Source organism: Ciceribacter lividus, assembly GCF_003337715.1.
In the GTDB taxonomy this organism is placed as follows: Bacteria; Pseudomonadota; Alphaproteobacteria; order Rhizobiales; family Rhizobiaceae; genus Allorhizobium; species Allorhizobium lividum.
In genome coordinates this window covers 703,341-760,465 of sequence record NZ_QPIX01000001.1, presented here as the reverse complement: position 1 = coordinate 760,465, position 57,125 = coordinate 703,341, and the positions used below count along the sequence as shown (strand labels likewise).

Genomic DNA, 57,125 nt, shown 5'->3' with positions numbered 1-57,125 from the left:
CCGGCATCCTCGAGCACGCCGATCAGCGCATCGCGGGCCGCCCGCACGCGCCGGCGGGCGCGCTTCAGATGCGAGGCGAAATGGCCGTCGCGCAGGAATTCGGCGAGTGCGCTTTCAAAGAGCGTCGAGGGGAAGCGGTCGGTCAGCCGGCGCACATCGAGGATACGACCGACGAGCGGCCGCGGCACCACCATGTAGCCGATCCGGAAGCCCGGCATCAGCGTCTTCGAAAAGGTGCCGACATAGATCACGCGCCCGTCACCGTCGATGCCCTGCAGCGAGGTGAGCGGCGGCCCGGAAAAGCGGAACTCGCTGTCGTAGTCGTCCTCGATGACGAAGGCGTCGTTGCGCCGCGCCCAGTCGATCAGCTTGAGCCGCCGCGGCATGGTGAGCGTCACGCCGAGCGGATACTGGTGCGACGGCGTCACATAGGCGGCACGCGCCTGCGGTTGCAGCGCCTCGCCGGCGGCCACGTCCATGCCCTCGGCGTCGACCGGCACTGCCGTCAGGGCGAGACCGGCGGCCGCAAGTGCTGCCTTCGCCATCGGATAGCACGGATCCTCGACCCACACCGGATCGCCCGGCCGCAGAAGCGAGCGGATCACGAGATCGAGCGCCTGCTGGGTCCCCGAGGTCACGATCACCTGGTCGGCCTCACAGCGCACCCCGCGCGCCGCGCGCAGATAGGCGGCGATCTCGACCCTCAGGTCCTCGCCGCCCGCCGGATCGCCGTAATGATAGTGCCGGGCGGAGGGTTGCGTCAGGTGCCGGTTGATGAGGGTGCGGAAGGTCCGGATCGTCGTCTCGTCCGCCGTCGAGCAGCCGAGCGCACCGGGAAGCGGTCCTTGCGGTTCCGCCGGACGTGTCCGCGCCCGGACCGGCTGGCCGCCGGTGTTCGGCACGGCGCGGGCCACATAGGTTCCCGCCCCCACCCGCGCCTCGGCAAAGCCGTCGGCGATCAGCATCTCGTAGGCCGCCACGGCCGCGCCCCGCGAAAGCGAGAACCGCGCGGCGAGATCGCGCGTCGTCGGCAGCTTGGCGCCGGGCGGCAGCCCGCCCTCCTCGATGAGCCGTCGGATTTCCGCGTAGAGCGCCTGCGGTCGCGCACCCTCCTCCGGCAGCACCGGTATGAGGATCGACCAGTCCGGCGGATTGGTTCGCAAATTATCCATGAAAGTGGACCTGTTTCAGACCAATAGCGTTCGGCTAGCTGTGGCTCGAAACTGCCAATCACGCAAGCGAGAATCCGCAATGAACGACCAGCCGAGACAAACCGCCTTCCCCGTCAGCCCGAAAAGCCGCATCAGGCGCCTGCACGAGCGCGGCAGCTACGACCGCACGGTGATCTATCCGATCCTCGACGCCGCCTTCCTCTGCCACGTCGCCTACGTGATCGACGGCCAGTCCTTCTGCACGCCGACCATCCACTGGCGCGAGGGTGACCGGCTCTACTGGCACGGCTCGTCGGCAAGCCGCATGCTGCGGCAACTGAAGGAGGGCACGCCCGTCTGTCTCACCGTCAGCCATCTCGACGGCCTGGTGCTCGCCCGTTCCGGCTTCCACCATTCCGCCAACTACCGCTCCGCCATGTGCTTCGGCACGGCGCGCATCGTCGACGAGCCTGAAGAAAAGGCGCGCGCGCTGAAGGCGATCGTCGACCGCTTCTATCCCGGCCGCAGCGGCGAACTCCGCCCCGACGAGGCGCAGGAACGGAAGGCGACCATGGTCATCGGCATGGAGATCGAGGAAGCCTCGGCGAAGGCGCGCGCCAAGGGCGTGGGCGACGACGAGGCCGATTACGGCCTCCCCGCCTGGGCGGGCGTCATCCCCGTGACGACGGTGATCGGCGCGCCGGAAATCTCGCCCGATGTTCCGCCGGGCGTCGCCTTTCCCGCCCATCTCGCGCATTTCCGCGAGGGGCGCAGGCTGGATGACGTTCTTACCGAAAGCCAGTCGCTCTACGAGCACATGGCCGGTACCGATTGAGATGTCAGGCCGCCATACCGATCATCTCGGAATAGGCGTAGCGGATGCTGTCGGCGACCGCGTCGATCGTCTCGGAGCTTTCGGGGCCCTTGAGCAGGCGCACCTCGAAGCTGCCGAGATCGGGAAGCCCGTGCTTGGAGCCGAGCGCCACCATGTCGGCGGTGAGGTAGCTGCGCGGCAGCGGCGCGACGGCGAGGTCGGCGATCACGGCCGCGCGTTGCGCCATGCTGTGGGCGGAGAGATAGGCGATCCGGTAGGAGCGCTTGTCGCGGTCGAGCCGCGAGAGCGCGTCCGCCCGCCAGCAGCAGCCGTCCTCCCAGATCGACACCGGCAGCGGATCGCGCAGATGCGCCGTGCCGCATTTGGCCGCGGCCCAGACCAGCTGTTCCTTGTGCACCACCTCGCCCTCGATCGAGGTCGTGCCGGGTGCCGTGTTGATGAGCGTCAGGTCGAGGCGCTGTTCGGCGAGCCGCCGGCGCAGCGCCCCGCTGCTGTCGACGGTGAGATCGACCATGATCAGCGGATAGACCTCGGCGAAACGCTTGAGGATCGTCGGCATGAACCGTTCGCCGATGTCGTCCGGCGCGCCGAGGCGCACCACGCCCTTCATTTCCGGCATGCGGAAGCGGCCGACCGCCTCGTTGGAAAGCGTCAGCATCCGCCGGGCGTAGGGCAGCAGCGTCTCGCCGCTCTCCGTCAGCGTCACCGAACGGGCGTCGCGCAGGAAGAGCGTAGCGTTCAGCTGCTCCTCGAGCTTCTTGATCTGCATGGAAACCGCAGACGGCGTCCGGAAGACGGCATCCGCCGCGGTGGTGAAGCTGCCGGTCTCGGCGATCGCGACAAACGTTCTCAGCACGTCGTTGTCGAGCAGCGGCAGGGGCTGGCGCATTGTCAGAGTCATCTTCGGCTCCGTCGGTTAGTTAAATCAAATAATTTGAATGTAACTGACATATCATTTCGTTTGATTGAATGTCAATCGCGGTTCATCCTCTCCTCATACAGTCAACGCTGAAGGAGGAAACCATGCGGTTCACATCGCTCTCGCAGAAAATCCCGGATCTCGGCGTCACCCGCGCGCTGAGGAAGATCGCCGCCCGCAACGCGCGCCGGCGCAGCATCCGGCAGATGGAATCCCTGCCACGCTCCCTGCAAAGGGATGTCGGCTGGCCCGAGATCGCCCGTCGGGCGGAGGCTGACGATCGGGAAATGCATAACTGGATGTGATTTCTGACATCAGAAACATTCGTTTGATTGATGAATAGACAGGGCGCATACCGGTAACGTCCGCAGCGCAGGCGTTGCGGAAACAAGGAGATCACCATGAGACTGGCAAGCTTCGGTACCACCATCACCGGCAGCCGGACATTCCGGCGGCCGCTCTCCCTGGCCGCGCTGGCGGCCCCCTTGGGCTCCGCTGCGACGCAGCTGCGCCGCTGGCAGAACCGTCGCCGCACGGAACGCGCGCTGGAAGGCATGCCACTCGACCTGCGCAAGGACATCGGCTGGCCGTCTGCCGGTCCGCAGGAACGCCCCGTGCGCTCCATGCGCTCACGCGCCTGATTGCGACATGGCGGCGGCCCGCCCGCCGCCGCCGCCCGCCGGCAGGCGCACGCACGCATCCCGGAGATGTGTGTGCAATGCCCTGCAATTCCCGGGATATCCGCCCGCAGTCCCGGTTTGCCGCCGCAACGGGACGCAGGACGGCCGTCATGCATCAGGAAATGTCGCTATTTCGCACCTCGCGGAGTGCGGATGTCGCTTTTATTTCCATTCGCGTCGCTTTAAGGATATCGAGGTGACCGTTTCCCAGCGAGGAATATGGTATCGCCGCCTGATCCGGATTGCCGCCATGAGCAAAAACCCACTCAAGAAACGTTCCCTGGTCTTCTTCCTCGTGCCGCAGTTCACGCTGCTGCCGTTCGCCGGCGCCGTCGAGACGCTGCGCATCGCCAACCGCATGCTCGGCTACGACGCCTACGAGTGGCGCATCGCCTCCGCCGACGGCCAGCGGGTGCTCTCATCGAGCGGCATCGGCATAGAGGTCAACACCTCGCTTGCCGACGAGCGCCGCTTCCTCTCCGGCGAGAGCCGGCCAAGCATGGTGCTCGTCTGTTCCGGCATCGACGTCGAGACCTTCGCCAACAAGTCGGTCAACGCCTGGCTGCGCGAAGCCTACAACCGCGGCGCCGCCGTCGGCAGCCTCTGTACCGGCGCCCATGTGCTGGCCCAGGCCGGCCTCCTCAACGGCAAGCGCTGCGCCATCCACTGGGAGAACCTGCCCGGCTTCTCCGAAAGCTTCCCGCAGGCGGAGGTCTATGCCGATCTCTACGAGGTCGACGGCAATCTCTACACCTGCGCCGGCGGCACCGCCTCGCTCGACATGATGCTGAACCTCATCGGCCAGGATTTCGGCGAGGGCCTCGTCAACCGGGTCTGTGAGCAGCACCTCACCGACCGCGTGCGCAGCCCCAACGACCGCCAGCGCCTGCCGCTCAGAGCCCGCCTCGGCGTACAGAACGGCAAGGTGCTGTCGATCATCGAACTCATGGAAAGCAATCTCTCCGAGCCGCTGTCGCTGCTCGATATCGCCGACCATGCAGGCCTGTCCCGCCGCCAGATCGAGCGCCTCTTCCGCCAGGAGATGGGCCGCTCGCCCGCCCGCTACTATCTCGAAATCCGCCTCGACCGCGCCCGCCACCTCCTGGTGCAGTCGTCGATGCCGGTCGTCGAGGTGGCGGTCGCCTGCGGCTTCGTCTCCGCCTCACATTTCTCCAAGTGCTACCGCGAGGTCTACAACCGCTCGCCGCAGCAGGAGCGGGCCGAGCGCAAGCTGATGTCGGCGCGTGCCGCGGCAGCGACGACGGCGGTGGCGGCGTAAGCCGCCGCCTTCAGCCGTAGAGGCTCCAGAAGAAGCGCAGCGAAACCACGACCAGGAAGGCGGCGAAGCCGAATTCCAGCTGACGCTTGCTCATCGCATGCGCCAGTCGCGCGCCCATCGGTGCCACCACCATCGCCACCGGGATGATCAGCGCAAACGCGATCCAGTTGACGAAGCCGGTGGAGAGCACCGGCAGCCCCGTCTCGCCCCAGCCGGCCGCGATGTAGCCGATCAGCGCCGGGATCGAGATCAGCACGCCGACACCCGAAGATGTCGCCACCGCCTGGTGGATCGGCCGCCGGTAGAGCGTCATGAAGGTGTTGTTGAGCACACCGCCGCCGATCCCCATCAGTCCCGAAATCAGCCCGAATCCCGTGCCGACGGCGAAGCGCGCCGGCTCGCCCGGCAGGTCGTCGCCGAGATGCAGGCGATTGCTCAGGAAGATCATGCGGGCGGCGAGCATGAGCGCGATCACCGCGAAGATCAGCCGCAGCATTTCGCTGGAGGCATGCGAGGCGACGACCGTCGCCAGCACCGCGCCCAGCGGCACCGCGACGATCCAGCCCTTCAGCAACTCCATGTCGACCACGCCGCGCTTGCGGTGCGCCGTAAAGGAGCGGATAGAGGTCGGCACGATGATCGCCGTCGACGTCCCGACCGCCAAATGCATGGTCACCGCCGGATCGATGCCCACATAGCCGAAGACCTGGTAGAAGACCGGCACCAGAACGGCGCCGCCGCCGATGCCGAGCAGTCCTGCCAGAAGGCCGGCCAGCGCCCCGGCGAAGACCAGCAGCACGGCGAACAAGACGAGATCGGGCACGGTGGACATGGGCATTCCTTCGGCGCCCGGCACGGTTGGTCGGAAGATGGAGGCAGCGCCGGCATTGATCGCGCAACCTCTCCGGCCGTGACGGGTCAGGTATCGGTTTTCGGCCGCGGGCGGAATCGGACCCGATCCGCCGAACGCATGGCCTCTCTTGTTCACGGGTTTAGTCTATCGCGCCGCCGGTGCAAGGCCGCACGGGGCGCTTGCAGTACGCCCGTCGCACCACGACGGCTAAAGGTCGCCGTCCGTCGTCTGCGGCGCCCCCGGCTGCAGCAGAACCGGATTGTCGGTGCCGATGCCGTCGATCACCGGCTGGTCGGTATTGCCCTCGGCGATCGTCATCGGCCCGGTCGGCACAGGTTCGGCCGTCTCTTCCGCCGCGACTTCTCCGCCCGCCACGCCGAGCCCGGCATCGATATTGATCCCTTCTTCGGGAATGGCGTAGGCACCGGCGGAGGCCTGTTCGGGGGCGGCAAGCCCGTCCCTACCCGCGGCGTCCGTCGTGCCGTCGCCGGCATCGTCGAGCGGCGCACTCGCGACCGGCACGGTCGCCGCCTGAGCGCCGGTCGTCCCTGCGAGGTTGGGTGTGTCGAGATAGTCGATCGCCTGCGCACCGCCGTTGCGGGCCCCTGCTGCGGAATAGGCGCTCTCGGCGACGTCCTCGCGGTCGACACGGCCGACCCGCCCGATCAGCCGGCGGCCGGAAGTCTCCGCCCCGACCGGACCTTCGAGCATCACCGAGTCGGAAGTGTCGCCGATCACGGTCGGCGGGATCAGTTCGTCCGACATGCAACCGGCCAGCGCCGTTCCGGACGCCAATACCAGCATCGAACGCTGCAGAAAGGAAACGAACGCCATACCAGCACCACTCTGCCGCCGCCGGCCATCCGGCACATTCGCCTCTAAGCTTACGGCCAAGCCGTAAACGTTTCGTTGTCCCGGCCCACGCCGGGCGGCGGACCGCACCTGTCGCAGGCTTGCGTCGAGGACAAGCCTCCCCTTCGCGGGTTGCAATTGCGAAGATGGACGATTTTGCCTAAGCAAGGTCGGGCAGCAGGGACCCGCGCCTTAGCGGCGCGACCTGTGGCAGACGACGGATGAAAGCGAAGGAGCAGACGTCATGACCGATACCGCCAAGCCCCGCGGCGAACTCACCCTCCGCACACTTGCGATGCCCGGCGACGCCAATGCCGCCGGCGACATCTTCGGCGGCTGGGTCATGGCGCAGATGGACCTCGCCTCCGGCATCCGCGCCGCAGAGCGCGCCCGCGGCCGCGTCGTCACCGCCGCGGTCAAGGAAATGGCCTTCGACATGCCGGTGAAGATCGGCGACACGCTCTGCGTCTATACCGACATCGCCAAGGTCGGCCGCACCTCGATCACGCTCTCCGTCGAGGTCTGGGCGCAGCGCTATCTCACCCACACGATGGAAAAGGTCACCGCCGCCACCTTCGTCATGGTGGCCCTCGACGCCGCCGGCAAGCCGACCCCGGTTCCGGCAGCCTGATCGGCTGCCGCTCTCCCCCGAAGGGCGCGCCGACTCGCCTCTCCCCTTGCGGGAGAGGTTACAAAATCACGGTCTTGGCGAAGCCAAGTCGTCGATTTTGCTGGTGAAGGAGTCGGTATCGAGCCGTCCAACTCTCCCGCCGTCACTCCGGCCCTGAGCCGGAGTCCAGCCGGCGAGCGTCCGCGAGCCGAAAGGACTCTCTTCGCCACCGACGACGCCCTCCCGCGACCGGCAACGCGGCGTGAATCCTCGGGGTCAAGCCCGAGGATGACGACCTTTCCTGTGTCGCAAGGGGTGCCTTACCGTGAGGTCTGCGCAAGCCCCGGCATCGGACTTGAGCGCTGCATCAGCCTCCCCGATCGCGTCACGGTGCTACAAGGCTTCTTTGGGCACCACGGTCACCCCACACTCCCGTCATCCTCGGGCTTGACCCGAGGATCCACGGGCGCGCGCCGTATCCTTCACCTACGCCCGGAAGATCAGCGAGGCGCCGAGCGCGATCAGCGCGAAGCCGGCGGCGTGCCCCCAGGTCAGCGATTCCTTCAGCCAGAAGACCGAGAAGCCGGAGAAGACCAGCAGCGTGATTACCTCCTGGATGGTCTTGAGCTGGGCTGCGGAATAGACCTGCGCGCCGATGCGGTTCGCCGGCACCGCCAGGCAGTATTCGAAGAAGGCGATCCCCCAGCTGACGAGGATCGCGGCGAAGATCGCGCTGTGGCGGAATTTCAGGTGCCCGTACCAGGCGAACGTCATGAACACGTTGGAAAGGGACAGCAGCACGATCGGCCAGATCGCCGCCGGATTGAGAAGAGTGGGCATGGAACACCGCAATGACTGAGTGGGAGCAAGACCGGTCGATCGCTGCCGCGAATCGCCGGAACGGCGATCAAACTGGCCGAACGGCGGCGAAATACCAAGTCCTTTCCGGTGCGGTGCAGCAAACGCATCCGATCGATCTCCCCCCTTGAGGGGGAGATGTCGCGAAGCGACAGAGGGGTGCGCGCGACGGAAACCGTACCGCCTGCCTCCTGGAGATCAATGTCGCACCCTGCGTCAATCCGTCACCGCCGTTAAGCGAATTTTATTACACGCACCCCATGCTGGCGGAGAAAAGATTGTCCCGGACAAGACACGAAAAACGGACGGGCGGGGGGAAGAGTGGATACGCATAACGGTTCCCGTAAGGAACAGCATCAGGCCGAACTGGTCCGCTTCCAGGCAGACCTGATCATGTCCAGCCACACCTCGACGCTGCTCTTCAACGGCTTCATCACCCTTTCCACGGCCGGCATTACGGTCCTCAACCATGGTACCTCGCTCGGCGTGATCATATGGGCCGCGATCGTGCTGCTGACGCTCGCCTTCCGCTATGCCTCAGCCGCCGGATGCATACGCAGCGGCATGATCGAACGCCGGCCCGGCGACGTCCTGACCCTGCTCTCCTTCGGCGCCTTCGTCTCCGGCCTCGCCTGGGCCGCTCTGCCGTTCTCGGTCGAAGGCTTCGACGGTTCCGGTCGCGACGCCGCCCTCTTCCTCATCATGGTCGGTACGGCCTCCGGCGCGATCATCAAGGGTCTCGGCTATAGCCAGCTGGCCATGGCCTTCGCGACGCCGCTGCTGCTCTCCATGCTGGTCTCGCTGGTGCTCTCCGGCAACTCCGCCTCGCTGGTGCTTGCAGCGAACGCCGCCGCCCTGACGACAGTCCTCTACCGTCATAGCCTTTCGGCCGAGCAGGTGTTCTCGAGCAACGAGCTCGCCAAGCTCCAGGCGACCGATCTCGCCCTCTCGCTTTCCGAAGCCCATGGCGACATCCTGCGCAAGAACGGCCGCCTCGAGGTCCTCGCCAATTGCGATCCCGTCACCGGCCTTGCGAACCGGACGCACTTCAACGGCCGCCTCGGTGGGGATGTCGCCCGCGCTGTCGCCGTCGACGAGCCGGTCGCCCTGTTGCTCCTCGATCTCGACCGCTTCAAGTCGATCAATGATTCCTTCGGTCACAGCGCCGGCGACGCCGTGCTGCTGGAAGTCGGCAAGCGTCTGCGGCGGGTGGTCGGCGACGATGGCCTCGTCGCCCGGCTCGGCGGCGATGAATTCGGCATCATCCTCACCGGCAGCAATGCGCGCCGGCGCGCGCTTTCCTATGCCCAGCAATTGCAGGATGCCAGCCAGGAGCCGGTGCCGGTCGGCGGCACCAGCTCGGTGATCGGCCTCAGCATCGGCCTCGCTTGCTTCCCGGCCCAAGCGTCGAGCGCGGAGGAACTCATGGCCTTCGCCGACATGGCGCTTTACGAGGCCAAGGACCACGGCCGCCGCCGCATCCGCGAATTCGACCCGGCGCTGAAGGCGCGCATCGAGCGCCAGCACGCGGTCGAACAGGACCTTGCCGACGCGATCCGCAACGGTGCCGTCGAGGCCTGGTTCCAGCCACAGGTCCGGCTCGACAACGGCGCCGTCACCGGCTTCGAGGCGCTGCTGCGCTGGACCCATCCGCGCCTCGGCCCGATCTCGCCGCCCGAGGTCGTCCAGGCCGCCCATTCGCAGCACCTTGCCGAAGCGCTGAGCGAACATGTCGCGACCGCGGCCTGCGACCTGCTCACCCGCCTGCCGGCGCTCGGCCTGCCGGAGGCGACCGTCGCCCTCAACATCTCGCCGCGGGAGTTCTCGCTCTACTGCATCGCCGACATGCTCGGCCGGGTCGCCGGACCGCGCGGTATCAATCCCGCCCTGCTCGAGATCGAGATCACCGAGGAGGCCACGCTCGACACCGAAGGCGCCGGCGAACAGCTGAAGCGGCTGGAAAATGCCGGCTACAAGCTCGCCGTCGACGACTTCGGCATGGGCCATTCCTCCCTCGCCTACCTGATCGACCTCAAGGTCGACCGGCTGAAGATCGACCGCAGCTTCGTCAAGGGCGTCGCCGGTTCGCGCACCAACCAGAGCCTCATCGCCGCCCTCGTCGGCCTCGGCCACGCGCTGGCGCTCGACATCGTCGTCGAGGGCGTCGAGACGGCCGAAGATGCCGAGGTGCTGGCGCTGCTCGGCTGCCGCGTCGCCCAGGGCTACCATTTCGCCCGGCCGATGCCGTGCGCCGCCCTCGTCGGCTGGCTCGGCGCGGATCGTCCCGCCGCGCTGGAGGACGGCCGCGCGGTCGCCTGACCGAAGGAAGCGGCGCCGCCTGCGGATGGTGGGCCGCGTCCTGACAGTTCCTGTCAGCAGGCTACGTCATGTTTCCTTTTTGTACTCGTTTTTTCGCCGCCGCCCCTTTCCATCCGCCGGCCATTTCTCCATATTCGGCGCATGGCCAAGACACCGAAAGATTCCGCCGCCCGCCCGGGCGAAGCCCGGCAAGGGCAAGTGCCCGTCGCGGACAATTCCGCGCCCCGCAGGTCGGCCAGCCCGCAGGGCGATGCGGCCGTGAATGCAAGGAATGGATTCAAAGAGGCGCCGCAGGCTGCGTTCGAGGGCGCTCCGCTCGCCGGCTCCGTCGCCGACTGGGTGAAGCAGCTCGAGGCGGAGGCGGAAGCCTCCTCCGTCGAGAGCCAGCGCGACATCGCCTCGAAGGCCGGCAAGCACCGCAAGAAGGTCGAGAACGAGGCGCGGAAACAAACCGAAAAGGTTACCGCCTCCAAAACCTCCCGCGGTGTCTCCATCGGCGCCTCCTCCGACCCGAAGACCCGTGCCGCCGCCGGCCTCAATCCGGTCGCCGGCCTCGACGTGTCGCTGGAGGAGGCCGGTGCGCTCGCCAAGGGCGGCGTCACCGCCACCGTCGACGCCCTTTCGAAGCTGATCGAGAGCGGCAATCCGCTGTTCAAGAACGGCGAGATCTGGGTGCCGCACCGCCCCGCCCGGCCGGAAAAGTCCGAAGGCGGCATCGCCATCCGCATGCAGTCCGACTACCAGCCCGCCGGCGACCAGCCGACCGCCATCAAGGACCTCGTCGAGGGCCTGAATTCCGGCGACCGCACCCAGGTGCTGCTCGGCGTCACCGGCTCGGGCAAGACGTTTACCATGGCCAAGGTGATCGAGGCGACGCAGCGCCCTGCCGTCATCCTCGCGCCCAACAAGACGCTCGCCGCCCAGCTCTATTCGGAGTTCAAGAACTTCTTCCCCGACAACGCGGTCGAATATTTCGTCTCCTACTACGACTACTACCAGCCGGAGGCCTACGTCCCGCGCTCCGACACCTATATCGAGAAGGAATCCTCGATCAACGAGCAGATCGACCGGATGCGCCATGCCGCCACCCGCGCCATCCTCGAGCGCGACGACTGCATCATCGTCGCCTCGGTCTCCTGCATCTACGGTATCGGCTCGGTCGAGACCTACACGGCGATGACCTTCCAGATGTCGGTCGGCGACCGGCTCGACCAGCGCCAGCTCTTGGCCGACCTCGTCGCCCAGCAGTACAAGCGCCAGGACATCAACTTCACCCGCGGCTCTTTTCGCGTCCGCGGTGATACCATCGAGATCTTCCCCGCCCACCTCGAGGATGCCGCCTGGCGCATCAGCATGTGGGGCGACGAGATCGAGGCGATCACCGAGTTCGACCCGCTGACCGGCCAGAAGACCGGCGACATGCAGACGGTGAAGATCTACGCCAACTCCCACTACGTCACGCCGCGGCCGACGCTCAACGCCGCCATCAAGGCGATCAAGGACGAGCTGAAGCACCGCCTCGGCGAGCTCGAGGCCGCCGGCCGCCTGCTCGAAGCCCAGCGGCTGGAACAGCGCACCCGCTACGACGTCGAGATGCTCGAAGCCACCGGCTCCTGCGCCGGCATCGAGAACTATTCGCGCTACTTGACCGGCCGCAAGCCCGGCGAGCCGCCGCCGACGCTCTTCGAATACATCCCCGACGACGCGCTGATCTTCATCGACGAGTCCCACGTCACCATCCCGCAGATCGGCGGCATGTATCGCGGCGACTTCCGCCGCAAGGCGACGCTGGCCGAATACGGCTTCCGCCTGCCGTCCTGCATGGACAACCGCCCGCTTCGCTTCGAGGAATGGGACGCCATGCGCCCGCAGACGGTCGCCGTCTCCGCCACCCCCGGCGGCTGGGAGATGGATCAGGCGGGCGGCGTCTTCGCCGAACAGGTCATCCGTCCGACCGGCCTCATCGACCCGCCGGTCGAGGTCCGCGCGGCCAAGACCCAGGTCGACGACGTGCTCGGCGAGATCCGCGACACGGCGCTCAAGGGTTACCGCACGCTGGTCACCGTGCTCACCAAGCGCATGGCCGAGGATTTGACCGAATACCTGCACGAGCAGGGCGTCCGCGTCCGCTACATGCATTCCGACATCGACACGCTGGAGCGCATCGAGATCATCCGCGATCTGCGCCTCGGCGCCTTCGACGTGCTCGTCGGCATCAACCTCTTGCGCGAGGGCCTCGACATCCCCGAATGCGGCTTCGTCGCCATCCTCGACGCCGACAAGGAAGGCTTCCTGCGCTCCGAAACCTCGCTGATCCAGACCATCGGCCGCGCCGCGCGCAACGTCGACGGCAAGGTCATCCTCTATGCCGACAACATCACCGGCTCCATGCAGCGGGCGATGGACGAGACGGCACGCCGCCGCGAGAAGCAGATGGCCTACAACATCGAGCACGGCATCACGCCGGAATCGGTCAAGGCCCGCATCTCCGACATCCTCGATTCCGTCTACGAACGCGACCATGTCCGCGCCGACATTTCCGGCGTCGCCGGCAAGGGCTTTGCGGCAGGCGGCAATCTCGTCGGCGCCAACCTCCAGGCCCACCTCAACGCGCTCGAAAAGCAGATGCGCGACGCCGCCGCCGACCTCGATTTCGAGACCGCCGCGCGGCTCCGCGACGAGATCAAACGCCTCAAGGCCGTCGAACTCGCCGCCATGGACGACCCGATGGCAAGGCAAGAGGCACGGACGCAGGAAACGTCGAAGGGCGGCAGCATACCCCTTCTCCCCGCTGGCGGGGAGAAGGCGCCCGACAGGGCGGATGAGGGGCAGCCCCGCATCTCCCTCTCCTCGCGCTCGAAGACCGGCCGTGCCCGCGGCGCCGGCCGCGAGTCGATCTCCCCCCCTGAGGGGGAGATGTCCCGGCAGGGACAGAGGGGGGTATCCCCCGATGAAGCGTCCGCCGATCACCCCCCTCTGTCGGCTACGCCGACATCTCCCCCTCAAGGGGGGAGATCACCGGAGCAAGCGTCCTACTTCGCCAAGCCGTCGCTCGACGACATGGGCCCCGGCACCGACCTGCCGACACCGGCCGGCCGCTCGCTCTTCCGCAAAAACACCCTCGACGAAATGACCGTCGGCCGCACCGAGAAACCGGTGACCGGCAAGGTCCCCGAGAGGCCGGGGGCCGAACCGGGCCGCAGCCCGGTCTCCCCCCTTGTGGGGGGTGAGGAGCGGTCGGCGAAGCCGAGCAATCGATCCAGCGAATCGATTGCAGCAACGAACGCCGGCAGGACAGAGGGGGGTGCCCCACGCTCAGGGTCCGACGACCCCCGCCCCATCATCCGCGCCCGCCCCGGCGCCGGCTCCTACGAGGACCCGGCGGACCAGAAAAAGAAGGCCCGCACCAAGGGCAAGACCGGCCGGCCGGGACGGTGAGGCACACGCGACGCCCTCCTCTCCCCTCGAGGGAGAGGATAGTTCGCCCCAAGAGGCGAAGCCGATTGGCGCGGCGAACTTGGTGAGGGGGTCTTTCCGCTGAACCAGCAATACCCCCTCACCAACAAAATCTAACACTTAGCCTTCGGCTAAGCTGTTGATTTTGTAACCTCTCCCTCAAGGGGAGAGGAACCGCCGATGCGGCGGTGCCACGAGTCCCTTCTCCCCGTGAACGGGGAGAAGGTGCCGGCAGGCGGATGAGGGGCGTACGCAAGAGACGCACCGACGGCGTCGGCTATTTGGTGCCTGCGAATTTCGCCGACATATCAATCGCAGTCAGAGGAAAGTTCAGTACTACGTTAGCGAAGCTGTACACTCTCGGAAGCCATATCTAAATGGTCACTCAATATAATGTAACTCCGCTAAACCACAGCCAGAAGTTAGCGTCTTGCAAAAGACATCGCCAACGTGCAGACTTGTGAAGCGAAACACAGTGGATGACCTATAATGCCTTATCTTGAGAGACAGACTTCCTTTCAGAGACTTGCCAAGATCTATGCCGAGAAAACAAAACGACTCGTGGTCTTTTGCGGCGCGGGCGCCTCAAGAGAAGCGGGCATGCCGACATGGGACGAATTAGTTGAACGAATTCAAAACTCCTACCTGGAGATCGCCAAGTCCGACATCGGACAAAAGCTTGCTGACGAAATTTCTCTGCAAATAAGAAACCTTCCAGACAATTGGCAACGCATGTCGCGGTTGCGAGAACTGATGGGCGAGCAATATGAACTAGCGGTCCGAAGTGCACTTTCTCCGCGAAACGAAATTATACCTACGTTTTATAACGAAATATGGAATCTCGATCCGCATGCTCTTTTGTCGTTTAATTTAGATAATTTTGCTAATACGTCATACGTGCAACGACGAACTGGTCGAGTTCAAAACCACATGGTCGGTGTCGAAGCCCCGACCAGTCGCGTCAGCTTAGGAGACGGTCGCCCCCCTAATTATTGATCTTCACGGAAATATCGATACGCCAAAATCTTGGATACTCACAAAAGAAGAGAAGGAAACTTTACTTTCTAAGCAAAATTATATAGAATTCATAAAGAGTATGTTTACACATAACTTGGTTTTGTTCTACGGGGTAGGCGTAAACGACCTAACAGTTAGCGGACAGCTTAGTTATTTAAGAAGCGTTGGCTTCGTCACAGGTGACTATTTTATTATAAAGCAAAAGCCTTCAAGTGAAGATGCGCACATAGTAAAAGAATTACCGTTGAATATAATATACACTGGCGAGGATAGGAGCTGGGAGGAAGGATTTAAATGGTTTGTAAGCACCCTTACGAAGCAAAAATCTGTAGAAGACAAGGTAGATCCCGTACTATCAAATATCTCATCTCCCGGCGACATTCCTTCTCCGGATGAGATAATCAAGCTCGAACCAGACAGGATCAGAAAATATCTGGCCTCTGCGACAAAGAAATTCTACAATATCGATAGCGAGTTCGACTATGGTGCATATCGAGAATTCTGCAGTAAATATGACAAAGCGATACATATTTCTACAAGAGTAAATCCAAATGATAGTAATCAGAGCTGGTTGGGAAATCGTATTACCACAGAACTAGGCAGGGGAAACTTCGGAAGAGTATACCAAGCATTTGACCCGAGGGACAATTCTATTGCCATAAAGGTCGCTCACATGGAAGTGCGCGACGACGACGCCATGCTCAACAGCTTTAGACGTGGCGTCGACTCTATGAAATTTCTCAGCAACAGCAATATTCACGGCGTCGTTAAACTTGTGGACGCTTCTGAGTTGCCGCCGAGCATCATCATGGAATACGTTCAAGGAGTCGACTTACAGAAGTACATTAACGATAATTATTCGAGCTCAATTGTAGACAAATTGAATATATGCCTCTGGATATCGAGGATAATATTTGAATGCCATTCACACGAAAGAATAATACTACACAGAGATCTTAGACCGAGCAACATCATGATAACGGGCGAATATTGGGAGAGAGTTACAGAGACCGACATTCGGATTCTTGACTTTGATCTGTCGTGGTTTAAGGGAGCTTCGGGCGCAGAATTTTATATGAACGCGTCGCAAGCACTCGGCTTTCTCGCTCCAGAGCAGATTGATCCAAAGTCGAAGTACAGCAATCGATCAGCGCTTGTTGACGTCTACGGCATTGGAATGCTTCTATATTTTATGGTTTCCGGCGAAATCCCGCTTGCTAATGCTTCTGGCCGGGCTGACTGGCCATCGCGGCTTAAGAGCGCGAGCGCGAATCTCTTCAATAAAGACTGGAAGTCTACGAAATACATATTCGAGAAACTGATGTTGAAAGCAACCAGTGAGATTCAAAACGTGCGTCCACAGTTGCCGGACTTTATCGATACGCTGACGAAGCTGCTTGGCATATTTGAAGAGCGCTTTCCCTTCGATGCAGATTCGGTCATAGTAGAAATATTAAATCGAATTTCGCCACCAGATTCCGATATTCAATTTGATGCTGACAAACGAAGGGCGGCGTACACCTCTGGCGCGGGTACGGGTCTTGAGATTCAAACAGATGGTCGGACGATCACGTGCACCTTGAGGCACACTTTAAGGGAGGGAGCGAACCGCGTCACAAGAGGCAGGGATCTGTCAGACGCGCTATTTAAGGCAAAGAGCAAAGTCATGACATTTTCAAAGATAGATGAGAAATTTACTGAAACGGTTCAAGGGGGGAATCTTTTAAGATTTAGCTTCGACGTACCTGATAGCTTAAAGTTGTTAAATACTATTTCTTCGGGAATTGACTTTGCCGTGGTCGAAATGAAGAAGGAGTGAGTTACCCTCAACTCACTGCGCCCAGAGCCACCCGCGTCGGTACGTCGGCTCCACTGCCCCCCAAGAAATTCCCCCCATTTTCGTTCACCTCCACCCAGCCTGTCCTAGAGTGTCCCCCGCCCAGCCATCTGACATACGGGATTGCAAAGTCGGGCGAGGAAGAACCGGCGCGGAAGTGGGCGGTTGTCGTAGGTGACAAACCCCGGCCGCGGCAAAGGCTGCACGCCCCCACCTCCCCCCTTGCGGGGGAGGACGAAAGATCGAGAGCTTGAGGTCCGCGCAAGCCGCCTAAACCTCAGATTTTTCAGGTGGGGGCTCGGTTCCCATGGCACGATCCTCACCGAGCCCCTCTCTTGGAATTTCTAGCACTTGGCTGCCGCCAAGATGTTGAAATTCCATTCTCCCCCGCAAGGGGGGAGATGGGTTCGCGGCTCACCGCAAAAATTCCCCAATAAAATCAATCTCCGGTACCCTTTTTCATTCACCCCCTTCCAACCCGTCGTAGAATCACTGCCGTTCCGCCATCGGATACACCGGGCCATGCGAAGTCCGGCGAGGCGGGACCGGCGCCGGGGTCGACGACTGTCGCAGGTCGAAAACCCCGGCCGCTGCAACGGTCTCCCTCCGCGGGAGGCGGAAGGCGAAAACGGTCCGGACCGGCTCGCCGTCACCGCTGCTAACGCGGGCGTGCCTTGGAGGCACACAGACAGGCGCCCTGGGAGCTTGAAAAAGCCCCCCCGGCGAAAAGACGGCGGGGTGGAGTAAGCCGGCGAAAATGCCGCTCCTCCATCTGCCGGCGAGGGTCAGGCCGGACGGTACCATCCGGCGGGATCTTCCCGGGCCACCGGCCAGGCGTCAGCGAAGGTCCGTCACCGGACGGATGAGCGCTCGATGCCGATCCGCGCCGGCCGATGCCGGACCCTTCGGGTTCCGGCAGAGGCGCCGCCTTGCCAGAGAGACGCATGCAGCGGGAAAGAACGCCGAACGGGGCGCCGCAAGGAGCCACATACTCATACTCTGACAGGCCCCCTGCGGCGCCGCGTCCGAGACTGAAGTGACCCGACCCGGAGGGAGACATCCCGACCGGCGGCGAAGCTTTGACATTTTTCCCGCGCCTCCCGCCGGACGGGGGGACGGCCCGGAAAGCCGATAGAGAGAGCCGGCGAAGAGAGGAGACGCCATGACCGACCGCGACACCCCTGCCCGGAAAAATCCCGGCAGCGACGGCCCCGACCCGGAGAACCGGACGGACGCACCGTTGCCGCTGCCCGAGCCGCCGATGGAGTTGCTGCTGCGCACCGCCGTCGCGATGATGGGTTTCACGAAGACCTGCCGGACCCGCCGCTGCCGCCGTCGGGGCCGCTGCACGGGGCCGCTCGCGCCGCCGCCATGGCCGCGCTGCACCGGCCACATCACCGAGGAGACCCGCGCCTGGGTGCCCGATGATTTCGCCGCAAAATTCGCCCGGCTCGGCCGTGCGCCCGATCCCTGGCCGGAACCCGAGAACGGACACGAGGCGGAGATCGACGAGCGCCGCCGCGCCGCCTATCTGCTCGAGACGGCCTTCGGCTTCGATCATCCCCTCTACGGCGCACGGATTCTCGCCTGGATCGCCGGCGATCCCGAGCAGCGCCGATACCGTCCGTGGCTCTTCAAGGCCCCACCGCAGGACGGCGCGGGCTGACCGCCATGGCGCAGGGTTCGACGCGGATGGGCCTATTCGGCGGCGCGCGGCGCCTCGGCCGGTTCGGCCATGCCCGCCGCTTCGAGGATCTCCGCCGGCGCGGCGGCCGCGATGTCGCCGGCCGTCTCGATATCCTCGTCGATACCCTCGTCGGTCTCCGCGATCTCCGGCGCCGCCGGCGGGTGCGGCGCGGCGGGCACGACCGGCTCCAGCTCGTAGGCATAGCCCTCGATCATCGCATAGGCCTGCTCGATTGCCTCGATCTGCCCTTCGGCGGTGCGGATCGCCTCGGCGATCGACTGGCTGCGGGCGCGCAGCATCGAGCCGAGCACGTCGGCGCCGGGGCGGCGGGCGAGCCGGTCCATGTGCTGGCGCACGCGGTTGCGGTGGCGTTCGAGTTCGAGGATGTGGAAGCGGTTCTTCAGGATGTCGTCGGTGAGCTTGCGGCGCAGCGCCGCGACGGGGTCGAAGCTGCCCGGCTCGCGCTCGTCGAGGATGATGTCGTTGACCAGCGTTTCCAGCACCATCAGGCCCTTGAGGTCGCGGGGGTCGGCCATTTGCGGGTCGTAGCCGGTGTCGTCGTAGACCTTGCGGCGCACCGGGTCGCGCAAGAGGTCGTAGGCGGCGGTCACCGTCTCGAAGGCGGAAATGTCGCCGCCGCCGTCCGGATGGGCGGTCTTGGCGAGCCGGCGATAGGCCCTCTTGATGGCGGCCGCGTCGGCGTCGCGGTCCAGTCCGAGCGTCGCGTAAGGGTCGATCAAAGGCGGCACCTGTCTTCGTGGCAAAATGGTTCTCTCGTCTCCGCTTTCCTAAACCCGGATTGGGGCGGCATCAAGCACGCCGGAAGATTCGCGAAGGCCGCACCGGCCGGAGCGGTGCCGGTTTGGTGCCGGATGACCGCGGGCGGGCAGAAAAAAGTAACCACCGCCCCCGAATTCCCAAGGGATTCAGGGGCTTGCAAATCAGTTTATGCCGTTTTAGATTTTTCTTACTTGCCTTTGGCGGCGTCCCATGTACGGTTGCGCCGCTCGGGCTACAGATCCCGGAGACTGAACCGTTCGTTTTGGATCGCCTGCGTGGTTGCTTCCCTGGGGGCCTACTCCCGCCGAAAGACGTTCATTCCCGATATCGCGCCTCTCGACGGGTCCCTCCTGACCGGGGGACCGAAATGCCCCGCCTCCGGCGCCGGAGACGGGAAACACCACCGAAAAGGAACTATCCCATGGCCACCAAGGGCACCGTAAAATTCTTCAACCAGGACAAGGGTTTCGGCTTCATCACGCCGGACGGCGGCAGCAAGGACGTGTTCGTCCACATCACCGCGCTGCACGCTTCGGGCATGCAGGGCCTGCAGGATGGCCAGCAGGTAACCTTCGACACGGAGCCGGACCGCATGGGCAAGGGCCCGAAGGCGGTCAACATCCAGCTCGCCTGATCCGTCGCGGCGAACCGCTTTTTGCATGATGTCCGGCCCTGGTGGCCGGCGGACACGGCGCTCCATCCGGGGCGCCGTTTTCCGTTTCAGGACGAAGGTTCCGCCCTCGCCGGCCTCAGCCGGCCGCCCGCTTCGGCCCGGCTTCCGTGTCGACAGCGGCGAAGGCGGCGGCGATCACCTCCGGCCCCGCCCCCGGCCGTGCCCCGTCGGCGGAGAGGATCTGCCGGTAGCGCCTGGCCCCGGCAAAGCCCTGGAACAGCCCTACCATGTGGCGGGTGACGTGGATCAGCCGTCCGCCGGAAGCGATATGGCGTGCCGCATGCTCCATCATCGCGTCGCGCACCGCATCCCAGTCCGGCCGCCGGTCCGGCTCGCCGTAGATCGCCGCGTCGACCCCGGTCAGCAGCGTCGCATTGTTGTAGGCGGCGCGTCCGAGCATCACCCCGTCCATTACCTCGAGATGAGCAAGGGCCGCCTCGATCGTCTGGATGCCGCCGTTGATGCCGAGGAAGAGGTCCGGGTTCTCGCGCTTCACCTGGTGCACGAGATCGTAGTCGAGCGACGGAATGTCGCGGTTCTCCTTCGGCGAAAGCCCCTGCAGCCAGGCCTTGCGGGCGTGGATCCAGAGGCCGTCGGCGCCGGCGGCGACCATCCGCGCGACGAAATCCGGCAGCACCGCATGCGGGTCCTGGTCGTCGACGCCGATCCGGCACTTGACCGTCACCGGCACGGGAGACGCCGCCTTCATCGCCGCGACGCAGCGTTCCACCGTCTCCGGCGTGCGCATCAGGCAGGCGCCGAAAGTGCCGGACTGCACCCGGTCGGACGGGCAGCCGACATTGAGGTTGATCTCGTCATAGCCGTAATCGGCCGCGATCTTCACCGCCTCGGCGAGCTTGGACGGGTCCGATCCGCCGAGCTGCAGGGCGAGCGGGTGTTCCAAGGGCTCGTATCCAAGCAGCCGGTCGCGATCGCCGTGGATCACCGCGTCCGCCACGATCATTTCCGTATAGAGCAGTGCGCGGCGGGTGAGCTGCCGGTGGAAGACGCGGCAATGGGTATCCGTCCAGTCGATCATCGGCGCAACGGCAAAGACGGGAGCCTTGAAATATCTCGTTTTTTCTTGTCTTACAGGCTCCTGCAACGCTTTCTTTCCCGTCTTGTTCAAGCTTCTTCTCGACCAGCCCCCCCGTTTTCGCACCGGATTTGGCCCCATGGGCCAAATGTAACAGCGGTGGACCAACTATGGAACCGCTTACGGGAACGATCACCGCGCGCAAGGAAAGACGGGCGCGTCGGCCAAATGGCGCGAGTGCGGGTTATGCCGGACGGCGCCACCCAAAGCACTTTCGCGGAATTTTTTTTACCTCCCCGAATTAGTTGGATCCTGTGCACCGGCCTCGCGTCGCCAGAAACACGCTTTCATTGCAGTTTCAACACTATGCAATCATTCATCATATCCGGTCGACGGAGCGTCGCGGCTGTTCGTGGCCGAACGATCGCGTCTCGACGGGCTTCCCCTATGTTGCATTGCCCAAAAAAAGTATGATAGCTTCTATTTACAAGGATAAAAACCTACAAAATTCCTCTGGTTAAATGCGATTTCGCCACAGGAATTGAAGGGTCCCGTACAATTTGAATATTAAATCAGGTAGGTCGGTAGATATATACAGGCTTAACTGGGTTAATATTTTGTTCTATTACTCGTCCAGACACGGGAAGCGATGGATGAATTACAGTTTCGCGCGAACAGAAAAGACAATTCCTGCATCCTCTCCTCAGGCGGGAATGTGGATGAAAGAGAAGATATCTCCCTCTGATTGGAGTTTCGTGATCGCCGAGGCGATCGAAATTCACGGAAGGCTTGATTCACGACATTTCATCGCTGCCCTTCGTATCCTGACTGAGGAACTGGAAGCCACCCGGTCGCGGATCCGTGGCATCGAGGGCCGGCCCCATCAGGTCATTCTCGGCGCCTATGACGGCGACATTCCGCTCCTCGATTTCAGCGACGAGAGCGAACCACTCTCGGCGGCGTATGGCTGGATGAACGCCGAGCATCGCAAGCCGATCGACGTCGCCGAGGACTGGCTTTGGGCCAGCGCGCTGCTGAAAGTCAGCGACGTCCACTGGATCTGGTACCACAGCGCCCACCACGCGCTGATCGACGGCTTTTCCGCAGGGCTCATCGCCCGCCGGGTGAGCGAGCTCTATGAGGCTTTGCAGAATGGACGCTCGCCGTCGCCCTGCGACTTCGGCTCTCCCGACGAACTGCTCGCGATCGAGCGCGACTATCGCGGTTCCGTGCATTTCGGACGAGACCGCAGATACTGGCTCGACCAGCTGAAATCGCTGCCGCAACCAGTGACACTTGCGCGGCGCAAGATCGATCCGTCCGGCGGCACCCTGCGCCACAGCGTCGAACTCGACCGCGAAATGATCCGCCGCGTTGCAGCCCTCGGTCGGGCGGCGGGCGGCAGCCTGCCGCAAACGCTGATCGCACTCGTCGCCACCTATTATGCCAAGGCGGCCGACGTCGACGAACTGACGATCCTGACCATGGTGACGGCCAGGATCAGCGCCGACCTCAGGCGCATGCCGGGCATGCTTGCCAATGCGGTGCCGCTTCGTTTCAGATTCGGGCCCGACGTCAGGCTGGCCGACGTCATCCGCCAGACGAGCCAGCAGATGGCGCGGGCGCTTCGCTACCAGCGTTACCGCTACGAGGACATGCGGCGCGATCTCGGCCTTTCCCACCGCGACGAGCAGATCGCCACGCTCGGGGTCAACATTGAACCGTTTGACTACAGTTTCGACTTCAACGGGCTGCCGGTGACGGCACGGAACCTGTCGAACGGCACGACGGCCGACCTGACGATCTTTGCCTATGATCGTGGTGACGGCCGGTCGATGATCGTTGATTTCGATGCCAATCCGGCGCTTTACACCCTGTCCGAGCTGGTCGACCACCAGAAGCGCTTCGTGCAGATGATCGAAGCCATCCTTGCCGAACCGGAGCGGCCGATCGCATCCCGGTCCCTGCTCCTGCCGCAGGAGCGGGAGCGTGTGCTTCTGGAATGAAATGCCACCGGCAGGCCCATCGATCCGCTTTGCCTGCCGGTCCTGTTCCGCCATCAGGTCGAACGCACGCCGCAATCCCCGGCCGTCGTCTTCGGCGATCGCCAATTGAGCTATCGGGCGCTCGACGTCGCCTCCGATGCCTGGGCGCGACATCTCGCGTCCAAGGGAGTGGCGCCCGGCGATCTCGTCGCCGTCGCGGTGCCTCGCTCCGAGGCAATGGTCGTGGTCCTGCTCGCCATCCTCAAGATCGGTGCGAGCTATCTGCCTCTCGACCCTTCCGACCACAGCAACCGACTGTCCGTCATTCTGGACGAGGCAAAACCGGTCGCCATCGTCACCACTTCGACACTCGCCAGTGAAACAGATCTCGGCACGACGCGGCAGATCCTTCTGGATCGCCCGATCGCGGAAGGCGACGGCGATCTGCCGAAAGAGCTTCTGACCGAGGAGCCATCATCTCAGGATCTCGCCTATGTGATCTTCACCTCCGGTTCGACCGGGCGGCCGAAGGGGGTACAGATCACTCACCAGTCGCTCACCAATTTCCTGATGTCGATGCGCGAACTCATCGAAATCAAGGCATCGGATCGCCTGCTCGCCGTCACCACCATCGCCTTTGACATCGCCGCCCTGGAGCTTTTCCTTCCGCTCATCTGCGGCGCGACCACGGTTGTCGCCCCGCGCGACACGGTGCGGCAACCGGCGGCGCTGCGGCGCCTGATCGCCGAGCAACGGATCTCGATCCTGCAGGCGACGCCGTCACTCTGGCGCGCCCTCGTCAATGACGGCGGAACGGAACTGCGCAACGTGCTCGCACTTGTCGGCGGCGAGGCCCTTTCACCGGATCTCGCCCACAAGATGGCGGCGCTGCGCACACCGGTGATCAATCTCTACGGGCCGACGGAATCGACCGTCTGGTCGACCGCGATGGCGCTGAAGGACGGCGATCTTTCCACCGTCCCGATCGGCCGACCGATCTGGAACACCCAGGTCTATGTGGTCGACCGCCATGGTCAACCGGTGCCGCCCGGCTTCGTTGGTGAACTGCTGATCGGCGGCATGGGCGTCGCCCGCGGCTATCTCGACAGGCCCGAACTCACCGAAGAACGCTTCGTCCCCGATCGCTTCACTGCAAACGGCGGCAAGCTCTACCGCACCGGCGATCTGGCACGGTGGCGGGCGGATGGGGTGCTCGAATATCTCGGACGCAACGACTTCCAGATCAAGATTCGCGGGTTCCGCATCGAACCGGGCGAGATAGAGCAAACCCTTATGAACCATCAGGGAATCCGCCAGGCCGTGGTGATGCTGCGCGAGGATCCCGGCCGCAACAAGCGCCTTGTCGCCTATGTGGTGCCGGCCGAGGCAGGACAGGATCTCGATCCGCGCATCCTGTCGCAGCACCTTGCCCAGCATCTGCCGAGCCACATGATCCCGGCCCATTACGTCCGAGTGGCCGAGCTTCCCCTGAACGGCAATGGCAAGATCGACCGCAAGGCCCTGCCCGCGCCGCAGGTCCGCGAGGGCGAGGAAACGGTCGCGCCGCGCAACGAGACGGAGCGCGCCCTCGCCGCCCTGTGGTGCGAGGTTCTGGGACTGAGGAGCGTCGGCATCCACGACGATTTCTTCGCACTCGGCGGTGATTCACTCGCCGCGGCCGGCATGGTCTCGGCTCTGCGCAGCAGGGTCCAGGGCGAGATCCCGCTCGGCGTCATGTTCGAGACCCCGACCATCGCAGCACTTGCCGAACGGCTGGAGGTGGCAAACGAGGCCTCCTCGCTGATGGCGCCCATGCTGCCGATAAAGGCAACCGGCAACCGGGAACCGCTGTTCTGCATCCATCCGATCCTGGGTCTGGGCTGGAGCTTCTTCTCGCTCGGCCAGCATGTCGGCGAGGACGTGCCGATCTATGCCCTGCAATCCGACGGTCTGCTCGATCCCGCCCGGACGCCCGAGAGCATCGAAGCCATGGCAGAGCGCTATCTGGAGCGCATCCGCTCCAGGCAGCCCCATGGTCCCTACCATCTGCTGGGCTGGTCGCTCGGCGGTCTGATCGCCCACGAGATGGCCCGCCGGCTGCTCGACAACAACGAAACCGTCGCCTTCCTCGGCATGCTCGACAGCTACAAGTTCCGCCCGGACAGCCTGTTGCAGGACGAGACAACGCTCGTGCATGCAGCACTCGGCTTTCTCGGAAGCAGCGACGAGGCCGCGAAGGGCATCGATACGCTGGAGGCGCTGGGAGATCATGTGGTCGAACGCTTCTATCAGCGGAACGCCGACGTCCTCAACCACACCGGCCTCGACGATCCGAAGCTGGTCGAGCGTGCCCGGCAGACGATCCTGCGCAATTTAGAGCTGGCCGGCCGTTTCGTACCCGGCCATGTCGATGTCGACCTGCATTTCTTTCGGGCCGGTCGAGTCATGGCGGCACCTGCGACACGCGCCGTCATCGAGTATGAGCCGCAGTCCTGGCTGCCGCATATCGGCGGTCGCATCTATCTGAGGACGCTCGATTGCGGCCACGACGAGATGCTCGACGCCGATCCGGCAGCGGAAATCGGCGCGGTGGTGCAGTCCGAACTCCTGCGCTCGATCCTGGTGCTGCGCCACGAGCGTTACCGGCCGCAAAGAGCCGGCAGTTCGGCCTGAACGCGATCGACCTTGCCTCTTTCGTCGAGGGAGGCGGGTCGGTCCATCCTGTCGGCAGAAGTCCGGCTCCCCTGCGAAGATCAGCTCGAAAGCTGAGGCGAACATCTGACATCGGACCTTGCCACGGCCAAGCGACGCGGGGGTCGCCCGACCGCCAATCGATGCGCAAGCCAGATCGGAGTACCCTCGCAACGGCCCTTCGCCTATGCCGTCGCTGCCACGGCGAGCCGCCTGCTGACGTCGGCGGCGAGCGCCCGGGCATGCCGCCCGACGATGATCGTCTGGTGGTTGCCGGCAACATCGACCCATTCCGCCGCGGGCAGGTAGGCCTCCCAGATAAGCTTGGGATCGCAATCGACCGGCGAGCCGCCCTCCGTCCGGTAGAAGACCAAAGGTCCCTCGTAGCGCGAGGGGCGGAAGAGCCCCTTCATCCGGAGGAGCTGCCGGGCGGCGCGATCGTAGTCGGGCGGATAGCCGCCCAGCCATTGCGGCACGAAGGTCGGGTAGGATTCCGCCTTGGGGCTCAGGAAACGGAAGGCGAGACGCCGGAGCGTCCGGCGGTACTTTGCGAGCCTGCCGCCCCGCAGCACCTTGGAAGGCTCACCGGAAGCCTCCTCAGCGCCCGCGGCCGGTGTCCCTCCGCCCCTGGAAAGCAGGCGCCCGGCGGCGAAGGCGAGCCAGGTGCGAAGCGGCCAGGCATGCTCGCTCTGCGGACTGTCGACGAGGGCGAGGAAGTCGACGCGGGTACCGCGGGCGGCGAGCGCGCGGGAAAGCTCGAGCGCGACGAGGCCACCGAAGGAATAGCCGACGAAGCGGTAGGGCGGCGCGATGTCCGATACCTCCAGTTCGGCGAGACAGGCGGCCACCTCGTCGGCTATGACGGCCGGGCTCGCGGCGGGACGGCCGAACGGCGTGAGCGCCATGCCGTAAACGGTGCCGTCGAAGGCGAGCGCGTTGACGAAATCCTTCATTTCGAGAAAGCAGCTCGCGCCACCGGCAAAGACGATGAGCGTATCCGGCGAGGTGCCCTTGCGGATCCGGATCAGTTTCGGGACGTTCCGGAAGGAGCCGTCGGCCATGGCGCGCGCGAGATCGCGAAGCGTCGGCCACAGGTAGAAGCTGTTGACGTCGAGCTCGATGCCGCTCGCCTGCCAGACGGCCTCGACGAATTTCAGCGCGCGGTTGATGTTGAAGACGTCGACGAGCACTGCATCGGCCGAAACCTCGCGACGCTGCACACTGCCGGCGATCTCGACGACAAGGCGTTCGAACCCGGCCGCGTCACGCCCAACCGTCGGCACCGCCACATGCCTCTCCATACTTCTTCCCGCCGCCAATCGTCGTTTGCTCTAGACAAGTCCGATGTTCAGCACAGAATTGCGGAAGGACGTTTCGCTTCCGTTAAAGCGGGCGGTTCCCGGGCGTTGCTACAGCAGGCCGAGTTCCGCGAGTTCGCGGCGCAGGTCTTCCGGCATGTCCTCGATATCGGCGCCCGAAGCGTTGAGATCCCGTGGCGCGGCATCGGGTTCGAGATAGCGCCAGCCCTGGAAGGGCCGGCGCGGTGCCGGTGCCACCTCGACAACCTCCGGTCCGAGGATCAGCTCGCAGCGGCTGATGCCGTCGCCGCCGGTGAAGGTCTTGATGTCGAGAAGCCGCTGGCGCGCGGCGACCTGTCCCTTGATGATCCAGTAGAGGGAGCCGCCGTCCAGCAGTTCTTCCGCGCGCTTGGGCACCATGCGGGTAACGTGGGAGCTGTGGGGTTCGAGGCCCGCGGCAATCGCCGTCAGAGAGCGCTCGGCGACCCATTGCCTGAGATCCTCGAGCGACTCCGCGCCGACGCAGAGCTTGATCAGATGCAGTGTCATGGCGACGGTGATACGCCTTTGGGCGGGACCGTCAAGCCCCGCCGGACGCACAGGCGCATCAGCACTCGACGACGTTGACCGCCAGCCCGCCGAGCGAGGTTTCCTTGTATTTTTCGCTCATGTCGTGGCCGGTCTGGCGCATGGTCTCGACGCAGGCATCGAGCGGCACGAAGTGCTCGCCCGTGCCCTTCAAGGCGAGCGAGGCCGCCGTCACCGCCTTGACCGCACCGAGTGCGTTACGCTCGATGCAGGGCACCTGCACGAGGCCGGCCACAGGATCGCAGGTCATGCCGAGATGGTGTTCCAGCGCTATCTCGGCGGCGTTCTCGATCTGCTCGGGCGAACCGCCCATGACGGCCGCCATACCTGCCGCCGCCATGGCCGAGGCCGAACCCACCTCGCCCTGGCAGCCGACTTCGGCGCCGGAGATCGAGGCATTGTGCTTGATGATGCCGCCGATCGCAGCAGCCGTCAGCAGATAGTCGCGGATGCCTTCCTGGTCGGCATCCGGATGGAAATGCAGATAGTAGCGGATCGTCGCCGGCACGACGCCGGCCGCACCATTGGTCGGCGCGGTCACCACCCGGCCGCCGGCGGCATTCTCCTCGTTGACGGCCATCGCATAGACGGAGAGCCAGTCGTTGGCGAGCAGAGGGTTCTGCCGGTTGGAACGCCACTCCTCCTCGAGCTTGTCGTGGATCGCCCGTGCACGGCGCTTGACGTTGAGCCCGCCCGGCAAGCGGCCCTCCTGTTTGAGACCGCGATCGATGCAGCCGCTCATCGCATCCCATATGCGATCGAGGCCGGCATCAAGTGCGGCGCGGTCCATCACCGCCTCCTCGTTCGCGCGCTTCATCTGGGCAATGGTGAGGCCGGAGCGCCGCGCCACGTCGAGCATCTCCTTCGCCGTCGCGAAGGGGTAAGGCACTTTTTGCGCGAAAGCCTGCTTCTTCTGCTTCTGCATCGCCGCAAGTTCGGTGTCGGTGACGACGAAGCCGCCGCCGATCGAATAGTAGACGGTGGTGAGCAGCACACGACCGTCGCGGTCGAGGGCGGTAAAGCGCATGCCGTTGGCATGGCCCGGCAGCGGCACCTTCTTGTCGTAGACGAGATCGTCCTTCGGTACGAAGCGATATGCATGATGACCGGGCGGCACCACCTGCCCTTCCCGCTCGACTGCGGCGATGATGTCGTCCATCCGGTCCGGGTCGACGTGGTCCGGTTCCTCACCCGTCAGGCCGATGATGACCGCGCGGCCGGTGCCGTGACCGATGCCGGTATAGGCGAGCGACCCGTGCAGGCTCACCTTCAGCGCCGCCACCGCAGCACCGCTCGGCCGCGGCCAGTCGTCCGACAGAATAAGATCGAGAAAGCGCTTGGCGGCTGTCATCGGCCCCATCGTGTGGGAGCTCGACGGGCCGATCCCGATCTTGAATACGTCGAAAACAGAAAGAAACATGTATGGCCGCGCCTCAGAACACCGGAAAACCTGAATCGAAAGGCTAGACTATGATCAGAAGCCGACGCGGCGGGCAACCGACATCCGCTTGAGTCGGCGCGACATCGCAAGGGACGCCATAAACGACGACAGCGCGGCCCTTACGGACCGCGCTGCGGAATTCTCGTCAAAAACGAGTTCAGATGGTTCCAAAAAGATAGGCCAGGAACAAAACGCCTGCAAATCCCGTCAACGCCCGCAGGGTAACGCCCCAGCAAGACTTCTGGATGCTATCTTCCATTATCACTCCGATTGTTCGCCTATGGCGAAAAGCCGTCCCCCGACCGCTTTTCCGGCCCCGGTCTATTCGACTTCATGGGCCATCGCAACTGCAAAAATGGCAAAACAGTGGCACCTTCCGCAGGGGAGCCATTCGCAGAATGCATGGATTTATGCAATTTCAAACGGTTAGATCGGTTTTTAGATAATACTTAAAGAGATGGACCGCGCCGTAATTTCAGCCAAAGTCTTACAAAACTGTGGATACTTGTCCGGTGTACGGCCGGCGGCATAATCTTCCCGCGAGCAACCACGGGAATCGCCATGACATTCATCGACCTTTTCGCCCTCGCACTGTTCCTGGTGCTCTGGATCGTCTTCTCCTGGCTGACCGGTGGCGCAAAGATCCTCAGCCGCCCGAGCCTGACCCAGGCGATGGCCGAGCGGCGGCGGGAATGGATCCACAATTCGCTCACCCGCGACCTGAAGATGATCGACACGCAGATCCTGGCCGGCCTGCAGAACGGCACGGCCTTCTTCGCCTCGACCTCGATCTTCGCGATTGGCGGCTGCTTCGCTCTTCTCGGCGCCACCGAACAGGTCGATACCGTATTCCGCGACCTGCCCTTCATCACCTATAGCGGCCGCTCGGGTTTCGAGTTCAAGGTGATCGGGCTCACCGCCATCTTCGGCTACGCCTTCTTCAAATTCGGCTGGTCCTACCGGCTGTTCAACTACTGCACGATTCTCTTCGGCACGCTGCCGATGACCGAAAACGCGAAGAAGAACCCGCAGGAGACGCAACGCATCGCCGAACGGGTCATCCGCATGAACATCATCGCCGCAAAGCAGTTCAATGCCGGCCTCCGCGCGATTTTCCTGTCGATAGGCTACCTAGGGTGGTTCGTCAGCCCTTACGTCTTCGTGGGAACATCGATTATCATCTTCTTCGTACTGGTACGCCGACAGTTTTTCTCCGATGCGCGTCTTGCGTTGATGACCGACACGGCGCCTTGAAAACGACCAGATTGGACGCTGTGGCATGAGCCCTCCGCGCGGGTGCGCGGGGTAGAATTCTCGCATGCGAAGGATCGATCGTGGCCGCAGTCCCAGACACTGGAAATCCCCCTGCAACCTCGAGGCGGATCGGCCTGCTCGATACCGCGCGGGGGATCGCGCTCATCGCGATGGCGTCCTACCATTTCACATGGGATCTGGAATTCTTCGGCTATATCGAACCCGGCACGGCGACCCAGGGCTTGTGGAAACTCTATGCCCGCGCCATAGCCTCGAGCTTCATCTTCATGGCGGGCGTAAGCCTGGTGCTCGCCCATTACCCGACGCTGAAGCTGCAATCGTTCCTGAAGCGGCTTGCGATGGTGGCCGGAGCGGCAATCGCCATCACCATCGCGACGGCGGTCGCGATGCCGGACGGCGTGATCTTCTTCGGTATCCTGCACCACATTGCCGCTGCGAGCGTGATCGGGCTGCTGTTCCTCCGGCTGCCGCCGGCGCTAACGGTTCTTGCCGCGCTCGCCGCCCTCGCCGCGCCGGCCTATCTCCGTTCGGAGGCGTTCGACGCTCCCTATCTGCTGTGGATCGGCCTTTCCGAGCATCTGCCGCGCTCGAACGACTACGTGCCGCTGCTTCCCTGGATCGGCGCCTTCCTGCTGGGGATCGCCGCGACCCGCTTCGCGCGCGCCGCAGGCTCGCTCGACACGCTCGCCGGCCTGCCGCAAGGCCCGGCGGTGCTGCGCTTCGGCGGCCGCCACAGCCTCATCGTCTACCTCTTGCATCAGCCACTGTTGATCGCGACCGTCTACTTGATCTCGATCATCGTTCCGCCGCAGAAACCTGATCCTATGCAGTCCTATCTGCGGAGTTGCGAAACGAGCTGCCGGGCCGAAGGCAGCCAGGCGGAACTCTGCAGCCGCTTCTGCGCATGCACCCTGGACAAGCTGATGCAACAGTCTCTCTTCGAACCTCTCCAGTCTGGCGCAATCCAGCCGGATCAGGATGAACGTGTGTTGCAGTTAGCCCGTGAGTGTACCGCAGTCAGCCAATGACAGGACATGATCATGAACGCCTACCGCCTGAAACCACTGAAATATCCCTGGCCACCCCTGCTTTACGGCGTCGCGATCGTCGCGGCGCTCCTCCTCAACCGCTACGTCGGCCTTCTGCCGCCGCTGCCGCGTGAGGGCTATCTTCTCTGGACGCTCGGAGGACTGCTCGCGCTCATCGCGCTCACCCTCGACATCTGGGCGGTGAAGACGCTGCTCGAATGCCACACGGCGGTGCTCCCGAACCGTTGCGCACAGCGCCTGGTGACGAACGGCCCGTTCCGCTTCACCCGCAATCCGATCTATCTCGGCTACACGCTGATGACGATCGCCTTCGGGCTGCTGACCGGCAACAGCTGGTTTCTCGTCGCCGCCGTCATCGCCGCCGTGGTCACGACACTGGTCGCGATCCGCTGCGAGGAAATGCATCTGCTCGCGCGCTTCGGCATCGAATTCGAGCGATACTGCCAGCACACCCGCCGCTGGATCTGAGAGAGATCAGGTCCCGACACCGATCTCGACGAGGCGCGTGAGGCAGGCCTCCTCGGCATTGTCGAGTTCGGCGAGCGTCTCGTCGATGTCCTTGCGCTTCTGGCGCAACTCTTCGCGCTTCTCGTCGATCTTCTTCATCATCATCTTGAGCTGCCCGATCTCGCCCGGCGGTTCCTTGTAAACCTGGACGATTTCACGGATCTCGGCTACAGTGAATCCAATACGCCGGCCGCGGAGAATCTCTTGTAGCAGACGGCGGTCGGCAGCACGATAGAGACGCGTTCGGCCACGGCGCTCGGGATGAAGCAAGCCTTCGTCTTCGTAGAACCTCAGGGTCCGGGTCGAGACCCCGAATTCTCGCGTCAGTTCCGTTATGCTGTAATACTTTTTCACTGCCTGTTCCGATTCATCTGGAACAGGTATCTTATTGACTTTTACGTACAAGTCAATTTTTCCATTCAGCCCGACATGAACCACCAGGTCGCAAGCCCGAGAAAGCTGAGGAAACCCGTCGTATCGGTGATCGCGGTGACGAAGACCGCGGAGGAGACCGCGGGGTCGGTCCCGGATCGGTGAAGCAGGAGCGGGATGGTGATGCCCGCCATCGCGGCTGCGAACATGTTGATCAGCATGGCGGTCGTGATGATGCCGCCGATCGAAACGTCCTGGAACCAGATGGCGGCGACGACACCGACGAGCGTGCCGAAAAGCGCGCCGTTGATGAGGCCGACGCCGGCCTCGCGCCGCGCGACGCGCCAGGCGTTGTGAATGTCGAGGTTGCGGGTCGCCAGCGCCCGCACGGTGACGGTCATCGTCTGCGAGCCGGCATTGCCGCCCATGCCGGCGACGATCGGCATCAGGATCGCCAGCGCCACAACCTGTTCAATGGTCCCCTCGAAGAGCGAGATCACCGAGGCCGAGATGAAGGCGGTGACGAGATTGACGGCGAGCCACGGCACGCGCGAGCGCGAGGTCTCGACGACGCTGTCCGACAGCTCTTCGTCGCCGACGCCGCCGAGGCGCAGGAGGTCCTCTTCCGCCTCCTCCTGGATGACGTCGACGACGTCGTCGATGGTGAGCACGCCGACGAGCCGGTCGTTCTCGTCGACGACGGCCGCCGACAGAAGGTCGTATTGCTCGAAGAGCTGCGCCGCCTCTTCCTGGTCCATCTCGGCCGGAACCGCGTGGCTGGTCTCGCGCATGATCGTCTCGATCTTCGTCTGACGCTTGGTGCGCAGGATGCGGTCGAGGTCGACGGTACCGAGCAGCTTGAAGGTCGGGTCGATGACGAAGATCTGCGTAAAGCTCTCCGGCAGGTCGTCCTCGTCGCGCATGTAGTCGATCGTCTGGCCGACCGTCCAGAACGGCGGTACGGCGACGAACTCCGTCTGCATGCGCCGGCCGGCCGAGCTTTCCGGATAGTCGAGTGCCCGGCGCAGGCGGACCCGCTCGGTGAACGGCAGCTTGGCGAGGATTTCCTCGCGGTCCTCGTGGTCGAGGTCCTCGAGAATGTAGACGGCGTCGTCCGAATCGAGCTCGCCGATCGCCGCGGCGATCTGCTCGTTCGGCATCTGGTCGACGATCTGCAGGCGGATCGCCTCGTCGACCTCGGTCAGCGCCGTCAGGTCGAAGTCGTCGCCGAGGAGGCGTACGAGGGCAAGACGCTGCTCCGGCTGGATCGCCTCGATGAGGTCGCCGAGTTCCGATTCGTGCAGCCGCGCGACGCGCTGGCGCAGGAAGAGCGTGTCGCGGTCGGCGATCGCCGCGCCGACCAGGGCAAGGAAATCGGACCGGACGGAGCCGTCTTCGGAATAGATGTCGTCGGGGACATCGTCCTGCGGGGGCCGAACAAGGAGTTCGTCGCCGGTATCCGTCATGCCTGCGCCCTCACCCTAAGAAATCAACTCGTCCTGCGTATCCCGGCAGCCTTGGAGAATGGCGGTAAAAACCGCATTGTCAACCGCGCCGGGCGATATCGCGCGCCGGTGTGTGCAAACGCGAAGAAGGCCTGCTAACCTGTTGTTCCGACGCACTCGCAGCACAGAAAGGCCTATCGTGGCGGTCCTGCCCCTGATCACTTATCCACATCCCGTACTGAAGGCCCTCTGCACGCCCGTGACCGATTTCGGCCCGGACCTCGCCACTCTCGCTGACGATCTCTACGACACGATGAAGGCCGCACCCGGCGTCGGGATCACCGCCGCCCATGTGGGCGTCGCCGTGCGGCTTGTCGTTCTCGACCTGCCGGAGATCGGGGGACGGCGCACCTACGTCAATCCGCAGATTTTGTCTTCGTCCGACGAACTGATGAACCATACCGAGGGCAGTGTCTCGATGCCCGGCGCGACCGAGACGGTGACCCGCCCCCGCGCTGTCAAGCTCCGTTACCAGGATCTCGATGGGACGGCCCATGAGGAGGAACTCGACGGTTTCCCGGCGATCTGCATGCAGCACGAGATCGACCAGCTCGACGGCATCTTCTGGCTGCAGCGGCTGTCGAAGCTGAAGCGCGACCGGCTGACCAAGAAATGGGAGAAGATGCGGGGCTGAGCGCACCGATGCCCCTTGCGTGAAGCGACTCTCGTTGAGACAGGCCATTGGTCGGCCGGCCGTTGAATGATAGCCTGCCACCATGTCCGTCGACCGCACACACCAGTTCCCCGGCATTCCCCTCGCACTCGGCTCAGCCCTGCTGTTCGGAGCATCGCCGCCGCTGTCGAAGCTTCTGATGGACAGCATCGATCCATGGCTGCTGGCCGGCATCCTTTATCTCGGGGCCGGAGTCGGGCTCGTGCTTGTCCACCTCGGGCGACGATGGATCGGGCTCGAAGGTGTCGAGGCGCCGCTTCGGATCTCCGATCTTCCATGGCTGCTTGCGGTGGTGGTCTTCGGCGGTCTTCTCGGCCCGCTGCTCCTGATGTTCGGCCTCTCCATGACGACGGCGGCGTCGGGGTCGTTGCTCCTCAACCTCGAAGGCCTCGCGACCATGGCGATCGCCTGGATCGTCTTCCGCGAGAACGTCGACCGTCGTTTGCTGCTCGGCGCGATCGCGATATTGGCCGGTGCCGCACTTCTGTCCTGGAACGGACAGGGCATCGCACTCGACAACGGCAGCCTTCTCGTCGCCCTTGCATGCCTCGCATGGGGCATCGACAACAACCTGACGCGCAAGCTGTCCTCGACCGACCCGGTGCAGATCGCGATGATCAAGGGGCTGGCCGCCGGGGCGACGAACCTGATACTCGCGCTCGGGCTGGGAACACCTGTTCCTTCGCCGGCAGCAATCGGGGCCGGCGCAATCCTCGGCTTTCTCAGCGTCGGCGTCAGCCTGGTTCTGTTCATGCTCGCTTTACGGCATCTCGGGACGGCCCGGACGGGAGCCTATTTCTCCCTGGCACCCTTCATCGGGGCGATGCTCAGCATCATTCTCCTGCGGGAGCCACTCACGCTCCAGATCGCGTTTGCCAGCCTGCTGATGGGCGCGGGACTTTGGCTGCACCTGACGGAGCGCCATGAGCATCTTCATGTTCACGAAGCGTTCGAACACGAACACGCCCATGTTCACGACGTGCACCACCAGCACGATCACGACAGCCCCGCCACCGAGCCCCATTCACACCGGCACCGGCACGAGCTGCTGACCCACAAGCATCCGCATTATCCGGACCTTCACCACCGGCATACACACGACTGACGGGCCGGGCAGACGCCCTTGCCGGATCGTGTCACATCTCGAAAGCCGTTGGGCGACGTAGCCTGATTTCAGGACGGGCGCTCTGCCGCGCAAGCCACGAGAAAACAACAAAAAACCCGGCCGAAGCCGGGTTTTTGGTGCGGTCGAGAAGACTCGAACTTCCACGGGTTGCCCCACAGCGACCTCAACGCTGCGCGTCTACCAATTCCGCCACGACCGCATCGTGGTAGGTGCCGAATTGCTCCGGCGGGGCTGCATGTAGCAAAAGCATTCGGGGTGCACAAGGGCGCCGTGACAGTTTTTTGATAATTCCTCCGGCCCCCCTGTGGAGGCCCTCGGCAAGCCCCGGAATTCCGGGCTCTTGAAGTCGATGCGCTTTCTTGCCAAGTAGGGGAAAAGGACAGGCCACCCCATGCAACGTACAGAAATCGAAGCGAAAATGTTTCCCCTGCCCGGCTCGCCGCCGGTGCGCTGGAGAATCTCCGACGGTCTCGTTTCCTATGAAGAGGCGCTCGCCACCATGGAGGCGGAAGTCGCCGCGATCGCCGAGGGCCGCGCCGACGAACTCGTCTGGCTGCTGGAACACCCGCCGCTCTATACCGCAGGGACCAGCGCCGACCCCGCCGACCTCAAGGAGCCCGACCGTTTCCCCGTCCATGCGACCGGCCGCGGCGGCGAATACACCTATCACGGCCCCGGCCAGCGGGTCGGCTACGTCATGCTCGACCTGAAGCGGCGGCGTCAGGACGTCCGCGCCTATGTGGCCGCGCTGGAAGAGGTGATCATCCGGACGCTCGAACAGATGAACGTGCGCGGCGAACGCCGCGAGGACCGCGTCGGCGTGTGGGTCCGCCGCCCGGAAAAACCGCGGCTTGCCGACGGCTCGATGGCAGAGGACAAGGTTGCCGCCCTCGGCATCCGCCTGCGCCGCTGGGTGAGCTTTCACGGTTTCTCACTCAATGTCGATCCGGACCTTTCCCATTTCGGCGGCATCGTGCCCTGCGGCATCACTGCCTATGGCGTGACGAGCCTCGTCGATCTCGGCCTGCCGGTGATGATGCCGGATGTCGACATCCGGCTGCGCAGCGCTTTCGAGGAGGTCTTCGGCCCCACGGTCGCGGAGACATCCTTGCTGCCGGGCGAAGGAACGGCAGCGGTCGCCGGCGCCTGACGAAGCGGGCTCCGGGCGCGCTTGATCTCGGAGCATCCGGCGTGCTTCATGGGCGCCCGCCCCCAACGAGCACGAGTCGATGACAGCCGCGACCTCTCTCCGCCGACAGAGCCCCGTCGAAGGCATGGCCCTGATGGCCTCCTGCATGCTCGTGCTGCCGGTGATGGATGCGATCGCCAAATACATGGCGACCGTCGAGGGCATGTCGCCCGGCCAGGTGACCTTCTACCGCTTCTTCTTCCAGCTGGCCTGCACCCTGCCGGTGCTTTTCCTCCTGCGCGGGCGTGACGCGCTTGCGGCCAAACGCCCCTATATGAACCTTCTGCGCGGAGCGCTGCACGGAGCGGCGAGCCTGATGTTCTTCGCCGCCGTCAAGTACATGCCGCTCGCCGACGTCTTTGCGATCTACTTCGTCGAGCCGTTCATCCTCACGGCCCTTTCGGCACTCTTTCTTAGAGAACGGGTAGGCTGGCGGCGCTGGCTCGCGATCGTCGTCGGCTTCGGCGGCGCGATGATCGTCATCCAGCCGAGCTACGCGATCTTCGGGCTGACGGCGCTGCTGCCGGTCGCCTGCGCGTTTCTCTTCGCGCTCTATATGTTCCTCAATCGCGCGATCGGCGAGGCCGACTCGCCGATGACCATGCAGACCATGGCGGGGATCGGTGGCACGCTCGTCATGGGAGCCGCCTTGCTGGCCGGCACCGGCACGGGTGCCAGCGATCTCTCCCCGTCGCTCCCCTCCTCCTGGCTCGGCCTCGGTCTGCTCGTCCTGCTCGGCTCGATCTCCGGCTACATCCACCTTCTGATCGTGCGCGCCTTCCGCATGGCACCGCTCTCGGTGCTCGCGCCCTTCCAGTATTTCGAGATCATCGCCGCGACCGTGCTCGGCTACGCGCTCTTCGGCGAATTCCCCGACGCCTCGAAGTGGGCGGGTGTCGCGATCATCGTCGGCTCGGGCCTGTTCATCCTCTGGCGCGAGCAGAAGCGCGCGAAAAGCGCGGCAATTTAACGATGACGTTCATCGTCGCTTAACCGCGTCCGTTCACCATCCGGAAACCCGACGCACATAGGCTCGACCCCAGTTTCATGATGAAACGGGAAAAAAGATGAGCGAATTTCGTCTCTCTTTTCCGGCATGTGTCATCGCCGGGAAGAACAGGCTTTCGGCCGACGACCTCCTTCTGCTGCGCAAATATACCTTTCCGGAGGGCATCCGTTCCTCCGAGGACGTGATCGTCATGCTGGCGCTCGACGCGCTCTGCCCGGAGAAATGTCCCGAGTGGCGCGACTATTTCGTCGAATCGCTCGCCGGCTTCATTCTGAACCGCTGCCATCCGGCGGGATCGCTCGACACGATGAATGCCGTCTGGTTCGAGCAGGTCTTCGTGGAAGACGGCGTGGTCCGCTCGTCACACGAACTCGACCTTCTTCTCCATCTGATCGACCTCGCGCCACCGGCACTGGCGAGCATGACCGCACTCGCCCTCGACCAGCTCGCCATCGCGCTCGCGGAGGGGCGCGGCCCCCTGCAGAAAGGTCGGCGCCCGGAACACGCGGATCTTGCGCCGGACGACATTGCCTATGTGCGGCGCGTGCTGAGGCACGCCTGCAACAACGGGCGTCTTCTTCTCGACGAACGGGAGAGAGCGGCACTTCTGCGCATCGATGCCGCCGTGAAAGGCATCCGCGCCGCAGGATGGCTCGACATTCTGAGGGAGGCGGAGATTACGGTCGAATGCGCATCACCGACCGCGCAAGGGAGCACCACACGCTGGCTGCAGATCCCCGACTCCTTCTTCACCGACGACCATCTCGTTGCCTGATCGCTTTCACGACGCCACCGGGGGCGCCGGGAGCCCGAACGGAGCAGTTTCTGATGCTCTTCGGCCTTGAGCCTGACGCCGCTCCCGTGCCAAGGTCGCGCGCGATTCACATTCTCAGGGAGTAGAATACCATGGACGTACGCGCCGCCGTCGCAATCCAGGCCGGAAAGCCGCTCGAAGTGATGACCGTCCAGCTCGAAGGGCCGAAGGCCGGCGAAGTGCTGGTCGAGATCAAGGCCACCGGCATCTGCCACACCGACGACTTCACGCTCTCCGGCGCCGATCCGGAAGGCCTCTTCCCGGCCATCCTCGGCCACGAGGGCGCGGGCATCGTCGTCGATGTCGGCCCGGGCGTCACGAGCGTCAAGAAGGGCGATCACGTCATTCCGCTCTACACGCCGGAATGCCGCGAATGCCCCTCCTGCCTGTCGCGCAAGACCAATCTCTGCACGGCGATCCGCTCGACGCAGGGCCAGGGTGTGATGCCGGACGGCACCTCGCGCTTCTCGATCGGCAAAGACAAGATTCACCACTACATGGGCTGCTCGACGTTTGCGAACTACACCGTTCTGCCGGAAATCGCGGTGGCCAAGGTCAACCCGGACGCGCCCTTCGACAAGATCTGCTACATCGGCTGCGGCGTGACGACCGGCATCGGCGCCGTCATCAACACGGCCAAGGTCGAGCTCGGCTCGACGGCGATCGTCTTCGGACTGGGCGGCATCGGCCTCAACGTCATCCAGGGCCTGCGGCTCGCCGGCGCCGACATGATCATCGGCGTCGACTTGAACAATGACAAGAAGGAATGGGGCGAACGCTTTGGAATGACACACTTTGTCAATCCAAAGGATGTCGGCGACGACCTCGTGCCCTACCTCGTCAACATGACCAAGCGCGGCGCCGACCAGATCGGCGGCGCCGACTACACCTTCGACTGCACCGGCAATACCAGGGTGATGCGCCAGGCGCTCGAAGCCTCGCATCGCGGCTGGGGCAAATCGGTGGTCATCGGCGTCGCCGGCGCCGGCCAGGAAATCTCGACCCGCCCGTTCCAGCTCGTCACCGGCCGCACCTGGATGGGCACCGCCTTCGGCGGCGCGCGTGGCCGCACCGACGTGCCGAAGATCGTCGACTGGTACATGGACGGCAAGATCGAGATCGATTCGATGATCACCCACACCTTGCCGCTCGAAGACATCAACAAGGGCTTCGAGCTGATGCACAAGGGTGAGTCGATCCGCAGCGTGGTGGTCTATTGAGCGCTCAACGCGCCTATGACGTGGACGTGCGGAGGCTCGACGAGCTCTCCGCCGCCCAGCTCTACGAACTGCTGAAGCTGCGCGTCGACATCTTCGTCGTCGAGCAGGCCTGTGCCTACCCCGAACTCGACGGCAACGACGCGGATTGCCTGCATCTGCGGCTCATCGACGGCGGCGGGCTCATCGCCTGTGCCCGACTGTGGCGACCGACGCCCACCCACCTGCCCCGCATCGGCCGCGTCGCCGTATCGCCCGCGCATCGCGGCAAACGGCTCGGCGAAGCGCTGATGCGCGAGGCGATCAGCGCTTGCGAGAAGGCCTATCCCGGTGAGGCCATCGAGATATCGGCACAGAGCCACCTGCAGAAATTCTATGGGGGCTTCGGCTTCACGCCGATCTCCGGGGAGTATCTCGAAGACGGCATCCCGCATGTCGACATGGTGCGGCAAGCGCCGTGAACCGGTCTGCACCGGCAGGCAACAATGCTGCCATATCCGCTTGCCGGTAGATGCGATTGTAGTTACAATGATTTTCGAATGGGACGACGAAAAGAACGCCTCGAATGTTGCGAAGCATGGACTGAGCTTCGAGACCGCCTGCCGGATCTTCGAGGGAGTCGTGATCAGCGCATCCGACGACCGTTTTGACTACGGGGAAGTTCGCATCAACAGCATCGGCGCAGTCAACGGAATCGCCATCGTTGTCGTCACCCACACTGACAGAAACGGCCGGATACGCCTGATCTCTGCAAGACCGGCAAAGCGAAAGGAGCGCGCTCGTTATGCCCAAGCGCTACAAGAGCGAGCTCAGCCTGGATGAATTGGCTAAGCTCCAAGACGAAGACATAGACACCAGCGACATTCCCGAACTCGACGACACCTTCTGGAAGAAAGCGGTTGTGGTCGAGCCGGAAGGAACGGAACAGATCACATTGAGGGTCAAGAAGTCCGTTTTGCAGGCCTTCAGGGCGACAGGCAAAGGATATCAGACCCGGATGAATGCGGTGCTGGAATCCTATGCCCGCAGCTTGAAGAAGTAGCAGTAGCATGCCCGAAATCTATGTCGATGCCGATGCCTGCCCCGTGAAGGCTGAAATCCTGAAGGTCGCTGAGCGCCATGCCCTGCCGGTCACCTTCGTCGCCAATTCGGGCCTGCGCCCGTCCCGCGATCCGATGGTGAAGAACGTCATCGTCTCCGGCGCCTTCGACGCCGCCGACGACTGGATCGCCGAGCGCGCCGGGCCCGGCGACGTCGTGGTGACGGCGGACGTGCCGCTCGCGGGACGCTGCGTCAGTGCCGGTGCGCTGGTGACGGGGCCGACCGGACGGGTCTTCGACACCGCCAACATCGGCATGGCGACGGCGATGCGCAATCTCGGGGCACACCTCAGGGAAACCGGCGAGAGCAAGGGCTACAACGCCGCCTTCACGCCGCGTGACCGCTCGCAATTCCTCGAAACCTTTGACAGGCTTTGCCGTCGCGTGAAAAAGTGACGGCCGGGCACGGAGACCTGCGACCCTGCAGCAACGGACACCGCACGCACGCGGCCGCCTGCCTGCCGCGGACAGATGAAGACGGATCAAGATAGCATGCGGCAACTCTCCGAACGTGTGATCGGACATCGGCACGGTCCCTTCCTGGGTGCACTCGTCTTCGCACTCGCGGCTGGACCGGTCACCGTGCTGTTTGCACCGCAGCTTGCTCTCGAGCTCGTGCCGATCGCCTTCTTCGTCGGCTACCTGATACTGATGTGGCTGAGGTTGCCGCGGCTGACGGCCGCCTTCCTGAAACGGCATGCCGACACTGCCGACGAACCCGCCTGGGTGATCCTGACGGTGACGCTTGCCGCGGTCATCGTGTCGGTCGTTTCGCTCTTCTTCGTGCTGAATGGTGCGGAAAGCCGCGCGCTCAAGCTCTTCCTCGCCTTCTCGGCCGTGGTCTCCGGCTGGTTCACCATCCACGCGATGGCGGCGAGCCATTACGCCCATGCCTATTGGCGGCCGCAGACGGCGATGCCGGGAGAAAGCGGGCTGCACAGGGGAGGCCTCGACTTTCCCGGCACGACTGATCCCGGCGGCTACGATTTCCTCTATTTCTCCTTTGTCATCGGGATGACCGCCCAGACCTCGGATACCGCCGTAACGACGACCGCCATGCGCAAGCTCAACCTGCTGCATGCCGTCGTCTCCTATTTCTTCAACACGGTCCTGCTGGCCGCGGCGGTGAACGCCGCGGTTTCGCTCGCCGGCTGAACCAACGAGGGACACACTATACCATGAAGATCCTGTCGCAAAACACCGCCTTCGGCGGCATGCAGGGCGTTTTCGCCCATGATTCGGACGCCTGCAAATGCGAGATGACCTTTGCCGTCTTCGTGCCGCCGCAGGCCGTGCTCGAACGCCGGCCGGTCCTCTGGTATCTTTCCGGGCTGACCTGCACCCACCAGAATGTGATGGAAAAGGGTGAGTATCGCCGCATGGCCGCCGAGCTCGGTCTGATCATCGTCTGCCCGGACACGAGCCCGCGCGGCAACGACGTGCCCGACGAACTCACCAACTGGAAGATGGGCAAGGGTGCGGGCATGTACCTCGACGCCACGCAGGAGCCGTGGGCCGAGAACTACCGGATGTATACCTACATCACCGAGGAACTCCCGGCGCTCGTCGCCGAACAGTTCCGCGTCGACATGGACCGGCAGGGCATCTTCGGTCATTCGATGGGCGGTCACGGCGCGATGACGATCGCGCTGAAGAACCCCGAACGCTTCCGGAGCTGCTCCGCCTTCGCGCCGATCGTGGAACCGTCGACGGCCGACTGGACGGTCGACGCCTTCGAGAAATACTTAGGTCCCGACAAGGCGAAGTGGCGTGAATACGACGCCTGCGCGCTGGTCGCCGACGGTGCCCGTTTCCCGGAATTCCTGATCGACCAGGGCAGCGCCGACAGTTTCCTGGAGAATGGCCTGCGCCCGTGGCTCTTCGAGGATGCGATCAAGGACACCGAGATCGGGCTCAGGCTGCGCATGCACGAGCGCTACGACCACTCCTACTACTTCATCTCGACCTTCATGGACGACCACCTGCGCTGGCACGCAGAGCGGCTCGGCTAGAGCCGCTCGTAGGCGAACCGGCTGAAGTCGGCGGGCTCCGCCCGCCCGCTGGTGTCGAAAGCGAACATGCCGGCGAAGGCTCCGGTGAAGGAACCGTGCTCGCCACGGCCGCCCTCGTCGGAGACCACACCCGCGTCGAGCACCGGACCGACCGGCTTCCAGTCGGCGGCGCCGGCCGGCCGCCAGAAGAACTGCAGGTCGTTGTCGCGGATCTCCATGGCGAGGTCGAGCCGGCCTTCGGGAACGGCAATCCCGCTGTCCAGCGGGAAACTCAGCCGGCCGTTCGGATAATCGCCGGGGCAGCTCAGGATCGTGATGACCCGCCCGCGCTTCTCGTGCAGCGTCACGCCGAGCGCATGGAACTTGTAGCGGTTGTAGTAGTGGGTGAGTCCTGCGACCTGCTGGTAGGTGTCGGGTGAGAATTCGAGCGAGGTTTCGGCGCGGAAGCGATGGTGCTCCTGCCTCCGTGCGACCAGCGACTGTTCGAACCAGGAGCCGATGCCTTCCCGGCCCAAGAGGCGCAGGAAGCCCGGCCGGGCGGAGAGGCTGAAGAGCCGTTCCGGGACCGGCGAGCGCAGCCACTGGAACTCGACCGGCAGTTCCGGCCCGTTGAAATCGTGTGCAATAAGGGCCGGACCTTCCACGCGGGCGACATCGCCGCCCGGCGCCGGCACCTCCACCGAGGGGACCGGGTCGCCATCTTCGAGATAGAGCCAGCCGTCGTCGCGCCAGACGCATTTCTGGATCGCCGTCTCGCGGCCCAGCGTGCAGCGACGCCTGGGCGGCAGCGGCCGCCCGCAGAGATGGGTGTGATAGGGTGTTCCGTCCGGCGTCTCGACATATTGCCCGTGGCCGGCGCGCTGCAGCACCGCCTCCGGATGGTCCTTTGACGTAATGAGGTGAATGTCCGGATGGAGCTCGTAGGGTCCGTCGATGGTCCGCGCGCGGGCCATGGTGACGGCATGGTCGTAGCCGGTGCCGCCTTCGGCGGTCGTCAGATAGTACCAGCCGTTGCGCTTGAAGAGATGCGGCCCTTCGACGAGGCCGAGCGCGCTGCCGGGAAAGATGTTTTTCACCGGTCCGACGAGTTGCTTCTTCTGCGCGTCCCATTCCTGCAGCAGGATGCCGTCGAAGGCCGGATGCCTCGGCGCCCCGCCGTAGCTCTCGGTTCGGTGGTTCCACTGCATGTTGACGAACCATTTCCGCCCGTCGTCGTCATGGAAGAGCGAGGGGTCGAAACCGGAAGAGTTCACATAGACCGGATCGCACCACTCACCCATGACGGAGGACGCGGTGACGATGTAGTTGTGCGCGTCCTTGAAGTTGCCGTCGAAGCGCTTGACGTCGGTATAGACGAGCCAGAACAGGCCCCCGCTGTAGGAAAGACACGGCGCCCAGATGCCGCAACTGTCCGGGTTCCCGCGCATGTCGAGCTGGCTTGCGCGATTGAGGGGCCGGCAGACGAGCCGCCAGTTCACCAGATCCCGCGAATGGTGAATCTGGACGCCCGGATACCATTCGAAGGTGGAGGTCGCGATGAAATAATCCTCGCCGACCCGGCAGATCGACGGATCCGGATTGAAGCCCGGCAGGATGGGATTGATGATCATGTCGCGTTTCTCCTCCCTTTTCTCGGCAAACACCCCCTCTGTCGGCTACGCCGACATCTCCCCCACAAGGGGGGAGATCATCCGCCGGCGCTGTGCCCCACCTCCCCCTTGAGGGGGGAGGTCGCCGCAAAGCGGCGGGTGGGGGTGACCAGCGTCTGACCCAGTCGACTGAGCTTGCGCGTCACCCCACCCCGGAGCTTCACTCCGACCCTCCACCTCAAGGGGAGGGTAAGAGCAATCTTACTTCTTCTTCCGCGGCGGCCCTTTCCGTTCGGCGGACGCCGCCCAGAGATTGATGTCGGCTTCCCTGGCATAGGTGTCGATCTCGGCGAGTTCCTCGGCGCTGAAATCGGGCTTATCCAATGCCTTCACGCAATCCTCGACCTGCTCGGGGCGGCTCGCGCCGATGAGCGCCGAGGTGATGCGCCCGCCGCGCAGCACCCAGGCGAGCGCCATCTGGGCGAGCGTCTGGCCGCGCCGGTCCGCGATCCGGCCGAGCGCGCGGATGTTCTCGAGGTTCTTCTCGTTGAGGAAACCCGGATCGAGCGACTTCTCCTGCGAGGCACGGCTACCGGTCGGAATGCCGTGCAGGTATTTCGACGTCAGCATGCCCTGCGCGAGTGGCGAGAAGACGATCGACCCGATGCCGAGCTCTTCAAGCGTATCGACGAGGCCGTCCTCCTCGATCCAGCGGTTGATCATCGAATAGCTCGGCTGGTGGATGAGAACCGGCGTTCCGAGGTCCTTCAGGATCGCCACCGCCTCACGGGTGCGCTTCGAATTGTAGGAGGAAATCCCGACATAGAGCGCCCTGCCCGACCGGACGATGTGGTCGAGCGCCCCGCAGGTTTCCTCGAGCGGCGTATCGGGGTCGAAGCGGTGCGAATAGAAGATGTCGACATAGTCGAGACCGAGCCGTTTCAGGCTCTGGTCGCAGGAGGCGATGACGTACTTGCGGCTGCCCCACTCGCCGTAGGGGCCAGCCCACATGCCGTAGCCCGCCTTGGACGAGATGATGAGCTCGTCGCGGTAGCCGGCGAAATCGGTCCGCAGGATCTCGCCGAAGGCCGCCTCCGCCGAACCGGGCGGCGGGCCGTAATTGTTGGCGAGGTCGAAATGGGTGATGCCGAGATCGAAGGCCGTCCGGCAGATCGCCTGCTTCGTCGCGTGCGGCGTATCGTTGCCGAAATTGTGCCAGAGGCCGAGCGAAATCGCCGGCAGCTTCAGGCCGCTTCGTCCGCAGCGATTGTAGGTCATCCGCTCGTAGCGGCTCTCGGATGGTTGCCAGGTCATGAAAGTCTCCAGTTACACAGGCGGCATTGCCTTTCGGGATCGCCCCTCATCCCCCTGCCGGGACCTTCTCCCCGCGAACGGGGAGAAGGGACTTGCGGCAGCCGGATGAGGGGAAGCCGGACGCTTCCTCATACCGGCTTCCCCGCCTTCCGTCACCTCAACAGCGCCAGCGCCTCGTCGATGCCGAGCGCCTGCGGCTGCGTGCAGGTGGTGGAAAGATCGACAAAACGACCTTCCGCGCCCGACTGCAGGATGGACGTCATGACATCGACGCCGTGGAGCGCGCGGTCGAGCGAGCAGCGGGCGTCACGGCCTTCGAGGATCGCGACTGCCATGTCGGCGAGCCCGGCCGTGCGGTAATTGGCGCGCGGGCCATTCGCATGCTCCTGGTTGTCGATGCCGAAGGGATGGTCCCAGCTTTCGAGTGGCTTGATGTCCTTGTCGCGGCCGCTCGCCTCCACGGTGCCGCCGAAGAAATTGGGGTCCGGTACGAAGAGCGAGCCGTCGGTGCCGTAGAGCTCCATGTTGCCGTGGCGATGCGACCAGACATCCCAGCTCGCCGACAGGGTGACCGTCGCGCCGTTCTCGAATTCGAGAAGCGCATGGATGTTGGTCGGCGTCCGGACCGGGATAACCTCGCCGGCGCGCGGTTGGCTGGTAATGGTCCGCGTCTCCGACGCCATGGAGGTGAGTGCCGCCACCCGCTTCACCGGGCCGATGAGGTTGATCAGGTTGGCGATGTAGTACGGGCCGAGATCGAGCACCGGCCCGCCGCCCGGCAGGAAGAAGAAGTCCGGATTGGGGTGCCACATCTCCATGCCCGGGCTCATCACGTGGCAGGTGCCGGAGGTAACGCGGCCGATCCCGCCCTCATCGATGTACTTGCGGGCAAGCTGGTGGGAACCGCCGAGGAAGGTGTCAGGTGCGCAGCCGACGCTGAGCTTCTTGTCCTTCGCGATCCGGCGGAGGTCCTCGCCGGCTTCGAGGCTCAGCACCAGCGGCTTTTCCGAATAGACGTGCTTGCCGGCCTCGAGAATGCGCTTCGAGACGGCGTAATGCGCGTCCGGAATGGTGAGGTTGACGATGATGTCGAGCTCGTCATTGGCGAGCAGTTCGTCGACCGTCTGTGCCTTGACGCCGTATTCCTCCGCCCGAAGCTCGGCGGCGTTCATGTTGAGATCGGTGCAGGCAAGCACCTTGAGCCCCTTGAAGAGCGGGGCGAGCGAAAAATAGGTCGTGGAAATATTGCCGCATCCGATGATGCCGACGCCGAGTTCACGTGTCATGGGTACGTTCCGACTGTTTCTGTGATGATCAGTAGCTGTTGAAGGAGGCGATCGACCGGGCAATCAGCCGGTCGAGATCGTTGGGATTATCGTGCTCGACGATGTAGTGCCGGACCGGATACGCCTTCAGGGCACCGACGATCCCCTTCCAGTCGACCGTGCCGTGGCCGACATCGGCCCAGCCGTCCTCGTCGGCGTTCTGCCCGGCCGGTGCGATATCCTTGACGTGGACGGCGCTGATGCGCTTGCCGTAGCTCTCGATCCAGGCCAGCGGATCGGCGCCGCCGCGGATCACCCAGGCGATATCAGCCTCCCAGGAGAGATCGGGGCCACCGGCGAAAATCTGTTCCTGCGGCGTGGAGCCGTCGTCGAGGGTGACGAATTCGAAGTCGTGGTTGTGCCAACCGAAGACCAGCCCCGCATCGCGGACCGGCTTGCCGGCCTCCTGCAGCCGCTGGCCGAAGGCGAACCAGCCGCGCGCGTCCGTCGGGCGCTTGTCCGGCATCAGATAGGGGCAATAGATCGCCTCGATGCCGAGCGTCTCGGCGATCTTCAGCACGCGCTTCGGGTCGTCCTCCAGCATGTCGAGCCCGAAATGGGCGGTCGGCATGGCAAGCCCGTTGCGGTCGAGATCGGCCCGCAGCGCCGCAACGCCGGTATCGTCGAGCGAGGCATACATGGCGCCGTAGCCCTCGACCTCCTTGTAGCCGGCGGCGGAGAGTTTCGGAAAGACCTCGGAAAAGGGCTGGAAATTGCGGGCGCTGTAGAGCTGGAAGCCGAGTCTCGTCATTTGTAGTCTCCTCGTAGGGTTCGGGTGGTGCCCCGGGGTCTGGTCGGGCAGGCCGCAGAAGGATCAGCTCGCGGCCTGGCAGGAATAGAGGTCGTAGAGAATGAAGTCCGGCAGGTCGCCTGCCGCGAGCGGTTCCCTCGGCGTGAAGGTCACGACACGGCTTTCGCCGGCCGCAAGGTCGAAGGCGTTGTCGGAATAGCGGCCGGCGAGATCGCACTCGATCATGATGAAGAGCGCGAGGCCGCTGGCAGAGACGGTGATTTCGACCGTGCCGCCCTGCCCCGGTGCCGCCTGCAGCGTCAGCCCCGGAGGCTCGAGGTCGAGTGCCTTGTAGGTGCCGTGGACATAGTGGCCCTCGCCGCTCGTGCCGTTGGCGATGAAGCTCCAGGCGAGGATGCAGCCCGCCGGAATGTCGTCCGCCGCAAGAATGAGCAGGGTTTCGGCCCTGTCGGGCGGGCACGTCCCGCTCGCCGTCCGCAGCGGGATCTTCTCGCCACCGGGCGTCACCGCGAAGAGGTTCATGTCGACCGCCGCCGGCTCCAGTGTGTCGTTGACCATTGAGAAGCGGATCTCGTCACCGTCCTCGGACGGTATCGCGGCGACCGTGACCGGCTGGAAGAAGCGGCGCGCCATGTAGTGCATCGCCTTCCAGCCGCCGCCGTAATCGAGGCTCGCCCAGGAGGCAACCGGCCAGGTGTCGTTGAGCTGCCAGTAGAGAGTCCCCATGCAATGGGGTTTCAAGGACCGCCAGTAGTCGACCGCCGTCCTGATCGCCAGTCCCTGCTGGATCTGCGAAAGATAGACGAAGTTGGCGAAATCCTTCGGGAAACGGAAATAGCGGAACATGGTGCCGGCGATCCGCTCGTTGCCGCCGACATTCTTCTGGTGCAGCTCGATCACCGGCGAGGCGATATTCATGTCCTTCGCCGCTGCGAAGCCACGGATAACCGGAAGCGAGGTATAGGACTGGAAACCGAATTCCGAGCAGAACCGCGGTTTGACAGTTCGGTAATTATCGAAACTCTTGTTTTCGTGCCAGACCGACCAGAAATGCATGTCGCCCGACCCGTCGGCATGCCAGGCGTCACCGTAGTCGAGATAGCCCGACGCCGGGCTCGACGGCCACCAGATCGCCTCCGGCGCCGCCTTCTTCAGCCCCTGCTCGACCGTCCGGTTGAGTCGGTCATAGGCGACGAGATAGCGGTCGCGGTTGTCGCGCGATTCCGGGAACCAGGTGAGCGCGCCGACGAGTTCGTTGTCGCCGCACCAGACCACGATGGAGGCGTGCGAGGAAAGGCGTCTGACCTGGTAGTCCACCTCCTCGACGACGTTTGCCAGGAAATCCTCGGTGCAGGGATAGAGATTGCAGGAGAACATGAAGTCCTGCCAGACCATGAGGCCAAGCCGGTCGCAGAGATCGTAGAACCAGTCGTGCTCGTAGAACCCGCCGCCCCAGACGCGGATCATGTTCATGTTGGCTTCGACCGCCGAGCGCAGCAAGTCTTCGGTCCTCTCCGGCGAGGTCCGAGAAAAGAGCGCATCCGCCGGTATCCAGTTCGCGCCGCGGCAGAAGATTTCCCGCCCGTTGATACGGAAGGCGAAGCGGCTGCCAGCATCGTCTGCGTCGGTCACAAGTTCGATGGTCCGGAGACCGATCTGCCGTGTCACCACCTCACCGGGGATCTCGACGGTCAGGCGGTAGAGCGCCTGTTCGCCGCTGCCCGCCGGCCACCAGAGCCGCGGCCCCTCGATATGGAAGATGTGCGGGATCGTCGTTTCGCCTGCGTCGATGCCGCAATCGAGTAGCACCCGCTCGCCGTCGAGATCGAAATGTACCGGGACGACGGCCGGTTCGGCAGCGTAGAGCATCAGCGTGACGTGGAGATCGACGCTGCCGTCCTCGTTGTGCACCTGGCGGGTGACGAGATGCTCGATCCGCGCCGGATCGAGCGCCTTCAGCGCGACCGTCCCGTAAAGGCCGAGCGGCGCAAGCGCGATGTTCCAGTCCCAGCCGAAATGGCACTGCGGCTTGCGCAGCATGTTGCCGTTGGGGACCGGTGAGTTGGTGGTGGAATAGGGAACATAGAAGGGCTGACGGGCCTGCCGCTCGGCGCCGGCCGCAATCGATGAGTGCAGGAGGATGCGGATGCGGTTTTCACCCGGCTCCAGCGCCTCGGAGATGTCCGGCCGGTAGCGCCGGAAGCAGTTGTCCGAGGAAAGCACGGGGATGTCGTTGACGAAGACGACGGCAACCGTGTCGAGATAGTCGAGGTCGAGATAGAAGCGGCCGTCCGCATGGTCGAGGAAGAAGGTCCTCTCCAGCACCCAATCGCATTCGGCGACCCACTGCACGCGCTCCTCGTTGCGCCCGACATAGGGGTCCGGAATGAGACCCGCGGCCTGCAAGGCCGAGTGCACGTCGCCCGGCAACAGGATTGCGCAACTGTGCTCGCCGTCGGCGGTGGACAGGCGCCATTCGCCGGAGAGGTCGATGGTGGTCGAGGGTGCGGGTGATGTCATGATCTTGGTCCGTCTGTCGGAGGCACGAGCACCCCCCTCTGGCCTGCCGGCCATCTCCCCCTCAAGGGGGGAGATCGACGTGCGTCGGCCGCCGCATCTCGTGAGCAGGACGAAACATGCGCTGCGCCGCTCCACGCGAGGTTTCCCGAAGTCCAGGACGAAACCCCATCGACGCATCGGCTCGCGCCAGCATCAGAGGCAGATCGGTGCGCCGGAAACCCGGCGATCTCCCCCCTTGAGGGGGAGATGCCCGGCAGGGCAGAGGGGGGTACGTTCACCCGGACGCCGGCGTTCAAATCCGTTCCTCCGTCGTGGCATCGAAGAGCGAGGCGACCGTCATGTCGAAGCCGAGGCGCACCTTCGTGCCGGGACGGTAGCGACGAGTGCCGGCGATGCGTACACCGAGCACATGGCCGGCAAGCTTGAGCCACAGCAGGTTGTCGGCGCCCATCGGCTCCTCGATGTCCACCACCGCCTCGTGGACCTCGGCACCCGCGGCAATATCCTCGTCGACGAGGACATGCTCGGGGCGCGCGCCGAGGACCACCTTTCGACCGGCACCCAGCGCCCCGTTCGCCGCGTAGCCATCGAGCGTGAAGTCGACGCCGTCGGTGTGGAAGACCGGGCGCCCGCCCCGTTCGGCGATTTCGCCGCGGATGAAGTTCATCGACGGGGAACCGATGAAGCCGGCGACGAAGAGGTTGCGCGGGCGGTTGTAGATCGTCATCGGGTCGTCGAGCTGCTGGATGACGCCGCTCTTCATGATGGCGATCCGGTCGGCGAGCGTCAGCGCCTCGATCTGGTCGTGGGTGACGTAGATCATCGTGTTCCTGAGCGACTGATGCAGCCGCTTGATCTCGACGCGCAGTTCCGAGCGCAGCTTGGCATCGAGATTGGAAAGCGGCTCGTCGAACAGGAAGACGTCGACATCGCGCACCAGCGCACGGCCGATCGCCACGCGCTGGCGCTGGCCGCCGGAGAGTTCGGCCGGCTTGCGCTTCAGAAGCGGACCGATCTGCAGGATTTCGGCCGCTCGCGCCACGCGCTTTTCGATCTCCGGCGTCGGCACCTTGGCGACCTGCAGGCCGAAGGAGAGGTTCTTCTCCACCGACATCTGCGGGTAAAGCGCATAGGACTGGAACACCATGCCGATGCCGCGGTCCTTCGGCTCCTCCCAGGTGACGTTGCGGTTCTTGATGAATATCTGTCCGTCGGTCGGCTCGAGGAGGCCTGCGATGCAGTTCAGAAGCGTCGACTTTCCGCAGCCGGACGAGCCGAGCAGGACGAGGAACTCGCCGTCACGGATATCGAGATCGAGGTTTTGCAGCACCTTCACGGCGCCGAAGCTCAAAGACAGATCCTTGATGGAAACAGAATGCGACATCTTGCTTAACCCTTGACTGCGCCGGCGGCGATGCCCCGGACGAAGAGGCGTCCGGAGACGAAGTAGACGATGAGCGGAACCGCGCCGGTCAGCAGCGTCGCGGCCATGTTGACGTTGTATTCCTTCACGCCCTGAACGGAGTTGACGATGTTGTTGAGCTGGACGGTCATCGGGTAGTATTCGGGCCGCGTGAACACGACGCCGAACAGGAAGTCGTTCCAGATGCCGGTGACCTGCAGGATCATCGCGACCACGAAGATTGGCAGGGACATCGGCAGCATGATCCTGAAATAGATCTGCCAGAACCCGGCGCCGTCGATGCGGGCCGCCTTGAAGAGCTCTTCCGGCAGCGAGGTGAAATAGTTGCGGAAGAGCAGCGTCAGGATCGGCATGCCGAAGATGGTGTGCACGATGACGAGACCGGTCAGCGTGCCGTAGATGCCCATCTCGCGCAGCACGATGACGATCGGATAGATCATCACCTGATAGGGGATGAAGGCGCCGATGATGAGGATGGTGAAGAAGAGGTCGGCACCCTTGAAGCGCCAGTTGGCGAGCGCATAGCCGTTGACCGAGGCGATCAGGATCGACACCAGCGTCGAGGGGATCGTGATCCTCACCGAATTCCAGAAGCCGCGCGAAAGGCCGTCGCAGTTGAGCCCCGTGCAGGCGGTCGCCCAGGCTTTCACCCAGGGCTCGAAGGTGATTTCGACCGGCGGCGAGAAGATGTTGCCGAGGCGGATTTCCGGCATGCCCTTGAGCGAGGTCATCACCATCACGTAGAGCGGCAGCAGGTAGTAGGCGGCGGCGACGAGGAGCGTGCCGTAGATCATGATGTTACGCGACGAGAGGGCTCGCCGGGGCCGCGCGCCGCGCGGCTCGGAGCCGAGCCGGCCGGAAGAGGCGTCGAGGGCGGCCGCGGTCGTGTTGAGGGAGCCGGGATTAGCCACGCTTCTTTCCTCCGAATTCGAGATAGGCCCAGGGGATGATCACGATCGCGACGGTGATCAGCATCATTGTTGATGCGGCAAAGCCCTGCCCGAGGTTCTGCGCCTGGAACATGTAATCGTAGACGTATTTCGCAGGCACTTCCGAGGCGATACCGGGGCCGCCGCTGGTCTGTGCGACGACGAGGTCGTAGACGCGCACGATGCCGCTCGCGATGATGACGAGGGTGGTGATGAAGACCGGCCGCATCATCGGGATGACGATGAGGAGATAGGTCTTCCAGATCGGAATGCCGTCGACGCGGGAGGCCTTCCAGATGTCCTCGTCAATGCCGCGCAAGCCGGCAAGCAACAGGCACATGACGAGCCCCGTCCCCTGCCAGAGCCCGGCAATCAGAACGCCGTAGATGACGATCTCGGAATTATAGAGCGGATCGAAGGTGAAGCTCGTCCATCCGAGGCTGCGCACCACCGACTGAATGCCGTATTCGGGGTTGAGCAGCCATTGCCAGACGAGACCGGTGACAATGAACGAAAGCGCGAAAGGATAGAGAAAGATCGTCCGGAACGTGTTCTCGAACCGGATCTTCTGGTCCATCAGCGCCGCGAGAACGAAACCGATCACCAGACTGAAGACGAGCGTGAAGAAGCCGTAGATCGCGAGATTCTCGATCGAGATCAGCCAGCGCGGCGCCGCCCACAGGCGTTCATACTGCTCGATGCCGACGAATTTCAGCCGCGGCAGGAGCTTCGAATTGGTGAACGAATAGACCACTGTCCAGATCGTGCCGCCGAGGAAGATGACGACGGCGACGAGGATCATCGGAATGGAGGCAATCTTCGCATTGAGATTGCGCAAGAGCTTGCTGGGTCGACCGGCATACGTCTGGCCCGTCATTGACATATCCTCCTCATTCACGACCGAAGGCAACCGGGCGTCATTCGGACCGGCGATGCCCGCCGTTACCGCGACCCATGGAAGCCCTCACCTCTCCTTCCCGCCGGAAGGAGACATGCCGGCCGACGGAGAAAGCCGCCGGCCGGAGCGCGAAACCGCCGATCACTCCGCCGAAGCGATGATGTCGACGAAACGCTTCTGCGCGTCCTCGGGCGTCATCGAGGGATTGGCGAAGAACTCGGAGAACAGGTCTTCCTTCTGCTTCTGGCTGTCGGGAGACATCAGCTGGTCGGTGCCTTCGATCACATTGCCCTTGGCAAGAATGTCGAGGCCCTTCTTCATGCAGTCGTTGGCGGCGGCGAGGTCGACGTCGCCCCGCACCGGCAGCGAACCCTTCTTGAGGTTGAAGGCGACCTGCGTCGCCGGATTGAGAAGCGTCGAGGCCAGGACCTCCTGCGCCTTGGACTTTTCTTCGTCCTTCAGCAGCGGGAAGTAGAAGGCGTCGCCGCCCGTCGAGATGATCTCGTTCACGCCGAGGCCCGGAAGGCAGCTATAGTCCTTGCCGGCCGTCTGGCCCGCGAGTGCGAACTCGCCCTGTGCCCAGTCGCCCATGATCTGGCCCGCAGCCTTGCCGGTGATGACCAGGTTGGTGGCCTGGTTCCAGTCCTGCACGTTCGAACCCTTCGACATCCGGCGCGCATCGTCTGCCGCCTTGAACACCTTGGCAATCTCCGGCCCGGCGGCCACCTCGGCATCCTTGTCCTTGAACACCTTGTGGAACACGTCCTTGCCGGCGATAGCGACCATCAGCACGTCGAAGGCACCGGCGGACTGCCAGGGCTGGCCGCCGACAGCGAGCGGGATGATGCCGGCCTTCTCGAGAGCCGGGGCTGCTGCGACGAACTCGTCCCAGTTCTTCGGCACAGCAACGCCCGCCTTCTCGAAGGCCGCATTGGAAAGCCACAGCCACTGCCACGAGTGGATGTTGACCGGGGCGCAATAGATCTTGCCGTCGATCGTGCAGCTGTCGAGCAGACTCGACGGACGGACGATCTCCTTCCAGTTCTCCTTGGTCGCGACATCGGTAAGGTCGCGCATCAGCCCCGCCTCGACAAGCTCCTCCGCCTGGCGACCGTGGTTGAATTGCGTGGCCCCCATCGGGTCGCCACCGGTGATACGGCTGACCATGATCGGCCGGGCGGTGCCTCCAGAGCCGGCGATAGCGCCGTCGACCCATTTGTTGCCGGTCGCATCGAAGGCCTTGGCGAGTTCGGCGACTGCCGCCGCCTCACCTCCCGACGTCCACCAATGCGTTACTTCAAGATCGGTCGCCTGGGCTGCCCCGAACGGCAGAACCACGCTGGCTGCGAGCAAAACGGCAATACGACGAAAATTCATGAGTGTCCTCCCTCACTGAAACGTTGCCGTAAAAAATCTATGCGAAACGTTTGAACCGTGCAACCGGGAAGCATCAACAATCTCTTCGAAGCGATATTTTCAACCATTACGCGATATTTGCCAGTCAAGTGGCGAGTCGGCCGTCACCTCATCGCTGCACCGCAACGATCGGCATTTTGATCATTTCCGCCGAAAACTTAGCAGAGTTGCGGCGGATACTCGGAGATCCGGCGTCCGGCCATGCCCTCGCACGTGCGAAATGCTCGCCGCCGACGGCAAAGCGACACCACTGGTTGTTCCCGTCAAAATTTTACCTTGCGAACACTCGACAAATTCACTGCAACGTTTCAGATTGCCTGCCTTACGCTTGTCCTGAATGACTGGTCCGGATCGATTGCGACGCCTGCGACGGTGTCTATAATGCGGATCATCGTAAGCGGCGGGGAACATATGAAGAAGGGTAAGGCGAGCGAAGTCCGCAGACCGGCTGGCACGACAGCCGAGCGGCCGACACTCAAGACCATCGCCTATATGACGGGGTTGGGCATCACCACGATTTCCAGGGCATTGAAGGATGCTCCGGACATCGGCGCGGACACGAAGGAGCGCGTGCGCATGGTCGCGCGGCAGCTCGGCTATCAGCCGAATCGCGCCGGCGTGCGCCTTCGCACCGGCAAGACCAACGTCATCGCGCTGGTGCTCAGCATCGACGAGGAGATCATGGGCTTTTCGAGCCAGATGGTCTTCGGCATCTCCGAGGTGCTGACAGGAACGCCCTACCACATCGTGGTGACGCCGCATTCCCACAGCAAGGACCCGATGCTGCCGGTGCGCTACATTCTCGACACCGGATCGGCGGACGGCGTCATCATCTCGCGGATCGAGCCGGACGATCCGCGCGTGCGGCTGCTCTCCGAGCAGAACATGCCGTTCGCCACCCATGGGCGCACCGATGCCGGGCTCGTTCACCCCTATCACGATTTCGACAACGAGGCCTTCGCCCATCAGGCGGTCGAGCGCCTCGTGCGCCGCGGGCGCAGGCGCATCGCGCTGCTCCAGCCGCCGAGCAAGCTCTCCTACTACACCCACACGCGGGCGGGCTTCGCAACGGGGCTCCGTGAGCACGGCGCGAGGGAGGTCCCGCTCGGCCTCAACATCGACGCGCCACTGCAGGACATCCGCGATGCGATCGAGGCGCTGATGCGCTCCGACGACGCGCCGGACGGCATCGTCTCATCCTCCGGCAGTGCCACCATCGCCGTCAATGCCGGCATCGAGGCGGCTGGAAAGCGGGTCGGTCGCGACATCGACCTCGTTTCGAAGGAATCCGCCCCGATCCTCAAATGGATCCGCCCGGAGATCATCACCGCCTTCGAAGACGTGCAGCACGCCGGCCGCGAACTCGCGAAAGCGGTCATCGCCCGCATCGACGGCATCGCGCCGGAGCATCTCCAGAGCATGAGCGAGCCCGTCTGGTCCGACTGACCGCGACGGGCTCCTCTTGTCTTCAGATTTTCGCTGCGGTCTGATCGTTCACGCGCCGCTGCCCCAGGGACCGTGCGGCCTGTCGAGCCCGTCGGTACGCTCGAAACCATGTGCCCCGAAGAAATCACGCTGCGCCTGGATGAGGTTGGCGGTTCCGCGCGCTTGCCGATAGGAATCGAAGTAGGAGAGTGCCGAGGCGAGTGCCGGGACCGGAAGTCCCGCCGCAACGGCGGCTGCGACGACCCGGCGCAATGACGGCAGGCTCTCCTGCACCATGGCGGAGAAGGCGGGCGTGACGATCAGGTTCGCCGCTTCCGGGTTGGCGGTAAAGGCGCGGGTGATCTCGTCGAGGAACTGCGAGCGAATGATGCAGCCGGCCCGCCAGATCCGGGCGATGGTCGGCATCGGCAGCGACCAGTCGTACTCGCGGCTGGCGGAGGAAAGCACGGCAAACCCCTGCGCATAGGCGGCGATCTTGGCGGCGAAGAGCGCCAGTTCGAGCTCGGTTTCGAGGGCGACGCCGGCCGGCAGTTCGAAGCGCGAACGCCCGCCGGGGAAGATGGTCTCCGCGGCAACACGCTCGTCCTTCATCGACGAGAGGCTGCGGGCGGCGACCGCCGCCTCGATCGCCGTCGCCGGCACGCCCATCTGCTGCGCCTCAATGACCGACCATTTGCCGGTGCCCTTCTGGCCGGCGCGGTCGAGGATCATGTCGACGATCGCGGCTCCCGTCACAGTGTCCTTTGCCTGCAGCACCTTCTCGGTGATCTCGATCAGGTAGGAATTGAGCCTACCGCGGTTCCAGGCACCGAAGACCCCGG

Annotated in this window: 50 protein-coding genes, 1 tRNA gene and 1 pseudogene (2 of these 52 cut by a window edge); 29 read left to right on the top strand and 23 right to left on the bottom strand. The window is 63.9% G+C overall.

Annotated features, from left to right (window positions below; genetic code table 11):
* A protein-coding gene (gene pdxR / locus DFR48_RS03670) for a MocR-like pyridoxine biosynthesis transcription factor PdxR (RefSeq protein ID WP_114361744.1) crosses the window boundary here: on the bottom strand, positions 1-1,172 show its 5' portion. Its footprint begins 238 nt before the window's first position; 1,172 of the gene's 1,410 nt are visible here — the first part of the coding sequence; its start codon is at positions 1,170-1,172; its stop codon lies beyond the left edge, outside the window.
* A 79-nt stretch (positions 1,173-1,251) separates the two neighbouring features.
* On the opposite strand from pdxR, the gene DFR48_RS03665 reads away from it, so the two are divergent.
* Positions 1,252-1,986, top strand: a complete 735-nt coding sequence (locus tag DFR48_RS03665) for a pyridoxamine 5'-phosphate oxidase family protein (protein ID WP_114361743.1) — start codon at positions 1,252-1,254, stop codon at positions 1,984-1,986.
* A gap of 4 nt (positions 1,987-1,990) precedes the next feature.
* Here DFR48_RS03665 and DFR48_RS03660 read toward each other — a convergent pair whose 3' ends face one another.
* The gene (locus DFR48_RS03660; RefSeq protein WP_114361742.1) at positions 1,991-2,887 is read right to left on the bottom strand and encodes a LysR family transcriptional regulator; all 897 of its coding nucleotides are present in this window, start codon (positions 2,885-2,887) and stop codon (positions 1,991-1,993) included.
* A gap of 122 nt (positions 2,888-3,009) precedes the next feature.
* Here DFR48_RS03660 and DFR48_RS03655 point away from each other — a divergent pair, with 122 nt between their 5' ends.
* The 3 genes from DFR48_RS03655 (at position 3,010) to DFR48_RS03645 (ending at position 4,864) form a co-directional block, all read left to right on the top strand.
* The gene (locus tag DFR48_RS03655; protein WP_114361741.1) at positions 3,010-3,210 is read left to right on the top strand and encodes a hypothetical protein; all 201 of its coding nucleotides are present in this window, start codon (positions 3,010-3,012) and stop codon (positions 3,208-3,210) included.
* Between the two features lie 96 nt (positions 3,211-3,306).
* Positions 3,307-3,546, top strand: a complete 240-nt coding sequence (locus DFR48_RS03650) for a hypothetical protein (RefSeq protein ID WP_114361740.1) — start codon at positions 3,307-3,309, stop codon at positions 3,544-3,546.
* Positions 3,547-3,835: 289 nt separating this feature from the next.
* Positions 3,836-4,864 carry a GlxA family transcriptional regulator gene (locus DFR48_RS03645; protein ID WP_114361739.1) on the top strand — a complete coding sequence of 343 codons (1,029 nt, stop codon included), beginning with the start codon at positions 3,836-3,838 and terminating at the stop codon, positions 4,862-4,864.
* A gap of 10 nt (positions 4,865-4,874) precedes the next feature.
* Here the strand turns inward: DFR48_RS03645 and DFR48_RS03640 are convergent, their stop codons facing one another.
* Positions 4,875-5,696 carry a sulfite exporter TauE/SafE family protein gene (locus tag DFR48_RS03640; RefSeq protein WP_114361738.1) on the bottom strand — a complete coding sequence of 274 codons (822 nt, stop codon included), beginning with the start codon at positions 5,694-5,696 and terminating at the stop codon, positions 4,875-4,877.
* Positions 5,697-5,924: 228 nt separating this feature from the next.
* A complete protein-coding gene (locus DFR48_RS03635) occupies positions 5,925-6,551 on the bottom strand; it encodes a hypothetical protein (protein WP_114361737.1) in 627 nt (208 codons plus the stop codon).
* A 262-nt stretch (positions 6,552-6,813) separates the two neighbouring features.
* Between DFR48_RS03635 and DFR48_RS03630 the strand changes: the two genes are divergently transcribed.
* Positions 6,814-7,200 (top strand): acyl-CoA thioesterase, encoded by a 387-nt coding sequence (locus DFR48_RS03630; RefSeq protein WP_114361736.1) that lies wholly within the window; start codon positions 6,814-6,816, stop codon positions 7,198-7,200.
* 465 nt (positions 7,201-7,665) lie between these two features.
* Here DFR48_RS03630 and DFR48_RS03625 read toward each other — a convergent pair whose 3' ends face one another.
* Positions 7,666-8,019, bottom strand: a complete 354-nt coding sequence (locus DFR48_RS03625) for a DMT family protein (protein WP_112689455.1) — start codon at positions 8,017-8,019, stop codon at positions 7,666-7,668.
* Between the two features lie 339 nt (positions 8,020-8,358).
* On the opposite strand from DFR48_RS03625, the gene DFR48_RS03620 reads away from it, so the two are divergent.
* The 5 genes from DFR48_RS03620 (at position 8,359) to DFR48_RS03600 (ending at position 18,332) form a co-directional block, all read left to right on the top strand.
* The gene (locus tag DFR48_RS03620) at positions 8,359-10,356 is read left to right on the top strand and encodes a putative bifunctional diguanylate cyclase/phosphodiesterase (RefSeq protein ID WP_245415509.1); all 1,998 of its coding nucleotides are present in this window, start codon (positions 8,359-8,361) and stop codon (positions 10,354-10,356) included.
* Between the two features lie 141 nt (positions 10,357-10,497).
* Positions 10,498-13,794, top strand: a complete 3,297-nt coding sequence (gene uvrB, locus DFR48_RS03615) for an excinuclease ABC subunit UvrB (protein ID WP_114361735.1) — start codon at positions 10,498-10,500, stop codon at positions 13,792-13,794.
* A 507-nt stretch (positions 13,795-14,301) separates the two neighbouring features.
* On the top strand, positions 14,302-14,808 hold the full coding sequence (locus DFR48_RS21745; RefSeq protein ID WP_147273502.1) for an SIR2 family protein: 507 nt from the start codon (positions 14,302-14,304) through the stop codon (positions 14,806-14,808).
* Positions 14,801-16,648, top strand: coding sequence for a protein kinase domain-containing protein (locus DFR48_RS03610; RefSeq protein WP_342634910.1), 1,848 nt, complete (start codon positions 14,801-14,803; stop codon positions 16,646-16,648). Before DFR48_RS21745 ends, DFR48_RS03610 begins: the two co-directional genes overlap by 8 nt.
* A gap of 1,180 nt (positions 16,649-17,828) precedes the next feature.
* The gene (locus DFR48_RS03600; protein ID WP_114361732.1) at positions 17,829-18,332 is read left to right on the top strand and encodes a PH domain-containing protein; all 504 of its coding nucleotides are present in this window, start codon (positions 17,829-17,831) and stop codon (positions 18,330-18,332) included.
* Positions 18,333-18,532: 200 nt separating this feature from the next.
* Here the strand turns inward: DFR48_RS03600 and DFR48_RS03595 are convergent.
* Positions 18,533-19,093: pseudogene (locus DFR48_RS03595) on the bottom strand (J domain-containing protein); the annotation flags it as partial.
* A 461-nt stretch (positions 19,094-19,554) separates the two neighbouring features.
* Here DFR48_RS03595 and DFR48_RS03590 point away from each other — a divergent pair.
* Positions 19,555-19,767: a cold-shock protein gene (locus DFR48_RS03590; protein ID WP_114361730.1), complete on the top strand. Its 213-nt coding sequence runs from the start codon at positions 19,555-19,557 to the stop codon at positions 19,765-19,767.
* Between the two features lie 115 nt (positions 19,768-19,882).
* On the opposite strand, the gene dusA is transcribed toward DFR48_RS03590, so the two are convergent.
* Positions 19,883-20,911: a tRNA dihydrouridine(20/20a) synthase DusA gene (dusA, locus tag DFR48_RS03585; protein ID WP_280956393.1), complete on the bottom strand. Its 1,029-nt coding sequence runs from the start codon at positions 20,909-20,911 to the stop codon at positions 19,883-19,885.
* Positions 20,912-21,495: 584 nt separating this feature from the next.
* On the opposite strand from dusA, the gene DFR48_RS22160 reads away from it, so the two are divergent.
* Together DFR48_RS22160 and DFR48_RS22155 are read left to right on the top strand one after the other, a co-directional pair.
* The gene (locus DFR48_RS22160) at positions 21,496-22,848 is read left to right on the top strand and encodes a condensation domain-containing protein (protein ID WP_280956392.1); all 1,353 of its coding nucleotides are present in this window, start codon (positions 21,496-21,498) and stop codon (positions 22,846-22,848) included.
* An 18-nt stretch (positions 22,849-22,866) separates the two neighbouring features.
* Complete coding sequence (locus tag DFR48_RS22155; RefSeq protein WP_342634909.1) at positions 22,867-25,500, top strand: amino acid adenylation domain-containing protein; 2,634 nt, start codon at positions 22,867-22,869, stop codon at positions 25,498-25,500.
* Positions 25,501-25,703: 203 nt separating this feature from the next.
* On the opposite strand, the gene DFR48_RS03575 is transcribed toward DFR48_RS22155, so the two are convergent.
* The 3 genes from DFR48_RS03575 to DFR48_RS03565 form a co-directional block, all read right to left on the bottom strand.
* Positions 25,704-26,819 (bottom strand): thioesterase domain-containing protein, encoded by a 1,116-nt coding sequence (locus tag DFR48_RS03575; RefSeq protein WP_114361728.1) that lies wholly within the window; start codon positions 26,817-26,819, stop codon positions 25,704-25,706.
* A 108-nt stretch (positions 26,820-26,927) separates the two neighbouring features.
* Positions 26,928-27,365: a DUF1489 family protein gene (locus DFR48_RS03570; RefSeq protein WP_114361727.1), complete on the bottom strand. Its 438-nt coding sequence runs from the start codon at positions 27,363-27,365 to the stop codon at positions 26,928-26,930.
* Positions 27,366-27,423: 58 nt separating this feature from the next.
* Positions 27,424-28,824 carry an L-serine ammonia-lyase gene (locus DFR48_RS03565; protein ID WP_114361726.1) on the bottom strand — a complete coding sequence of 467 codons (1,401 nt, stop codon included), beginning with the start codon at positions 28,822-28,824 and terminating at the stop codon, positions 27,424-27,426.
* 582 nt (positions 28,825-29,406) lie between these two features.
* Here DFR48_RS03565 and DFR48_RS03560 point away from each other — a divergent pair.
* From DFR48_RS03560 to DFR48_RS03550, 3 genes are all read left to right on the top strand, one after another.
* Complete coding sequence (locus DFR48_RS03560) at positions 29,407-30,099, top strand: DUF599 domain-containing protein (RefSeq protein WP_114361725.1); 693 nt, start codon at positions 29,407-29,409, stop codon at positions 30,097-30,099.
* 80 nt (positions 30,100-30,179) lie between these two features.
* Positions 30,180-31,148, top strand: coding sequence for a heparan-alpha-glucosaminide N-acetyltransferase (locus DFR48_RS03555; protein ID WP_114361724.1), 969 nt, complete (start codon positions 30,180-30,182; stop codon positions 31,146-31,148).
* 12 nt (positions 31,149-31,160) lie between these two features.
* On the top strand, positions 31,161-31,637 hold the full coding sequence (locus DFR48_RS03550; protein WP_114361848.1) for a methyltransferase family protein: 477 nt from the start codon (positions 31,161-31,163) through the stop codon (positions 31,635-31,637).
* Positions 31,638-31,643: 6 nt separating this feature from the next.
* Here the strand turns inward: DFR48_RS03550 and DFR48_RS03545 are convergent, their stop codons facing one another.
* Together DFR48_RS03545 and mgtE are read right to left on the bottom strand one after the other, a co-directional pair.
* On the bottom strand, positions 31,644-32,030 hold the full coding sequence (locus DFR48_RS03545; RefSeq protein WP_114361723.1) for a MerR family transcriptional regulator: 387 nt from the start codon (positions 32,028-32,030) through the stop codon (positions 31,644-31,646).
* A 65-nt stretch (positions 32,031-32,095) separates the two neighbouring features.
* Positions 32,096-33,514: a magnesium transporter gene (mgtE, locus tag DFR48_RS03540; protein WP_114361722.1), complete on the bottom strand. Its 1,419-nt coding sequence runs from the start codon at positions 33,512-33,514 to the stop codon at positions 32,096-32,098.
* Positions 33,515-33,692: 178 nt separating this feature from the next.
* Here mgtE and DFR48_RS03535 point away from each other — a divergent pair, with 178 nt between their 5' ends.
* Positions 33,693-34,187 (top strand): peptide deformylase, encoded by a 495-nt coding sequence (locus DFR48_RS03535; protein ID WP_114361721.1) that lies wholly within the window; start codon positions 33,693-33,695, stop codon positions 34,185-34,187.
* Between the two features lie 82 nt (positions 34,188-34,269).
* Positions 34,270-35,331: a DMT family transporter gene (locus DFR48_RS03530; RefSeq protein WP_114361720.1), complete on the top strand. Its 1,062-nt coding sequence runs from the start codon at positions 34,270-34,272 to the stop codon at positions 35,329-35,331.
* A 135-nt stretch (positions 35,332-35,466) separates the two neighbouring features.
* Here DFR48_RS03530 and DFR48_RS03525 read toward each other — a convergent pair.
* A tRNA-Leu gene (locus DFR48_RS03525) sits at positions 35,467-35,551 on the bottom strand.
* A gap of 192 nt (positions 35,552-35,743) precedes the next feature.
* On the opposite strand from DFR48_RS03525, the gene lipB reads away from it, so the two are divergent.
* The 10 genes from lipB (at position 35,744) to fghA (ending at position 42,693) form a co-directional block, all read left to right on the top strand.
* Positions 35,744-36,502: a lipoyl(octanoyl) transferase LipB gene (gene lipB, locus DFR48_RS03520; RefSeq protein ID WP_114361719.1), complete on the top strand. Its 759-nt coding sequence runs from the start codon at positions 35,744-35,746 to the stop codon at positions 36,500-36,502.
* A 79-nt stretch (positions 36,503-36,581) separates the two neighbouring features.
* Positions 36,582-37,511, top strand: a complete 930-nt coding sequence (locus DFR48_RS03515) for a DMT family transporter (protein WP_114361718.1) — start codon at positions 36,582-36,584, stop codon at positions 37,509-37,511.
* Positions 37,512-37,608: 97 nt separating this feature from the next.
* Positions 37,609-38,325: a hypothetical protein gene (locus DFR48_RS03510; RefSeq protein ID WP_114361717.1), complete on the top strand. Its 717-nt coding sequence runs from the start codon at positions 37,609-37,611 to the stop codon at positions 38,323-38,325.
* A 131-nt stretch (positions 38,326-38,456) separates the two neighbouring features.
* A complete protein-coding gene (locus tag DFR48_RS03505; protein WP_114361716.1) occupies positions 38,457-39,584 on the top strand; it encodes an S-(hydroxymethyl)glutathione dehydrogenase/class III alcohol dehydrogenase in 1,128 nt (375 codons plus the stop codon).
* On the top strand, positions 39,581-40,042 hold the full coding sequence (locus DFR48_RS03500; RefSeq protein WP_114361715.1) for a GNAT family N-acetyltransferase: 462 nt from the start codon (positions 39,581-39,583) through the stop codon (positions 40,040-40,042). Before DFR48_RS03505 ends, DFR48_RS03500 begins: the two co-directional genes overlap by 4 nt.
* A complete protein-coding gene (locus DFR48_RS03495; protein WP_245415506.1) occupies positions 40,014-40,403 on the top strand; it encodes a BrnT family toxin in 390 nt (129 codons plus the stop codon). Before DFR48_RS03500 ends, DFR48_RS03495 begins: the two co-directional genes overlap by 29 nt.
* Entirely contained in the window at positions 40,366-40,623 is a 258-nt protein-coding gene (locus DFR48_RS03490) for a BrnA antitoxin family protein (protein ID WP_114361713.1), read from the top strand. Before DFR48_RS03495 ends, DFR48_RS03490 begins: the two co-directional genes overlap by 38 nt.
* Before the next feature lie 7 nt (positions 40,624-40,630).
* The gene (locus DFR48_RS03485; protein WP_114361712.1) at positions 40,631-41,077 is read left to right on the top strand and encodes a YaiI/YqxD family protein; all 447 of its coding nucleotides are present in this window, start codon (positions 40,631-40,633) and stop codon (positions 41,075-41,077) included.
* Positions 41,078-41,173: 96 nt separating this feature from the next.
* Positions 41,174-41,836, top strand: a complete 663-nt coding sequence (locus tag DFR48_RS03480; protein WP_114361711.1) for a DUF1345 domain-containing protein — start codon at positions 41,174-41,176, stop codon at positions 41,834-41,836.
* Between the two features lie 23 nt (positions 41,837-41,859).
* Positions 41,860-42,693 (top strand): S-formylglutathione hydrolase, encoded by an 834-nt coding sequence (fghA, locus tag DFR48_RS03475; protein ID WP_114361710.1) that lies wholly within the window; start codon positions 41,860-41,862, stop codon positions 42,691-42,693.
* Here fghA and DFR48_RS03470 read toward each other — a convergent pair.
* The 9 genes from DFR48_RS03470 to DFR48_RS03425 all read right to left on the bottom strand — a co-directional run bounded on the left by DFR48_RS03470 (position 42,690) and on the right by DFR48_RS03425 (position 54,819).
* Positions 42,690-44,303, bottom strand: coding sequence for a glycoside hydrolase family 43 protein (locus tag DFR48_RS03470; protein ID WP_114361709.1), 1,614 nt, complete (start codon positions 44,301-44,303; stop codon positions 42,690-42,692). The two genes, fghA and DFR48_RS03470, sit on opposite strands and share 4 nt — an antisense overlap.
* Positions 44,304-44,543: 240 nt before the next feature.
* Positions 44,544-45,596, bottom strand: a complete 1,053-nt coding sequence (gene mgrA, locus DFR48_RS03460; RefSeq protein ID WP_114361707.1) for an L-glyceraldehyde 3-phosphate reductase — start codon at positions 45,594-45,596, stop codon at positions 44,544-44,546.
* Between the two features lie 152 nt (positions 45,597-45,748).
* Positions 45,749-46,882: a Gfo/Idh/MocA family protein gene (locus tag DFR48_RS03455; RefSeq protein ID WP_114361706.1), complete on the bottom strand. Its 1,134-nt coding sequence runs from the start codon at positions 46,880-46,882 to the stop codon at positions 45,749-45,751.
* Between the two features lie 28 nt (positions 46,883-46,910).
* Entirely contained in the window at positions 46,911-47,672 is a 762-nt protein-coding gene (locus DFR48_RS03450) for a sugar phosphate isomerase/epimerase family protein (RefSeq protein WP_114361705.1), read from the bottom strand.
* Between the two features lie 63 nt (positions 47,673-47,735).
* Positions 47,736-50,192 (bottom strand): beta-mannosidase, encoded by a 2,457-nt coding sequence (locus DFR48_RS03445; RefSeq protein ID WP_245415505.1) that lies wholly within the window; start codon positions 50,190-50,192, stop codon positions 47,736-47,738.
* Between the two features lie 292 nt (positions 50,193-50,484).
* Positions 50,485-51,576 carry an ABC transporter ATP-binding protein gene (locus tag DFR48_RS03440; RefSeq protein WP_114361703.1) on the bottom strand — a complete coding sequence of 364 codons (1,092 nt, stop codon included), beginning with the start codon at positions 51,574-51,576 and terminating at the stop codon, positions 50,485-50,487.
* 5 nt (positions 51,577-51,581) lie between these two features.
* The gene (locus DFR48_RS03435) at positions 51,582-52,526 is read right to left on the bottom strand and encodes a carbohydrate ABC transporter permease (RefSeq protein WP_114361702.1); all 945 of its coding nucleotides are present in this window, start codon (positions 52,524-52,526) and stop codon (positions 51,582-51,584) included.
* A complete protein-coding gene (locus DFR48_RS03430; RefSeq protein ID WP_114361701.1) occupies positions 52,519-53,421 on the bottom strand; it encodes a carbohydrate ABC transporter permease in 903 nt (300 codons plus the stop codon). The genes DFR48_RS03435 and DFR48_RS03430 overlap by 8 nt, the downstream gene beginning before the upstream one ends.
* Before the next feature lie 162 nt (positions 53,422-53,583).
* Entirely contained in the window at positions 53,584-54,819 is a 1,236-nt protein-coding gene (locus tag DFR48_RS03425; protein ID WP_114361700.1) for an ABC transporter substrate-binding protein, read from the bottom strand.
* Between the two features lie 450 nt (positions 54,820-55,269).
* Between DFR48_RS03425 and DFR48_RS03420 the strand changes: the two genes are divergently transcribed.
* Positions 55,270-56,304, top strand: a complete 1,035-nt coding sequence (locus tag DFR48_RS03420) for a LacI family transcriptional regulator (protein ID WP_114361699.1) — start codon at positions 55,270-55,272, stop codon at positions 56,302-56,304.
* Positions 56,305-56,352: 48 nt separating this feature from the next.
* On the opposite strand, the gene gndA is transcribed toward DFR48_RS03420, so the two are convergent.
* On the bottom strand, positions 56,353-57,125 hold the 3' portion of the coding sequence (gndA, locus tag DFR48_RS03415; RefSeq protein ID WP_114361698.1) for an NADP-dependent phosphogluconate dehydrogenase. Its footprint extends 649 nt past the window's final position; 773 of the gene's 1,422 nt are visible here — the last part of the coding sequence; its start codon lies beyond the right edge, outside the window — the gene reads right to left on this strand; the stop codon is at positions 56,353-56,355.

Excerpts from the sequence above, each read along its gene's own strand:
- DFR48_RS03665 (WP_114361743.1), top strand. The coding sequence starts at position 1,252 with ATGAACGACCAGCCGAGACAAACCGCCTTCCCCGTCAGCCCGAAAAGC.
- DFR48_RS03660 (WP_114361742.1), bottom strand. The coding sequence starts at position 2,887 with ATGACTCTGACAATGCGCCAGCCCCTGCCGCTGCTCGACAACGACGTG.
- DFR48_RS03655 (WP_114361741.1), top strand. The coding sequence starts at position 3,010 with ATGCGGTTCACATCGCTCTCGCAGAAAATCCCGGATCTCGGCGTCACC.
- DFR48_RS03650 (WP_114361740.1), top strand. The coding sequence starts at position 3,307 with ATGAGACTGGCAAGCTTCGGTACCACCATCACCGGCAGCCGGACATTC.
- DFR48_RS03645 (WP_114361739.1), top strand. The coding sequence starts at position 3,836 with ATGAGCAAAAACCCACTCAAGAAACGTTCCCTGGTCTTCTTCCTCGTG.
- DFR48_RS03640 (WP_114361738.1), bottom strand. The coding sequence starts at position 5,696 with ATGTCCACCGTGCCCGATCTCGTCTTGTTCGCCGTGCTGCTGGTCTTC.
- DFR48_RS03635 (WP_114361737.1), bottom strand. The coding sequence starts at position 6,551 with ATGGCGTTCGTTTCCTTTCTGCAGCGTTCGATGCTGGTATTGGCGTCC.
- DFR48_RS03630 (WP_114361736.1), top strand. The coding sequence starts at position 6,814 with ATGACCGATACCGCCAAGCCCCGCGGCGAACTCACCCTCCGCACACTT.
- DFR48_RS03625 (WP_112689455.1), bottom strand. The coding sequence starts at position 8,019 with ATGCCCACTCTTCTCAATCCGGCGGCGATCTGGCCGATCGTGCTGCTG.
- uvrB (WP_114361735.1), top strand. The coding sequence starts at position 10,498 with ATGGCCAAGACACCGAAAGATTCCGCCGCCCGCCCGGGCGAAGCCCGG.
- DFR48_RS21745 (WP_147273502.1), top strand. The coding sequence starts at position 14,302 with ATGCCTTATCTTGAGAGACAGACTTCCTTTCAGAGACTTGCCAAGATC.
- DFR48_RS03600 (WP_114361732.1), top strand. The coding sequence starts at position 17,829 with ATGACCGACCGCGACACCCCTGCCCGGAAAAATCCCGGCAGCGACGGC.
- DFR48_RS03590 (WP_114361730.1), top strand. The coding sequence starts at position 19,555 with ATGGCCACCAAGGGCACCGTAAAATTCTTCAACCAGGACAAGGGTTTC.
- DFR48_RS22160 (WP_280956392.1), top strand. The coding sequence starts at position 21,496 with ATGAATTACAGTTTCGCGCGAACAGAAAAGACAATTCCTGCATCCTCT.
- DFR48_RS03575 (WP_114361728.1), bottom strand. The coding sequence starts at position 26,819 with ATGGAGAGGCATGTGGCGGTGCCGACGGTTGGGCGTGACGCGGCCGGG.
- DFR48_RS03570 (WP_114361727.1), bottom strand. The coding sequence starts at position 27,365 with ATGACACTGCATCTGATCAAGCTCTGCGTCGGCGCGGAGTCGCTCGAG.
- DFR48_RS03565 (WP_114361726.1), bottom strand. The coding sequence starts at position 28,824 with ATGTTTCTTTCTGTTTTCGACGTATTCAAGATCGGGATCGGCCCGTCG.
- DFR48_RS03560 (WP_114361725.1), top strand. The coding sequence starts at position 29,407 with ATGACATTCATCGACCTTTTCGCCCTCGCACTGTTCCTGGTGCTCTGG.
- DFR48_RS03550 (WP_114361848.1), top strand. The coding sequence starts at position 31,161 with ATGAACGCCTACCGCCTGAAACCACTGAAATATCCCTGGCCACCCCTG.
- mgtE (WP_114361722.1), bottom strand. The coding sequence starts at position 33,514 with ATGACGGATACCGGCGACGAACTCCTTGTTCGGCCCCCGCAGGACGAT.
- DFR48_RS03530 (WP_114361720.1), top strand. The coding sequence starts at position 34,270 with ATGTCCGTCGACCGCACACACCAGTTCCCCGGCATTCCCCTCGCACTC.
- lipB (WP_114361719.1), top strand. The coding sequence starts at position 35,744 with ATGCAACGTACAGAAATCGAAGCGAAAATGTTTCCCCTGCCCGGCTCG.
- DFR48_RS03515 (WP_114361718.1), top strand. The coding sequence starts at position 36,582 with ATGACAGCCGCGACCTCTCTCCGCCGACAGAGCCCCGTCGAAGGCATG.
- DFR48_RS03510 (WP_114361717.1), top strand. The coding sequence starts at position 37,609 with ATGAGCGAATTTCGTCTCTCTTTTCCGGCATGTGTCATCGCCGGGAAG.
- DFR48_RS03505 (WP_114361716.1), top strand. The coding sequence starts at position 38,457 with ATGGACGTACGCGCCGCCGTCGCAATCCAGGCCGGAAAGCCGCTCGAA.
- DFR48_RS03495 (WP_245415506.1), top strand. The coding sequence starts at position 40,014 with ATGTCGACATGGTGCGGCAAGCGCCGTGAACCGGTCTGCACCGGCAGG.
- DFR48_RS03490 (WP_114361713.1), top strand. The coding sequence starts at position 40,366 with ATGCCCAAGCGCTACAAGAGCGAGCTCAGCCTGGATGAATTGGCTAAG.
- DFR48_RS03485 (WP_114361712.1), top strand. The coding sequence starts at position 40,631 with ATGCCCGAAATCTATGTCGATGCCGATGCCTGCCCCGTGAAGGCTGAA.
- DFR48_RS03480 (WP_114361711.1), top strand. The coding sequence starts at position 41,174 with ATGCGGCAACTCTCCGAACGTGTGATCGGACATCGGCACGGTCCCTTC.
- fghA (WP_114361710.1), top strand. The coding sequence starts at position 41,860 with ATGAAGATCCTGTCGCAAAACACCGCCTTCGGCGGCATGCAGGGCGTT.
- DFR48_RS03470 (WP_114361709.1), bottom strand. The coding sequence starts at position 44,303 with ATGATCATCAATCCCATCCTGCCGGGCTTCAATCCGGATCCGTCGATC.
- mgrA (WP_114361707.1), bottom strand. The coding sequence starts at position 45,596 with ATGACCTGGCAACCATCCGAGAGCCGCTACGAGCGGATGACCTACAAT.
- DFR48_RS03455 (WP_114361706.1), bottom strand. The coding sequence starts at position 46,882 with ATGACACGTGAACTCGGCGTCGGCATCATCGGATGCGGCAATATTTCC.
- DFR48_RS03450 (WP_114361705.1), bottom strand. The coding sequence starts at position 47,672 with ATGACGAGACTCGGCTTCCAGCTCTACAGCGCCCGCAATTTCCAGCCC.
- DFR48_RS03445 (WP_245415505.1), bottom strand. The coding sequence starts at position 50,192 with ATGACATCACCCGCACCCTCGACCACCATCGACCTCTCCGGCGAATGG.
- DFR48_RS03440 (WP_114361703.1), bottom strand. The coding sequence starts at position 51,576 with ATGTCGCATTCTGTTTCCATCAAGGATCTGTCTTTGAGCTTCGGCGCC.
- DFR48_RS03430 (WP_114361701.1), bottom strand. The coding sequence starts at position 53,421 with ATGACGGGCCAGACGTATGCCGGTCGACCCAGCAAGCTCTTGCGCAAT.
- DFR48_RS03425 (WP_114361700.1), bottom strand. The coding sequence starts at position 54,819 with ATGAATTTTCGTCGTATTGCCGTTTTGCTCGCAGCCAGCGTGGTTCTG.
- DFR48_RS03420 (WP_114361699.1), top strand. The coding sequence starts at position 55,270 with ATGAAGAAGGGTAAGGCGAGCGAAGTCCGCAGACCGGCTGGCACGACA.